This is a genomic window from [Flexibacter] sp. ATCC 35208 (assembly GCF_001975825.1).
GTDB lineage: Bacteria > Bacteroidota > Bacteroidia > Chitinophagales > Chitinophagaceae > Chitinophaga.
Genome location: NZ_MTKN01000027.1, coordinates 57,672 through 98,435, shown reverse-complemented (window position 1 = coordinate 98,435; position 40,764 = coordinate 57,672). Strand labels below are relative to the sequence as shown.

Sequence of the window (40,764 nt, the reverse complement as noted above, 5' to 3'; positions counted from 1 at the left end):
AATAAGTTTAAACAACTTCTATATAAAAGTAACTCCCTTGCATAGAAAAACCTGTTTACTATCTAGTTAAATAGTATCATAAGGTCTGCGGTGGAACACTGGTAAAGTATACTCCGGAATATGCACCTAAAGAAATGAAATTCCTAAGCACCTCATAAATGGAAATCCTGCACCATTAGGTATCAGAATGAAAAGAGCGTGTATCTTACTTTTGATACACGCTCTTTTATCCTGAATAATTATTGCAGACTATTCTTCGTCGTCTTCATCTTCATCACCCAATTCATCTTCATCCAGCCATTCCAGGTATGCATAATACCAGCTTTCCAGTTCATCCAGTAATTCTTCTTTTTTAGCCGGATCGTTCTTGAAGAAGTCTTCTACATTGTCTATTTCATGAACGATATCAATATATGCACTTTCTTCATCTTCTTCCACACGTTTAGCGAAGAAACGAGGCTGCTCAGTATGAAAGATATATTCGTTATCAGGATCCGTCACTGGATCATCAGCGATCATAAACTTGGGTAACTTAGCCATAGTGATTTTATTTTTGATGTTGTAAAACAAATGTATTGTAAATATATCATTCAACGAAAAGGCTTCCGTCACTACCAACCTAATCCATTATAGCCCAACTCATCCGTTCATGTACTGGCACCAAAATTGGATTATAAGCTGTATAAAAATCTGATATTATGAAACTGAAAACAATACGTGCAGGTGTAGTGGCTATGACCATCACTGCCGCAGCATTGCTTGGTAGCCATGTAACGATGGCCCAGGGTATAGACAGTACTGCAAAAAAAGTGGGGAATAAAACTGCTTCCATCGCTGTAAAAGGCGCCAGCAAGGTAACTGACAAAACATATAAAGGCAAAGAAGGTCCAGGCGGCCAAACTGTGTATATTAATAAAAAAGACAAGAAATACTATGTAGATGAAAAGGGTAAAAAAGTATACCTGAAGCCATCTCAAATCAGGGACAAGAAAGATTAATTCGTACATATACAAAAAGGCTGACCTTTGATGGTCAGCCCTTTTTATTTTAACTTAATTCACTCAATTATTTATCAGCCTAGTTCACTCAATTCCAGCCACCGCAGTCCTTTTTCATCCAGCAGGCCGATCACTTCTCCCACACGGCGCGCCATCGGTTCCAATTCTGCATAGGGTATATCGCCTGCCGCCATTTTTGCATCCAGGGTTGCTTTCTCTTTTTCCAGGTCCGCAATTTCCTTTTCCAGCAGTTCCAATTCACGCTTTTCTTTGAAAGACATTTTACGGGCGGGTGCAGCCGGTGCTGCTACCGCAGCAGCTACAGGTTCTGCCACTGGTGTTGGTGCAGCTTTCTGCTCAGCAGCTTCTTTTTCTCTTTCAGGTTTATCCTTTTCCCAATCACGGTACTGGGTATAGTTGCCCGGAAAGTCTCGTACCTCTCCCTGTCCTTCAAATACAAACAGGTGATCTACCAGTTTATCCATGAAATAACGATCGTGGCTCACGATGATCAGACATCCCTGGAAATCCAGCAGGAAGTCTTCCAGAATACTCAGGGTAGGCAGATCCAGGTCGTTCGTAGGCTCATCCAGTACCAGGAAGTTCGGGTTACGGAAGAGTATGCTCAATAAGTGTAATCTTCTCTTTTCACCACCACTCAGTTTGGAGATGTAGGTATACTGCTTCTCAGGCGGGAACAGGAATAACTGTAAGAACTGGGCGGCACTCACTTTGGTACCATCTGCCAGCGGGAAGTTTTCGGCGATATTCTTTACGAATTCGATCACCCGCATATCTTCCTTTATAATCAGGCCACGTTGATCGTAGTTACCGAATACAATGGTTTCCCCTGTATTGATCTTTCCGGAATCAGGCTGTTCCAATCCCAGCAACATGTTGAGGAATGTGGATTTCCCCACACCGTTCTTACCCACCACGCCTACGCGTTCTCCTCTCTTAAATGTATAGTCAAAGCCTTTCAGTATCTGTAAATCGCCGTACGCCTTGTATACTTTTTTCATTTCGATGATCTTGCCTCCCAGTCGGGTCATCTTCACATTTAGCTCCAGCTGCTGTTTTTCCAGCCTTACACTGGCTTTTTCCTTTACATCGGTAAATGCATCTATTCGTGATTTAGACTTTGTAGTACGTGCCTTGGGCTGTTTGCGCATCCATTCCAGCTCTTTACGGAATACGTTGCGGGCCTTTTCCACACTGGATTTATTCATTTCTTCACGGGTCGCTTTCTTTTCGAGATAGTTCTCGTAATCACCTTTATAGATATACAGCTGTTGCTGATCGATTTCCATAATCTCATTACACACACTATCGAGGAAGTAACGGTCGTGCGTTACGAGCAGCAGGGTCACTCTTTCCTGGTCCAGGTAGTTTTCCAGCCACTCGATCATGCTTACGTCCAGGTGGTTGGTCGGTTCATCCATGATGAGCAGGGTATGTCTGTGTTCAAAGCCGATATCGATCAGCACCTTGGCCAGCGCCACTCTTTTTACCTGACCACCGGACAGACTGCCCATCAGCTGTTCCATGTGGTGAATATTCAGTTTGCCCAGGATCTGTTTTACCTTGGAATCAAAGTGCCATGCGTTCAGCTCATCCATACGTTCGATGGCTTTGGTGAGCTTATCCAGATCCGGCTCCTCGCCTTCTTCTGTCAGCATTTCATAATCTCTGATAGCGGACAGTACAGGGTGCCCCTGTGAGAATATATGGCGGGAGATGGTTTCTCCGGGATTGAAAGCATTTTGCTGTTCCAGCATTACTACTGTTACATCTTTGTGTATCCATACCGTGCCGGCATCGGGGGTTTCCTGACCGCAAAGAATGCGGAGCAGGGTGGACTTACCGGTACCATTCAGCGCCACCAGGGCGATTTTGTCACCTTCTTCGATATGGAAAGAAATATCTTTAAACAAGGGGCCTGCGCCGTAGGACTTTGTAAGCCCTTCTACTGTAACATAATGCATGAGGCGAAGTTAGTAATTAAAACGAAAACGCTTTTGCCGGGTGGCAAAAGCGTTTTCATAATGAGATATTATAAGAAATTAGAAATCATAGTAGAGCTGTCGGAAGCTGGCCCGAAGACCCAGATTGAACACAAATTCGTTCTTGGTCCACTGGTTATTCTTTTCCTGACGTGCGGTCACAGATGCTTCCAGGCGCAGGTTATATTTAGGATTCAGCAGGTAAGCAACTGTACCTTGAATATTCGTCAGGGTGGTTTTCAGACCTTGTCCTATGTGGTTACCAAAGTCTTCTGCACGGGTATTATAAGACTCGAAAATGTTACTCCCATAATTGATTCCGGCAGAATCCAAACCATACTTTGCATAGGTAATCTGTCCACGGAGGAAAAAGCGTTTGTACCGGTAATCTGCAATATTGACCCACTCCACAAAGTTTGCTCCCAGCGGATGTGCCAATGGCTGATTGTAGTGACCATAGTTATTGAGCGTAGTACGCTGAGAGTAAGTATATGGACGGGCTGCATTCACTTCTGTCAATGCATTCAGGTTAGGCACCTTAAAAAGGCTGTTGGAACGGAAACCCAGCTGACCGCCAAATTTATTGGCCCACCAACCGCTACCACTGGTCATTTCCTTCAGCACGAATTCATCCAGAATAAACTGACCATAAATAGTACTGTTCACTGAAGGAGCATACTTTAGGTTAAGCCCCAATAGTGCATTATCAGGAGAACCTACTGAGAATTCGACCGGACGAAGGAAAACGATGGGGTTCAGATAACTCACATCAAATCCTCTTTTGCCTGTAGAATCAGAGTCCTGCCATATTACAGCTTCAAACAATCCGATGGAAAACTTCTTGCTGACATTCCAGTCCAGGTAATTAAATACGCCCCATTTCTTTCGATAACCATTATCATAAGAAGATTTAGGATATTGCATATCTACGAACTGCGCCCACATAGTGGTATACTGTACACGCCCCAGATTAGCTATAATTTTCAGGAAAGGATAGTTGAACGAAGCATCCGACAACAACATAGAGCGATAGCCATCGCCTATAAAGTTCTTGTCATAACCCAGCTGAAAATCAAAATGACGTCCCGCTTTATAATTTATGAGTGCTGATGAATATGCGAAGTCAAATGCATTTGTATTAAATGCCTTCCATTGTCCCTGTCCGGGCACAATGTCATTTTTCCGGCTATATTCATCGATATAGGATGCAAATTTTCCCTGATTCTCGTAGAACTCTGTTCTAAATGTGAGATTATGTCCAATAGTACCACCAGCTATTACGCCCCGGGTATTCAGCCATGTTCTACCATTTACATTGCTATGCCCAATCTGAAAATCCGGAAGTATACTTGCATAAAAAGTAAAATCATCATCTTTTACCTCCAACAGATGTTCTCTAAACAATTTACGATACAACCAGCTCTGCTTACGGGTTGTATCTCCTTTTGGAAGATCAAACGATGGTTCCAGGCTGTAGTCCCGCTGGGAAGAATGGTAACCCAGACTATCCGTTGAGTTTTGATAAAAGCCAAGTGAATATTGTCGGCCTATACTTTGTGCATTCACAGACACTGATGCCACTATGCTACAGCCTAGCAGGAGTATTGATGAGGTAAAACATGATTTGAACATAGAAAAGAATTAGCTTGCCAGCCACAAATATATTTCCTTTTACAGGAATATCGGACTAACGTGAATTAAAAGACCATTATAAATGGCTGATCTTATTCTGTATCCGAAGCTGTTCCGTCACTCGTTTAATTTCCTGTTCTGCTGTTTTAGGATAGATCAGCAATACATTTCCATCATCTACAACAATGAAATCTTTCAGTCCACGAATCACTGCCAGTTTATCTTTGGGTATATGAATGATACAATCAGAGGTATCTTCCAGCTTCCCATCGCCACCAGAAAAAACGTTGTTACTGTCATCCTGCTTTTCAGCTACCATGAACAGGGATGCCCAGGTACCAAGATCACTCCAGCCAAACTCAACAGGCATAGTATATACATTTTCCGCCTTTTCCATTACTGCATAATCTATGGAAATATTGGGTGACTGTGGATAATGCTGATCTATGAATACCTGTTCCTGAGCGGTATTATAGAGCCCCTCACCTTTACTGAAAAGGTCATATAATTCAGGGGTCAGCTGCTTTACTGCATTGAGTATAGATTGTGCCTTCCAGATGAAAATGCCTGCATTCCATACATAGTCGCCGCTGTTTAAAAATTCAAGCGCCTTGGACAAAACTGGTTTTTCAGTGAACTTTATCACCTTATGAATATCCTCTACTCCCTTCTCTGCAAACTTGATATAACCGTAACCAGTATCAGGTCTGGTAGGTGTAATACCAAGGGTTAATAATATATCCTTTTCAGCTACGATATTTAATGCCTGCTGAATTTTTCCAAGGAAAGTTTCTTCCCTGAGAATAAAATGATCAGAAGGAGCAATAACCATAGAGGCATTCGCATCTTTTGCCAATATTTTAAATGCAGCATATGCAATACCTGGTGCAGTGTTATTCCGGGAAGGTTCGCAAAGGATATTGTCAGCTAACACTTCGGGCAACTGTTCCTGGATGAGTCCTTTATAGGCAGTATTGGTTACTACATAGATATTCTCAGCAGGTATAATTTTATTAAACCGCTCATAAGTCAATTGTAACAATGATTTGCCTATGCCAAGGATATCAATGAACTGTTTGGGATAGTTATTCCTACTTTTAGGCCAGAAGCGACTTCCAACGCCACCTGCCATAATAAAAACGTGATTGTGGTTTTTCATAACTAATTTTTCCAATGAGTATTTTTTACCTGTTCGTATACTGAACGGATCCCCTCTTCCAATTGTATGCTGGCCTTCCATCCCAATCCAGTCAGTTTACTTACATCCATCAGTTTACGAGGAGTACCATCCGGCTTGCTGGAATCAAATGTCAGCTTGCCTTCATAGCCTACAATTTTCTTAATCATCAACGCCAGATCACCAATACTAATATCTACACCGGTTCCGATATTCACCAGTCCTTCCTCATTATAATGCTGAATTAAATAAAAACATGCATCAGCCATATCATCTGCATGCAGGAACTCACGCAGTGGTGTTCCCGTACCCCATATCACTACTTCCGGTGTATTGTTGATTCTGGCCTCATGGAACTTGCGCAGCAACGCTGGCAGTACATGCGAGGTATTCAGATCATAGTTATCGTTTGGTCCATACAGGTTAGTTGGCATTACAGAAATAAAGTTACAACCGTATTGCGCCCTGTAGGCATCACACATTTTGATACCTGCTATCTTGGCAATAGCATATGGTTCATTAGTAGGTTCCAGCAGGCCGGTAAGCAGGTAATCCTCCTTCAACGGCTGTGGGGCCAACCTTGGGTATATGCATGAAGATCCCAGGAACATCAGTTTCTTAACACCTACGAGATAAGCATTATGAATAATGTTGTTCTGGATCATCAGATTTTCATAAATAAATTCGCCTCTGTAAGTATTATTTGCAATAATACCTCCCACTTTAGCTGCAGCCAGGAATACCACATCAGGCTTTTCTTCAGCAAAAAATCTGGCTGTAGCCTGTTGATCACGCAAATCCAGCTCTTTGGAGGTTCTGACAATGATATTGTGGAACCCACTATTCTCAAGTCTTCTCACTATGGCAGAGCCAACCATTCCACGGTGGCCTGCCACATATATTTTATCAGTCTTTTGCATGAGGTCTATTCAAATTGATTTAGAACTTTGTATCCTGCATCTTTCAACAACTTTTCACGTCTGAACAGCTCGAGATCAGCTGCCACCATTTCCTTTACCAGTGCAGCCAGATCGTATTTCGGCTTCCAGCCCAATTGCTGTTGTGATTTGGTAGGATCACCTATCAGCAGGTCTACTTCTGTAGGACGGAAATAACGGGGATCGATCGCAACTACTTCCTGACCTATCTCTACCCCTGCCACATCTGCCGCCTTGCTTTTCACAAATGCTTTTTCATCGACACCAGTACCTTTGAATTCAAGTTCTATACCTGCTTCTGCAAAAGCCATTCTAATAAACTCTCTAACTGGGGTAGTAATACCCGTTGCTATTACATAATCCTCAGGTTTATCCTGCTGGAGGATCAGCCACATGGCTTCTACATAATCTTTTGCATGACCCCAGTCACGTTTTGCATCCAGATTACCCATAAACAGTTTATCCTGCATACCCAACGCGATCTTAGCGACTCCTCTTGTAATCTTGCGGGTGACAAAGGTCTCGCCTCTCAGTGGGCTTTCATGGTTAAACAGGATACCATTACAAGCATACATATTGTAAGCTTCTCTGTAGTTCACTGTGATCCAGTAAGCATACATCTTGGCTACTGCATAGGGAGAACGGGGATAGAAGGGGGTTCTTTCAGACTGAGGCACCTCCTGTACCAGACCATACAACTCGGAAGTAGACGCCTGGTATATTTTTGTTTTCTGAGTCAGTCCTAACAAACGAACTGCTTCCAGTATCCTCAGTGTACCAATACCGTCGGCATTGGCAGTATATTCAGGGGTTTCAAAACTCACCTGTACATGGCTCATGGCACCGAGGTTAAAGATTTCGTCAGGTTGGACCTGCTGAACAATACGAATCAGGTTGGTAGAATCTGTCAGATCCCCATAATGAAGCTGCAAGCTAACTTTATTTTCATGTGGATCCTGGTAAAGATGGTCTATACGATCAGTATTAAAAAGTGAACTACGGCGCTTGATACCGTGCACTTCATACCCTTTCTTCAATAGTAATTCAGTCAGATATGCACCATCTTGACCAGTAATACCTGTAATAAGTGCTTTTTTCATTATTAGGTTTTTATATACTTGATTTTCAAAATTACAATTTAATGTGCCACCGTATTCAATACATTCATGACCTTCTGCTCATAACATTGCAGGGTGTAATACCGGCTCATGAGCTCCCGGGCATTTTGCCCGATATGGGCGTATTTATTCCGATCCCTGAATATTTCGTTGATTCTGTCAGCTATTTCATCCGGAGTCTCTGCCAGTAGTAGATGTTTGTTATCTTCTGCATGCATAATGGGCTTTGCAGCCAGCTGATTAGTCAATACCACCTGGCCCAGCGCCATTGCCTCCAGCACCTTGTTCTGTAATCCGGCCCCCGTTTGCATGGGCGCTACTGACAAAAACGATGAAGCGATGATCAGATAGGGGTCTTCCACAAATCCTGTCACCTCCAGGTTTTTATAGTTCAAAGATAGGTTCAATACTTCATTTGATGGTCTTGCCCCTACGATTATGAATTTTATACCCGGATCCAGCTTCTCCAATACATTCTTTGCAAACCAGACAACCGTGTCAACATTTGGCTGGTAATCCATCTTGCCAAAGAAAGTTATGGCATTTGAATATCGCATATCATACTGGTTGTAGGAAAACAACTTATCGTCTACACCAAATGGTACGTAATGCACGTTGCCCTTATCTTTCCAGTAATCATATTCTGATTCATTTACAAACAAGGTTGACCCAAATTGCTCTATGCACTTCTGTTCGAAGGCAAAGAGCCGGTTTACTTCCAGCCTGTAAATAGTTTTCCAGAACAAGGATGAGACATTGCCGATAGACCGTTTATAATTTATTGCAAGTGAATCATTTATATCCAATACCTTAGCCTTACTGGTATTTACATATTTTGCTGTTCTGATCAAATTTGCTATCACAATAGCAGCCTGTTCCTGCAACCCATCGACGTACTTTTGCACTTCACGGAAGTAATAGTAAGACACCTGGATAGGTTCCTTACCCAGCAGGCCTACCAGTGCATTGATGTAAAACCGCCATTTAGGGTAAAGAAATACCTTGCAACTATTCGTATAACGTTGCATAAATTCCACTGATGCTTCATCAGGCTTCTCTTCGGTAATCACTACCAGATCTAAGGCGTAATATCTGCTCAATATCCTGATGAGATTATAGTTTTTTACTCTATCACCTCCTACCGGAGGATACGGTAGTTTGGATATCAGCAGCAGGCATCCTGGTTTTTTGTCAGCTGTCATTGTTTAATAACTCTGTTTCTTAAAAACGGTATATTGCTTCTATCTGGTCCATCACAAACTCTTTGCGGTAAATATCCAGTGAAGGATATTCAATCTTATGAGGATGGCTATATATATTTTCCATTGCTTGTTTTAGGTCTGCGGCGTCCCGCTTACCGAACAACTGTAATTTTTCACCATGTTTCTGGTGCAGTTCCACGTTCGTAGGAATATCTGAGGCAATGATCGGTATATTGAAATACATGGCTTCCACAACAGGTTTCCCAAATCCTTCATAAAGAGAGGGGAATACAAATGCCAGTGCGTCGGCGTACAATTGCATCATTTCACTTTCTTCCACATAATTCCTATACTCAATGGCGCTGCAACTATTTATTTCCTTTTCAATATCTTCAAATCCATATCCGGGTTTTCCGACAAGTACCAGTTTCACATCGCGATGCTGCGCACTGAACTCCCTGAAAGCACGGCATAACATTTCAAGGTTTTTCCGCTTCTCCAGTACACCAACATATAAAAAGAAGGGACCTTCTTCTGTAAGTTTATTACTATTGAGGAATGATGTAACACTGTCCCTGATAATGGTTGGCATCACAACGATTTTGTGCTGCTGTTCCGGAAACTGTGTAATCAGTTCATTCTTCACAGCCAACGAAGGCACACATACACGATCAGCATACAACATAGAATTACTGATCGTACGAGTAGCATAAGCCCGATATACCGGCGGGAATGTTTCCGGCAGGTAATAAGGCGACAGATCATGGATCGTCACCATCGTCTTTGCACGGTGCTTTTTCGCGGGCATAAAGAAATTCGTATAATGGATAACATCGTAACGACTACTACCAGTATATCTACCTGCAAAATATTTGATGTACAAAAGCCGTTTCACAGCATCCGGTACCTTCATAAAAAATGCAGGATAGACAGGTTTTGACACTTCATGCCCCAGCGCCTGAATGATCTCTATCTGTTCTACTGTGTACCAGCCAATACCTGTGATCTTCTTTTTTACAGTAGAAAGTCCGTCATCTACAAATATTCTCAATGTTTAAGCCTGTTTTCCTGTGATAAAATCCACATATACCTTAGCCCTTGCCACCCAGCTGTTTTTCTCATAAAATGCATCCGGTACTTCTGCATGCTGTGTCTTTGCTTTTGCTACTGCGTTTATAAAATCAGCAGGATTGTCATTATCAAAAAACGCAGCATTAGGATAATCCTGTAGTACCCTTACCACCTCTCCTACCTTACTAGCCACCACTGGTAGTCCTGTAGATGCATACATGAATGCTTTGTTAGGGCAGCGGTACCTATTTACGGGTATATCTGGCAGATAAAACACACAGGCATCCAGCTCTCCGAAGAGCTGGTTTAGTTTTTCATCAGGTACAAACCCGGCAAACTGTACCTTGTCTTCCAGCCCCATCCGTTTCACTTCCTGCTGAAATACTGGCAGCATTTCTCCTTTCCCTGCTATTATTAGTTGCAAATCATTCATGTCAGGTAATGTGGCCAGCAAAAAATCTACCTGCTCACGATAGGGCTGGATCAGGTTTCCTAAATAGCCTATCGTAAAGCGGTCGGCTGTAGCTACATTCCTGCCGATCTGCCTGCGTGCATCTATTGCAAAAGGCAGGTAACCCGCCCTGATTCCATATAATTCTTTATATAATAAAGCTAGCTCATTACTTGCGCAAATAACCTTATCTGCATATTTCACTGCCAGCTTTTCATAATAGAGTATTCTTTTTTCCAGCACTGGTGGTACCAACAGACTTTGTCTGTCTTCAAAATCCACTACCAGCTTAAATTTTTTTCCCAGCAGCTTTTTTGCTATCAGCGCTGGTAAAAAAATAGACGACCCGGCTCCCATACAATGCACATAATCGAGCTCTGAGAGCTTGGCCAGGTGCAGCGTCTTGCTGATCTGCTCCCGACCGCTGCCGGATTTAGTATAGATAAATCTAATCCCATTCAATACTTCACCATAAGCCTGCACATTCTGCGCGTCGTCATTGATCATAATGCTGACATCATGCCCCAGTTGCACCAGTGCCGTTCCTAATCCCAAACACCTTACGATGCCTGCATTCTGGCTGATAGTTCCTGTATTTATAAAAACGAATTTCACCTTTACCTGTTTTGAATAAATGTTGTATGTAAAGTATCTCCGAACTGTTTCCAGGAAAATAATCCAGCCCTTTCATATCCTTTCCGTATAAGTTTATCTCTCAATCCTGGTTCACGATGCAGCTGTAACATGGGACGTAATATGCCCGGAGCTTCAATACTGTCACAATACAATACAGCATCTCCTCCAACTTCTCCCAACGAAGAATTGTTAGTACTGATGACTGGCAACCCATGACGCATTGCTTCCAGTATAGGCAGTCCAAAACCTTCATAAAGGCTGGGATATAACAAAGCAAATGCGTTCATATAGTAAAACGACAATTCCTGATCTGAGGCATATCCTATCCATTTGATACGATCTTTCAAATGAGGTTTTTCGTCTATCGTTTTGAAGATTTCCTCATACAACCATCCCTTTTTACCAATCAGGTACAGGTGATACTCTTCACTTACCTGCTCCGAAAAACTATAAAAAGCACGTACCAGGTTAGTGACATTTTTACGTGGCTCCAGCGTACCTACAAACAGGAAATAAGGAGTAGTTGGTACAGCCCGTCCGTCTGTAACAGGATCAACAGCCATTGAGCTATCCAGGTATACTACATCTACTGTAGATGGAGGTACTCCTGTATACTCCAGGAAGTCACGACGGGTAGACTCAGAAATGGCAATGTTCTTATCTTTCTGGCCGTTTATTCTTTTCAGGAAACTAACGCGCTTGTTGTAATTCGTATTCAGCACGACTTCCGGCATTTTCACAAACGCCAGGTCATAGATGAAAAAGTAAAACCTTGCAAACCTGAACAATGGATACAGCATATTCATTTCCACATACACATCCGCTCCTTTTATGATGCTCAGGAATGGTACTGCAAACTTGAGCCAGCCTACAAACCAGGCTTTATTGATTATCTTCAATATCCCTTTCTTATTGCTGATAGGAGGTGGTGTCAGTCCTATCAACTGCACGTCATTGTATTTCGATAACTCCAGTTCAAAGTTCTTGCATACATTTCCAATGCCAGTCGCTGGCTCTCGTAAATGATATCGTATATATGCTATTTTCAAAGGCTTCATATCCGTGCTAATGTAATAGTCGTTTGTTTATGATAAATATCTGCCACTACCTTAATAAGCAAATACACCGGTACAAAAAGCAGCAATGCAATGATGCTATGCTGTACAATTCCCGGGTCAGCAAATAGTTGTGGCACTATCGTATTAAAAATGAAAAAGCGCAGGTAACCTGTTTTCATACTTCGCACAGTACGCAATAAGAGGCCCAATACAAAACAATATAAGATACCTCCCCAGCCAAACAGGAAATACCCATCCACAAATAAATATGGATTGGCACCAAACCCGGGTGCATTCAAGCCTGTCAGGTACTCTGTCATATAAGCCATATAGCCAAGCGGCTCCCAGGCTTTTAGCTTAAACGTAGACAATATTACATCCAGGTAATTCTGTATCCGTGTCACAAAATCAAAGTTGGCAAATGCCCGGTATCCATCCATTGAGAAAAACTGGTAAGTACCGGAACCGGTAGCGATAAAGCGCTCAGCCAATAACTCTGAAATGGATACTCCATATTTGGAAGTTACGTTCAGCAGCACGATCAGGGCAGCCCCACCACCAATACCTGCAAACACAAACATTTTTCCAAAATTGATCAGCTTCATACCCAGGTAACGGTTGTAATAGTATGCCACTATGCTAAAGTCGAATAACATGAACAATAGTCCAGACTTACTGAATGAAAATACCATGGATGAAAAAACAAAGTAAGCCAGGGTAAACAACACCAGCTTCTTCATTCTAAACATATAGAATGCATGTGCACATAGAGGAACAATAATGAACTTACTGATCCATGCTACCTTCTGGAAGATGCCTGCACCTCCCTGGCTGAGGGTTACCTTAGCCAGATCAGGGTTTACATCACCAGTCAGGATACCTAATCCTACACTATATAAGAGAAACAGATTGTTGATAGTAATAAACAGAATATTTGTAACAATCAGTGCAGTAGTCATAAACCGATCTGGTCCCGTAAATACCACGTCATTCTGTAGCGGGGGAACAGCTGGCTCTTTGTACCGGACGTAACTAAAAAATCCGGCTACAAAAGCCACCATACATATTAATATGTAGACCATGAACCGCCCCTGCATATCACCGGTCAGATAGGTATAAGCAGCAATGCTCACATTAAAAGCAAGACTAAATAACAATAGGATTAATGGATCAAATAAATTCCAATATTGTTTCCTGAAAATAAATAATAATGGCAGGAAGGTTCCGATAAAAACCAACAGGTACAACCCAACATTCAGTTCAAGTAATTTAGGAACCATACACTAACCTTTATTTATTTTTTCATTAGCTTTTAGTTCTTCCGAAATAAGTATGTCCAGTACATCATAAAAGTTATAATCATAATTCCATCCAAGCGCTGACATAGCGCTGCTGTTGTCGCCGTAAATATCCAATATATCGGTAGGGCGGTAAAGCTCCTGGCTCACAATCAGTTTCTCAGCCGGTATATTTAACTGCTTAAATACATGGTCAATCAGGTCTCTGAGCAGATAGCTTTTCCCAGAGCAGATCATGAAATCTTTTGGATGATCTTGCTGCAACATTAGCCACATAGCTTCCACATACTTTGGTGAATATCCAAAGTCTCTTTTCACATCTATATTTCCAACCTTCAGTATCCAGTCAGGGTTATTCCTGTTTTTCACAGCTTCTCCCACTACTTTTTTCACAAAGAAACTCTCTGACCGCAGGAATGATTCATGGTTAAACAATACCCCATTGCAGGCATAAAGTCCGTAGGATTCCCTGTAATTAACTACAGTCCAGTAAGCACTTGCTTTAGAGATTGCGTAAGGGCTGAGCGGATGCATAGGTGTATCAGTCGTTACCGGCAGACTCTTTACCGTTCCATACATTTCACTGCTGGATGCCTGATAAAATCGGGTATCGTTTTTTATAAGACGAAGTGCTTCCAACAGGTTCAGCACTGAAATAATATTGTATTGTATGGTCCCGATCGGCTGATTGAATGACAATCCTACAGAGCTTTGTGCCGCCAGGTTGTACACTTCATCAGGTCTGAAGGTATTGATGATATTGATCACGCTGGACATATCCATCATGTCACACTCCACCATTTTCACTTTGTCGCCAATGCCCAGATAAGCCAGTTTCTCCAGATTTGAGACATGGTTATTTCTGGTGATGCCGATTACCTTATAGTTCTTCTTTAATAGTAATTCTGCCAGATATGCGCCATCCTGTCCTGTTATACCTGTTATGATAGCTGTCTTCATACTAATGATTTATAAAACGCCAGGGTATTTTGATATGTGTTATTCCAGGAGAATTGTTCCAGTCTCTTCAGTCCTTTGCTAATTAATTCTGCCCGTTTTTCTGTATCATGTAAGATACTATTTACTGCGGTACTGATTTCGTTTACATCCAGCGGGTCAAAATAGAGTGCAGCATCTCCACCTACTTCAGGCAGTGATCCACCCGAACTCAGCAGACATGGGCATCCACAGGCAAAAGCCTCCAGCACCGGAATACCAAATCCTTCATAAAGACTGGGGAATACAAAAACTTCTGCATATTTGTACAGGCTGGCGAGCGTACTATCATCAATACGATGAAAGAGCACGCGGTCAGTGATCTGCAGACGCTGGAACTGTTCTTTTTCTGCGACACTGAAATTACCTCCACCTGCACATACGATCTTCAGCTCTTTGTTCGCATCTAATATCGGCTTTACTGATTCCACAAAGAGAGAGAAGTTCTTATAGATGGACCTGTTGCCTACAAACAAAAGATAGGGTGCTGCCACCAGGCGATTGCTGGAAGCGCTGCCACTGTTAAATGAACTACCCAGGTAAATGACCTCGATTTTATCTCCATCTACACCGAAAATATCAATAATATCCCGCTTCGTACATTCTGAAATAGCAATCACTTTTGATGCATGTTGCAGCAGTTCTTTTTTATTTTCATAGATGCCTATATCACCACGCAGCTCCTCGTATTTATCCGCAAACTTTTCGTGAATCATATCCAGAAATGTTACGGTAAAAGGTTTGCCGGCAGGGAGGTTTTTCAGGAAGTAAGTATCGTAATAGGTAGGGTGCAGTACATCATAGTTACCTTTACTGATCATGCGTTCACTTTTTCCCCTGTTCACAGCATGCATTATGCGTGATTTGCCTTTGAACTGTTTGCCCGGGAAAAACCGGTACAGACCCGGATAAGAGGAACCATTCAGGTAGGCATTATTCGAAAGTCTAAGTGATACATCCACATTCATATCCCGATCTTTTGCCCCTCTTGCAATCAGCTCGTAGAAATACCTCGATATCCCTCCGTATTCCTGCATGGTGAATGTCTGGTAGTCATATAGTACTTTCATCTTGGTTCCGTTTTTTATTTCGTTATTTCAGTTTCCTTTTTAACCCTGAATAAATCTTATATGCAAATTCCTTTACCTTATTTTGTTTTGGGAACATGCCATGCATTACAAATGCATCTGCGATGTTGTCTACCATGATGCTTGTCGGATCTTTGATATTGCCAATATCTGCTGTGGGGCAGTTGGCAAAAATGCTGTCTTTATCAAAAGTATGTGTAGCCTGTTCATCAAAACCAATATTACTGATCATGTTCACATTTGGTGTAATGCTTACTCCATTTGCATTCCAAACAGCAAAAACCCATTGATAATCCCAGGTATTGATCCTGTTTTCTTTTACACTTACAAATGCATCCTGCCAGCGAAGTCTATGCTGCTTTTTAGGCACAATACCTTCCAGTAGTTTTCTTTCCAGTACCTGATCCAGGGCAGACATGGTAATGTCGTAATGCTTCCATGCCCTGCGCCAGGAAGCCCATCCCCATACATGACATACTTTGGAGAAATAGTAAGATCCATCTCCTCTCTGTAGGCCATGCTGGAAGTTAGTTCCCCCTATATGCATCATTCTTTCATCATCGCGGTATTTTTCCAGGTTGTGGTCACAATAACGGAAAAAGCTTTCATTGGGCAGACAATCATCTTCCAATACGATGCCCTCTTCTTCCTGCTCAAAGAACCAGGTAATAGCGGAACTTACTGCCTGCTTACATCCCAGGTTCTGCTCCCTGAATAAGGTAAACACCTCACACGGCCAGTTCACATGCTGTGTGATCCAGTTTCTCACGGCAGCTACCTTTTCGTCTTCATTCCGGTTGCTTCTGGGCCCATCACAGGCCACATAGAGGCGTGCCGGCTGTGCTGCAGCAATAGCATCCAACACACGGCTAGTAGTATCCAACCGATTAAAAACCAGAAATAATATGGGTGATTTAACTTTATACATAGTCAATGGTCTGGTCGGTATATAATCTTCTTAATTGGCTTCCATACAGCACGGAGGCATTTCATCGTCCAGTTATATACCGCCCTGTATACGAAAATAGTAAATGCATATATTCTGTAATTCACACCAGCCAATGGACTTTCACTCATTCTCAGGCGCTCAAAATTGCTGGCATAAATATCTTTGGATACCTTATCAGGGTTGATACTGGTCTCCGGACCGAACCAGTGCTCAGGACAAATGACCCGCTTTTGCGCTGATTTATTCAGCCAGGCGCCCCACCAGCTAAAGCTACTGTTTGACAGTATATGGTGCTGGCAACGGCTCATGAGGAACAGGTCTGTGATATCACGTTCTCCCTCCACAAAGTAAAATTGTGTTCCTTTAAAGTTCGTTTTACACCATTCAATATCGTCAGAGAACACCAGGAACTTTGTCTGCTTATCAAATAAAGACATGGCCTTTTGATAATACCTCAGGGATTGTGGCGGGAATGAATAACGCAATTTCAGGTAGTCGCCTCTTCTCACATGTATACTGCAGGTATTGCCTGCCAGCACTGCTCCATAACGCTCCTGTATATAAGCTTCTATTTCCGCAGAAGGTTCAAAGTAACGGCGCACCTGCGCCTCCACATTTAAAAAGAACTTTTCACTCTGGAAAAAACCAAACAAGTCCCAGTTGCCCTCTGGCAGCAGTACCTGGTAATAATGGCTTCTCTGCTGGTAATAAGACGATGCGCCAGGCAATGTGAGATAAGGTAATTGATGCTGGAAGCAACCGGCATATTTCCACTCAGGGAAAACATAATCCTGCCCGTTTTTTTCCGCAATACCTATCGTAGCTGCGATCTGGAATAACTGATTTCCCAGACGCCCCCAGGTAGGATCTCCTAAATGACTAAATGTGATCAAATCTTTTCCAGTTTAAATATCCCACACCCCCACTGGCAACCAAAGTTTCCTGCCACGTCCTGCTCATTTGCCAATGACACATTTTTGTGCAGGTCACCCTTATCATCTACAAAACAAAATGTATCTACCTTGTAGTTATTGGCGGCGAACATCTTCAACAGGTAATTGATGCTAAACACACGATGTGCATTAAATTCAATACGCTGCGGGCCTATGGGGACAGAAAAGTACATTTTACCACCCACCTTCAACATCTTCGACATACTGGCAAATCCTTTCAGATGGCCATTTATATCCAGTGGATCACCATATCTGCCCAGGCCGAAATGCTCCAGTGCATGGAGACAGGACATGGAATCACAATAATTTTCCAGGTGAGGGTTCTCCATCATCATATCCGCCTGCACAAACTGCATATTATCAATCTCACTGTTTATAGGCCGTACGTCAATCACCTCTATAAAGCGATATGCAGCCACATGTGCCACAAACCCATCTACCCTTGAGCCGATATCGACATGCTTTACCGGGTTTTCCTTAAAGATCTGCTGAGATACCCAGAGGTCCTGGTGAAAATAATGGCCTTTAGTAGTACCACCTTCTGCCGTTCTATCCAGCAAACAGGGATACACAGCAAAGTGAGGAAAATCGCCAGTGGCCTTCATGCCCTTTCTGATCCTGTTTGCATCCCTGAAAAACCGGGGTTGTTCACTAATAATAATGCCTACCTGCTTTAAGGTATTCAATATACTCCTCAGATAAAAGAATGCGGTACCAAGATATAGTTTCATAAAAAATTATTTATAAACTCCTGCTTATACTACCAACCGCTTACGTACATTCCACTTTAGTAAAAGGTAGTAAACTCCGAACTGCAGCACATTAATTCCCAGCAGGGAAAATGCCGCTCCATACATACCATAGGTGCGTATGAACAGGAGATTACATACTAAAGAGATGCATCCAAAGCAAACTGAAACAAGAGAAGTAAAATATGTTTGTTCAAAATACACAACGTAATTAATGAGCAGATGAGTAAGTGCAGAGATCGCCTGTGATAACAACATAATAGGCAACAAACGCAATACAGCACTATACTTCTGGTTGTCAATCAGGTTAATCCACAATACCAATTTCACAAATACCAGTATGCCTATGCAAAGTAGCAGTAACAGGATGCCCACCCGTTTTATCATTTTTTTAGTTTTCCGTAGGTTTTCGGATAGATTTTTTTCTTTCAGAAATATAGGTAACCAAACATTTTGTAGGGTACTGAAGAAGAAAGGGATAACACTTGCCCCTGAGAAAGCCAGGTAGTAAATCGACAATTCTTTAAATCCAACGTACTTTTCCAGGAAAAATTTATCTCCAAAATTGATGACGATATCACATAATGCAGATGCCATAATAGGCAATCCCAGTTTCAGGGATTTGAATGCCAGCTGCCTGTCAAAGCTGGGTGACATCGCCTTTATGTAGAAATAAAAAAACACCCCGGTGATACTCAATTCTACCATGTAGCTATACTTCAACCTTATGCCCACTGCATCTCCTTTAAAAAAGAAAAGGATCAGGAGTACCAGACCATTCACCAGTAACAGCCTCAAAAAATTAAAGCGTTGAATATACCGTATCCTTTCACTTGTAAGAAAGTAATTTGATAGCATGAAAGAATACACAGAAGTAACAACTGCTATGAGTATGGGGAAACGATATAAAGAATAGTTAATAGGATTTTTGAAGAGGAAATTCAGCAGCACATAATCCAGCTTAAACCCATAAATGATGAGCAATAAAGGTAATAACGCAAGGGAAAGAGTAATATGTATAGTAAACAACAACTTGCCTTTCTCCTTATGTTCCAGATCCTGGTATAACTTGCTTTGCGCAATGTATAATCCGAAATTGAGAAAAACGGAAAATGTGGAGATGATAGAGATCAGGTAACTATACAATCCATACTCCTGCTGTGTCATCAATTTCAGATAGACAGGAAGTAATATGAAACCCGAAGCCTTGACCAATATGTCAACACTAAAAACCTTCGCAAATCGGTTTAAGATCACATTATCCTTATATTGTTGGAATATGGAAAGCTTCATTCAATCATTAGATTATTGGAACTGCAGGGGAGATTATGCCATTATCTCCCTGTAGATTCTTACCAGCATTAAATATAAAATTGAAAGAAAGCCTCCTAAAAAACCTCCTATTACAATCCCTTTCAATTTGCCCAGACGTTCTTTTTTTAATGGCAGCATGGGTACATCCACGATCTGAATGATAGGTGTTTCCTGGGCCATTGACATCTTGCTCATTTCAAGGTTTTGTATCACCTGAGCATATACAGTTTGCAACATTACCTTATCCCTTGTGACCATCTCTGAGCCTACGGTGGCGATCTGCCTAACCGGGTTCTGATTCAGGTCACGGGTCATTGCGGCAGAATAAGTCATTTTATTCAGTAAACGTTCCAGTGAATCTGCTTTTGACTGCAACACATCTACATTTGCCCTGGAACGTTGAGTTTTGGTTTCTACATAAAATTCAGTGGCTTCTTTCACTAACTTTTCTGTAAATAACTTGGAAAACCATTCATTTTCAGACGTACATCTTACAGAGATAAAACTGAGTTTTTTATCAGGTTTATCTACTTTCAGGTTCATCTTGGTCAGCATCATATAAATACCATTCATGACGCTGTCCTGCTGTAAAGTCCAGTTTTTACGATCTATGCGGGAAGAAAAACTCAGATGCTGTAACTTTTCATCCTTCCATTCTCTTCTCATCTGATAGGTTTCAATGTAAAGGTCAGCCAGGCTGGTTGTTTTCCCATTCACAGTTACATCAGACAGGAGCGCCTTTTCCACCATGAGGCGGGAGGTCAGGAATGCCATAATATTATCTCCGGAAAATACACCTAAACCGGAACCACCGCTACCAAGGTCTACACCCATCTGGCTGGCAATGCTGGCATAAGACCCCATTGCACCCCCTGACTTATTATCTTCCATGACGAAGGTGAGTTCACCTACATACTTTGGTTTACCTTTTAGAGAAAGGAATATGCCAATAACAGCACCTAATAGTGCTAATCCTCCAATGACAAGCCATTTGCTCCTCAAATACCCGAACCATTCCTTTAATTTCAGGATTAGCTGCTTCAAAGTCATTTCCTGCTTACCTCCATTATCAGTTACCTGTTTCGTATATTCCATAGTCTCTTTCTTTAACGAAATTTTGGCAGATTAGTTACAGGTATTACTTAGTTGCATTAATAATTGTTACAATTACCAGGGCGAGAGAAGCCAGTGCACTAGCCAAACCTACCGCCTCTCCGCTACTTAACCCACGGTTACCTCTTTTGGCCGGAATATATATTTCAGCTCCGGGTTCCATTCTGGGATATCTGTTGAAGAAAATAGCTTTTCGGGTACTCTTTACTGAGCCATTGGAAAAGACAACATAACTTCTCCGTTTCAGCGCATTGTTGGTAAAGCCGCCTGCACCACGTACATAATCCCTGAAACTATAGTTCTTGTCGAATCTTACCTTTTTAGGGAAATATACCTCACCATATAATTGTACAGTCTGGGTCTTTTTAGGTACTACAATGACGTCCCCGTTTTCCAGGTACATGTCATATTTAGAACCTGGATTGGCAAGGATCTTATCCATTTCAAGTCCTACCAGCTGTTCTTTTCTTTCTACTGCCTTACGCACTTTTTCAATATCGGAGCTGTCTTTCAGCTTATTGTAGAATACTTCCAGTTTATCCAGCAGCAATGTGCTGTCTCCCTTGCTATTGTAAGTTCTGCGCAGCAGGAAGGAACCTTCTGTGAAAGACTCAGGACGCAAACCACCAGCACGCTTAATCAGGCTGGAGATACGTTCTTTCTGGGCGGAAATGGTGTAGAAACCTGGATATACCACTTCTCCTTCCAGCAGTACATTGGCCTGTTCTGTATAAGAAGGAGATTTATGAATGATGACTTCATCAAAAGGCTGCAAACTAAAACCAGGTGCTTCAGGCGCATCTGAAAGGTCTTTATTAATATCAAACTGTTGAGTAATGGCCTTGCGAAGATCAGAAGAATCATAAGCGCCATTGGAGCGAATACGACGGGAAATTTCAATATGTTTCAAGCTCGCCGCGTCTTTCAGACCACCTGCCAGCAGGATCAGATCTTCCAGGCGCATACTGTCACCATAGTTATAATAGCCAGGTTTGTTCACCTCTCCTTCTATCTTCACTTTATATTCTTCCCTTACCTTCATCTTGGAGAAAACAATCACACTATCCTCTCTCTTCAGTAACAATGGCTGTTTTCCGGCCATTACATCATTTATATTGAAACTGATGAAGGCGGGTGTATAGTCATCCTGCAACCTGCGGATCACTCCTCTTGTCAACACCGCGTCTTCCAATAGCCCATCTGCTTTCTGAATCAGGTCCTGAACAGTCATACCCGAATCCAGTGCATAATCACCCGGGTGGAAAACCGCACCGGAAATAGTGATCCTGTTTATATACCGGGCAAGGACGGAATCAATGTAGAATTTGTCGCCGGTATGTAAGTGAAAGCTACTTACTTTATCAGCTGGCACATTCACTACTTCTTTGGCCTTGTTATTTACCCTGAATGCCCTGATGATGTCTTTGTAAGCATTGTCAGTATACCCTCCGGCAAAAGTGATCATATCTTTCAATGTCTCGGATTCCTTTGCTTCAAAAATAGCAGGACGCTTGATTTCACCAGTCAGTTCTATACGGGTTTTATAAGCATTTACCTTTACAATATCCTGGTCCTGCAATACGACATTGTTAGTAAGATCACCGTGAATCAGGAAGTCGTACAAGTCAAAAGTGGAGATTGTTTGCCCGTTTCTGATCACTTCAATGTAACGGAAAGAACCATTTTCGTTAGGACCACCGGATACATACAACGCGTTGGCCACAGTAGCCAGAGAAGGCAGGGTATATGTTCCCGGACGCATAATCTCTCCAATTAGTAACACGCGGATACTGCGGATATTGCCCAGGGATACCTGCACAGAAGTATTACCATTATTGATGCCACCGTAAATAGTGGATAATTGCTTTGTGATCCGGTTCCTTGCCTCTTCCATTGTAAGGCCGTTTACATACACAGGCCCTAAGTATGGAATCCGTACATAGCCTTCAGGACTCACTTTGAGTTTGTGCTGTACTTCTGAATAGCCATAAACTTCAATGATCAGCTCATCATTGGCTGCCAGTTTGTAATTGGGAGGGGTCGCCATGCGAAGGTTGGGCTCAAAGGTCAGGTTCTTATTACTAAACAACTCAGTACCAAATATCTTTTGCCTTCTCAGTTCCTTTTCAAAATCCTGCCTGTCCTTGATCTTTTTATACCGTTCCTGGAAGTAGGCAATACTGTCATCTTCCTGTTGTTCATCGTTATTATATTGCCTGCTGGTACTATCGCGGAAGGAATTGTTATTCTTTCCGTTTGATGTTAACTCAGAATCCAGGTTTAATTGCTTGATACGCGCTTTCAATTTCTGCACTTCTGTATCAGACATCCCTCTCTGAGCTGCATAATCATCTATTTGTGAGTAGGAAACATTGTTTTTCTTCATTTCTGCAACCAGCTGACGGATCTGGTCATCTGTGAGGTTATCAACTTTTACCTGACTTAATTGGCTTGAAGAAGACGATGATGAGGAATTGGTGTTATTCTGCGCAAAGGCACAATTACCAATTAACATTATAAACAGCTGTAGCAAAAGTAATTTCTTCAACATGAAATATCAGATAAAATCTTCACGGATTATTAAAACAATTTCAATACACTAGTTCCCAATGATTTTTTGCCATCTGGAAAAAGTCAGGTGCAAAGCTATTAAAAATAACATATAAATATTACCCCAATGGAAACCAGTGAACTAATTCCTATTAGATTGAAAATTATACCCGAAGATTAAAGATGTAGTAAGAATTAAAATAATATTAGTATAATTCACTCAGTTTAAACCACTGGTAATAAGAAACATTATTCTTCAGACAGCTATATCATCACCCCGGAATATATCCGGACCAAAGCATATACCCCTACCCAAAATACACCTAATCAATTGTTATTCATAATTTTATAACAGAAAAGGCAGGTAATCCTCCTGGAGGACTACCTGCCTTTTTATAATTAATTTAACAATTATACTACTGCCTACCATATAAGACCATGAGATAGCCTTTCTCCAAAGGATTTCTGAAAAAGATCAGAGGTAACTGTAAAACTATAAAGGTCAATAGCAATACCGGGTGATACCATTGGTATAAGATAATGGCCGACAGGGTAAGTAATCTGGCATATTCAAGGTAAACTACCCAGCGTCTTTGTTCCAGAATAGCTCCTATATTAATGAGCGTCAATAAGATAAACAGGGAAATACCGACCTGTATAATAGCAGGAATCACATTTTCCAGCAACAGAAAACTGAATAAGATCAGCATCAGGCAACCAACCTGTGCAATGATATAAGATTGTAACCGATGGTTAGGTACCCCATTTCTGTCCTGAACAAGGAACTTTTCTTCCAGCCGGGTCCTGAGAGCAGGATCTATATAGTCCGGCTTACCAAAAATCACTTTCAGTTTAGGCAACCAGCCTTTCGTTTGCCGGACAGTGTAAATAATTTCTAATATAAAGTGAAAATGCTGCCATAAAAAGCTGTAACTATTCAGTGGTTTGGTCAACCCATAAACCGGTTCCTCATTTTCTTCTGTAAAGGTGCCAAACAGCTTGTCCCAGAATATGAATACATCCCCATAGTTCCTGTCCAGGTATTGCTCATTTGCCGCATGATGTACCCGGTGATGAGATGGCGTAACCAGTATATATTCCAGAATACCCAGTTTAGGAATAGTACGGGTATGGATAAAAAATGGATAGATACCATGTACCAGCTGTACACTGACGATCATAGCCGGTGGAAAACCAATCACAGGTAATATGCTCCAGAAACACATACGTGCAACCGCCTGTAATACGGTGATCCTCGCTGATACGGTATAATTAAAATCCTCACTCTGATGATGAACGACATGTACCGCCCAGAGTATGTTCACTTCATGCGCCAGCCTATGGTACCAATACCAGATGAAATCTGTCAGTAACAAAAGACTGAACCATAATAAAGGGCCGGAAGAAATGTGGAAAATACCGAAATGCCTGTGAAGGAAATCATACACAAAATAAAAAAGACCAACAGTAAAGGTGTCAAACAGACGTTCAGCAATACCAACGTTAATATTGCTGACACTTTCAGCAAATCCAAAATAGTTCTTCCCGGTTTTCTTAGCTACCAGGTACTCAATTACCATTAATCCCAAAAATAGGGGGATAGCCCAGGCCATGTGATTTAAATGCACAACTATTATTTTCTAACAGGAAAAAATAGCCCACTGTTTGGTGGCCAATGGAGCTTGATCAGTACAATATTACAAATAAATTCCAATAGTCTACAAATCTAATAGACAAAAATAGCTTCTACCAGATGGCAAAAGCTATTCTATTTCTTTACATCCTGCAATCCCTTGCTCAAAGGGTATCCAACGCAGTTTCCATCCAGGCCAGACGGGAATGTAACCAGGTTTTGAGGTACAGTACCTCATTATCATACGATCCTAAAATGGCGTAATTAGGCCAGGTATAGGTATAAAGCGTCTGGTATTTATTGTTATTTTCAATTACAGAATAATTCAGACTTGTAGCTGTATTATTAATATAACCAAGTATCGTGTTTTCCTCTGATTTAAAATAAGCCAGGCGGGTTTTCAGTTTCGCAATAAAGGCAGGATCTTTCCACAAACGTTCCAGCCATAAACCACCATTTATATACCATCCCTCGGGGCTGTAGTTCGTATTGTAATTCACATTTCCGAATGCAATATCAAAGTCCCATATCGGGCCCATTTTCAGTTTTCCCCCTGGTATAAGGTTCATATAACAGCTGGATACAAAGGCCGCATCTGTATTGCGGGCAATCTCATTGATCAGGTACCAGTCTACAAAGCTGGTTACATCCAGGTATTTTGCATAGCCTTCTTCCGGATCTGTAAAGTTGTCTGCATACAAAGCATTTTCAGCTGCTGTTACATAATCTTTGATGTATGTATATTGCTCATCCCCCTCCGTTACATCGGGGGCCTTTATACTACAGAGAATACGGGATGTCTGAAAATAGATGTCATCAGCATCCAGCCTGGATAGCTGGTCTACTTCCACCAGGTACCCATCATCACCTACATTCACCCTGTTGCTACCTTCTTCTACCTGATCTGTAATCTGGTAACAGCCTATAAATACATTATTGAGAAAAACTTCCGCAAAGTGACTACTAGGAGTCCAATCCAGATTACTTAATTGTCCCATAAACCATGCTGTCCCATTACGTAGCATAGTATTATCAAAATAATTGGCCAATAGCACCCAGGTCTTCGCCTTCGCCTCTCCTAATATAGCCGTCTTGCTATCAAACTTCATCTTGTAAGGGTTTTTAGGTTGTCCCCAGGTTGAATTACCACGCCCTTTTATTTTCATCAAAGTTTCACTCAGGTCATCATATATGCCTGCACCATCTATAGAAATAGTACCTGTTACATAATCATCTTTGGAGGAAATAGCAATACCATCAGCCGTCTTGATATTTATGACAGGTAAACCCGTAAAATTAGTCAGGTTTATAGTATAAGTGCTTTTTGTTCCATCCTCACCGACTACATTGTAATAAACGACTTTTTTGAAGTTTTGCGCATTGACTCCACTGGTTTGCGCTGAATCATTGACTGTCACTGAAACACCGTTCATTTCAAAAGAAGGAATCAGCGAAGTAATATTCGTATAATAAGGAACTCTACCTGTAATGGAGTTGCCATCGATAGTCATTGAAATCGTACTATTCAGATAAAGTGGGTTTTGCGCAGTATCAAACCAAAACTTTATGAAATTGTACGTGGATGCTGTTTCGGCAATCAATGACTGATTGATAATCGTTTCTTTCTTACAGGAAAAAAAGGCCATCAGGATAATTAATAGAACGGCTGGCCTAATTGGAAAAAGGCTGTGGTGTTGCATAAGCTGTTAGGTTATAGAAATAATGGAATGCTCCTCTATGACTAGTGAATAAAATCGTCCCCTTTAATAATTTATCATATAAATAACACTTAAAAATATATAAATTCCTGAATAACTACTAGTAAAGAAGAGGCCGGCTATATAAAAAGGAAAAGAGGGTTCATCAGATTGATGACCCTCCTTTTATTCTGAAAGACAGAAATACTACATCTTAAACCCGGCCCTGAAACCAATAGTCACCTCCTGCTTTTCAAAGCTGGGCTCATGCTGGTTCATCACCTCGGCTATCGTCATCGGCTTATCAATCAACGTCTGGAAACCCTGTTTCCCTGACAGCTGACGCGCCTTATCTACTGACAACTTACCAAACTCATACTTAGCGATCAAACGCCCTTTCCTCAGCAATGCGCTGTCAATCTGTGAAATATCACTATTGAAAGTACAGATCACCTGCACATTCAGACAGTCTGCCAGCAGACCATCGGACAGGTTCAGGAGGTTAGACACGGAAGAATTCCCTGTGGTCTTTCTATCCATGATGATATTCTCCGCATCTTCAATCACCAGAATGGTATTCGGGTTATCAATCAGCAGATCGATAAACTCAGGCTGCATAATATTGCGGGCCACTGCCGGAGAAAGGAATAACACTCTCTTCTTCAATCGGCCGATCAGATACCGCAGGTAAGTGGTCTTACCGGTACCAGGCAATCCATGCAGTAATACAATCCCTTTATCTTCGTCTGTATTCAGACGTTTGTATATCAGCTGATCGATGGACAGGAAGTCATCCTCATAATAGAGATGCAGGTCCAGTTTAGTCCGCTTGAACTCCATGGGTTTTAGCGTCAGAGTGCCATTTTCCACGGTGATCAGGTTCAGTTCAAATTTCTTTTTCTTTTCGCGGGTACGGTATCTTCTTACCAGGGTAGTTATTTCTTTGACAAAGGGGTCTGAATGGCCATTGTGCAGAATTTCGCAGTAACCATCGCCAAACTCCACCATTAACTCATTGTTGAGCACGACAATGGAGAGGTCATGCTGATAAGTTTTATCTTTCTTGTCGATCTCTTCCCTTCTGTATACTTCTGATATTTTATCCTTGTAGGCATTTTTAAAAGCGGCAAGCGACCGCTCACCGTTAATGCCGTAAACCATACTTATATTAGGTATTCTATTGAAATAATACAGGTAAAAGGGTCTGCTCTCAAGCAGGCCATTGCCAAAAATAGTATCCCCACTGATCACCCGCTGCTGTAAAATATTTTCCATGCGATTTTTAAAAATGAATGCAAAGGTACATTCTTATATAAGAAAACTGGCAGGGCAGGATTACCCCGCGGTATATGTACGATGTTTCTTACAATTTCATTTGGGCATATTAACAAATTTTACGGTTGCTGTTCGCTTCACAAAAAATACCGGTAACAAGATTGTTACCGGTACATTGAATGGTATTAGAACAGCGGAATTAAAAAACAAAGGATGAACAATATAGTTGACCATTATAGCACTGCCATATCTGCTGCTGCTTCGTCTGGCGCATCTACGATGGCTGTCACAATACGTGTAGCCGGTTCTTTTTCTCCATTGTATTCTCTTTTTAACCTTTCCATCTGGCGAATGTGGCGCTCGATGTGCTTAGTTAAAAAGTAGATGTACTGGTAAATATCCAGTTTGCCCAGGTGATTCACAGACATGTTGGTAAGTACCAACATGCCTTCTCCATTTTTCAGCAGACTAAGATTATACATACCTTGCGCAAACTGTTGTTTGAGCAAGGTTCTGATTTCGTGCATGCCCTGCAGGCCGCTAGGCTCCAAGTGTTCGGGTCTGATCCATCCAAAAGAACGGCTACCTATTACATCGATCTGGTCAAACTTTTCATGATAATCTGCAGGCAATGTAATCGCTCCGGCCGCATGTCTGCGATCCAGGGCACGACGTGTACTCTTGTTAATAATCAGTAACAGGAAATAATTTGTAAGGCTGATATGTTCCAGCACTTCTCTGGCATTCCAATGCCCCGCGTCAGGTTTATAGTGTAACAGGTCAGCTTCTTTATCAAACCACTTGTCTAACTCCCTGAAATTGGTGAGCAATGCCTCTCTTACTACTTGAATTACGTTTCTCATCTTCTAGCTGTTTGGGGTTATGCACCCTATCCCGATCCACTTTCTGTACACGGTTAGTACATAACAGTATTAAAAAATATTAATGTCCATAGTTTGTTTTTTCGTTTCACCGGATTGTTTATAAAATAAAAAACCCGGCTCCTTGCATCCGGGCCGGGTGTATATACATAAGTCTACTTATGTCAGTACATACCTAGCCCATTCGGCCCCGTAGAAGCCAATGCGATCCATCGCGCAGATACTGCCAGCTTTCCTGGATAGTATATACACATAACAGTTGTCTGTATCGATTCCTTATCTAACTCAGTCATCTTCATTTCAGTGCTTAAAAAGCAAAAAGTCCCGCATTATCTGCGGGACTTTTGTTTTATCATTTGATAAGTTATTTCTTTGTTATCAATTGGTGCAACAATCCCGCAACCCACAGCTGGCCTGCTTTTGCTTACAGGACATCGCTGAATTAATATGTTTTGGACTGCGTTTCATTTATCTTTTTTATTGCTCCACAAAGATATTTTTTATTTTTTTATTTCTGCAATATTCTTTAATAAATTTTTTCTAATTTTTTATAGAGCAATCTAATATAATCAGTAGCAATGATATGTGCTAAAACAAACGTAGCTGCACTTGCGGACGCTGAAACAATTCTGTATTGAATTCAAACTTCTCCTGGTTCAACCCATTCTTCTTCGTATGTACTTTGAATTGCTGACGAATCAGATCTGCCATATTTCCTTCTCCTCTCATCCTTCTTCCAAAGTTGCTGTCATTTACCTGGCCGCCATGCAGCCCTTCGATATGATGCCACACTTTGTCGGCCCTGTCCGGGAAATTTTTGTATAACCAGTCATTAAAAATCACCTTCACGGCATCGTTCAAACGAACAACTGTATATCCTGCAAATTTAGCGCCATTCGCTGCGGCCATTTCTAACAGCTGCGGCATTTCATGATCATTTAACCCAGGAATCATTGGTGCAGTCATCACACCTACTGGTATCCCCAGTTCACTCAGCTCTTTTACTATCTTGAATCGCTGCGCTGCTGTGGTAGTACGGGGCTCCATTTTCTGACGCAGATCCTCATCTGCCGTTGTTATGGATACATACACACATACCAGGTTATGCTGCGCCATCTGCTGCAGTATATACTTGTCTCGTAATACAAGGGAGTTTTTTGTAATGATGCCAATGGGCTGTTTGTATTCCCATGCAATCTGTAGTAAGGAACGGGTCAGGAACATTTTCCGTTCCAGCGGCTGGTAACAATCTGTATTGCCTGACATGGAAATGGGCTTGGGTACCCAACTTTTATTGTCGAGGAATTTTCGCAGTAGTTCGGGTGCGTTCTTTTTGACTACGATCTTTCTTTCAAAATCAAGACCGGCGCTCATGCCCCAGAATTGGTGGGCATTGCGGGCATAGCAGTAGATACATCCATGTTCGCAGCCCTGGTAGGGATTCATGCTATACCACATGCCTACATCAGGACTATCCACTTTATTCACCAGTGTTTTAGCGTGTTCTTCCAGGATCTGGGTAGGCACGTCTGCCTGCCACCATTCGTCAATGCCCTCAGCATGCTCCTGTGCGTATTCGTTCTTTAGATATTTGTTCTTAGGATTTAATTGGGCACCACGTCCTTTATAATAGAGATTCTCCGGTACGCTCTCTTGAAAAGGCAAGGTCATAGCTAATATTTTTAGCTAAAATACTAATTATATTAGCATGTGCAAATTAAATTATCTCCATCTTCTTCATCAGGAATGTTGCATTTTTATTCCTGGCGACCCCTTCCCTGATCCGGTAATCAAAGAACAACTGCTCATCCCTGATCGTACTCTCAAAACAATAGTTCCTAACTCTACCCGGATACTCCTCTTCCATATGCCCCAGCTCCAGGTCGTGCGTAGCAATCATGCCCAGGCAATTGTATTGCAGGAAATGCGCGATCAGACTACGGGACCCGGACAACTTATCTTCTGAGTTCGTTCCTTTCAGGATCTCATCCAGCAGGATAAACACCTTCTCCCCTGATTTTAACACCTTCACAATCTCCTGCAACCGCAGCAGCTCCGCCTGGAAATAAGAGGTATGCTTCGCGATGGAATCCTTGATCCGCATACTCGTCATGATCTTCATAGGACTACAGGAAAACTCCTCCGCACACACCGGCAACCCGCACATAGCCAGCAACAGGTTACTACCCACACTCCGCAGGAATGTACTCTTACCACTCATATTCGAACCTGTAATAATTAAAAACTGCTGCGGTGTACCAATCATAATATCGTTCTTCACGCTTTCTTCCGCAGGAATTAACGGATGACCAATCCCTTTTCCTGTCAGCTTCGACTGCGTATCATTCACCTCCGGATAAATGAATTCCGGATGATTATACGCAAACGTAGCCATACTGTTATAGATCTCAAATCCATAAATCACATCCATCCAACCAGCTACCTTGTCCTTGTATTCCAGCTTCCATTTTTCCAATATTACCGCACAATGCAGATCATACAATGCCAATCCGTTCAGCAATAAACCCACCAGCATATTCAGACGCTGGTCCCATGTATTCACAATTCTCGCCAGTCGTTTTAGGGCGACACCTGCCTCCTGCGTTTTCTGCTGATCTCTTTTCAACATTGCCGCCTGCCCAAAATTCTCAGCGTTGATCATCTGCACCAGCAGCCCAAATTTAGCAAACACGCGCTCCTTGCTGGTAATCAGAGTATGCTGACGGTTTATGTGCACCAGATACTGTCTTAATATCAACCCATTAATCGCCAATACACCCAGCAATGGGTAGATATTTAAAGTAATGCCACAATACACGATGGCCGCCAGACTGAGTATAGGGCTTACCCATCTCATGATCTGTACAAACTGGTTATTGATAAACCGGATCGGCATATCCAGCCACAGTCTCAGCTCCTGCTGGTCATCACTCTTCTCCCCTGCCAGCTGCCCCTGCGCTGTGAGCAACTGCCTGAATTGTAGTCTGGGCACCAGTTCCTTCACAACCTCCTGTCTTTCCTTCGTCTTCTCTACACCCAGCCATGGCTCTTTTAAAAATTGCGCCAGCACGGCAGCACCTGTCAAAGTACCCGCACGATTCATATGACTGTATAATGAAGAATGTCCGAACACATCGAGATCTCCTGTATAAGGATGCGTTTCATCCACAAAAAAGGCCCCGTCATAAAACGTTGAATCCCCTGTAGTGGCCAGGTGATACTCCTTCTCATTCAAATGCAGCAAGGTCTTTGCCAGCGTTTGCCTGTCCTGTATCTGCGTATAGAATACCAGCGCACCTGCAAATACAACCAGCATGAGCACAATAGGCACTAACCAGATGGGTGCAAAAGCATCCCGGAAATACAGGTAGCCAAAGAACAACATGATCAGAAAACTGAGTAAACGCAAATATCCCAGAAGACTCAACTGACGCCTGAACTTCGCCAGTTCCGTCTTGTAGTGATCCATCTGTTCTTCATAAATAGCAATAGGGGCCATGTTTTATCATTTAACGGCTGTAATAAAAGCAAAAAATCGCTTCCGCCAATGGCAAAAGCGATTTTTTGCAAATACTTAAGGAAACACAGGCTATCACGCATAATTGCGCTTCAGCAGTTCAGGATACTCATTGTGAATTTTCACAATCAGCTCACCGAACAGTGTATTCACCCATGCAAACCATGGACGGGTATAGTCTGAAGGATTGTCCTTATGATAAGATTCATGTATAAACCCGGTTTCACCATCGGTATTACGCAGGGTTTTCAGACAGCCGGCAATTTCTTCCTTATCGCTGCTGGTCAAAGCCTTCATGATAATACTCATTGGCCAGATCTTGTCTACTCCGGTGTGCGGGCTGCCTACACCCTCACCGTATTTACCCCTGTAGAACCAGCAATGGAAAGGACTCCATACAAAGTGGCGCGCTGTCTGATACAACGGATCATCAGCAGTAGTATAACCCAGGTAAGGAATAGACAACAGACTTGGTACGTTTGTATCGTCCAGGAACAAACGGTTACCAAAACCATCTACTTCAAAACCATACATCTTGCCCAGAGAAGGATGCTCTACGATCGCATACGCCTTGATAGCCCTATCTACCTCTTCTGCCAGATCTTTACATTCCTTAGCAAAGGCTGCATCTTTGTACACCACTTCACTGATTTCAGACAACTGGTGCAGAGATACTACTGCAAACATGTTGGAAGGAATCAGGAAAGGGAACACAGTCGCATCATCAGATGGACGGAACATAGATGCAATCAAACCTACTGGCAGGATCGGACTACCATAACCACTGTTGGCTACAGTATCAGACTGCTTCGGTGTATTACGCTGGAAATGGTAAGGACCAGGACCATCTTTACGCTGCTGCTCCTTGAAAGTTTTCACGATCAGTTTAGCCGCTTTTTTGTGGGTATCGTCCAGTACACTGGCATCATTGGTTTTCTTCCAATAGTTGTATGCCAGTCTTACAGTATAGCACAGAGAGTCAATTTCCCATTTTCTTTCATGCAGTTCAGGCTTCATTTCAGTCAGGTCACTATCCCACTCCGAACCGGTAGGCCCCTCGTTGAACGCATTTGCATAAGGATCGATGATCACGCATTTCGTCTGCCTGTTCACCACACCCGCGATCAGCTGTTTCAGCTTTTCATCTTCATTTACCAGCTCCAGGTAAGGCCATACCTGGGCGGTCGAGTCACGTAACCACATCGCGTGGATATCTCCTGTCAATACAAAGGTATCGGGACGACCGTTTTCTACCTTGTGAACCACGGTGGTGTCCAGGGTATTTGGAAAACAGTTCTCGAACAGCCAGCCCAGCTTCGGATCGGCAACTTCTTTCTTGATGCTTGCGATCATTTTTTCTACTGCCTGACTAGTGAACTTACGTTCTGCCAGTGGAGGACGTTTGGAAACGTATCCTGCATGGGCGAATACAGCCTTAGGAAATCCCAGCGCTATAGCGCCTGCCAGCAAACCGCTGTTCCTGATAAAGTCTCTTCTTGCCACCATTTCTGCTATAAGTTTTCAATTACGATTTGCGCTTTTTGTGGAAATGCAAGTCAATAAACGTGAATAATGAGTGTAAAATAAAAAAATACGGGAATATTAAGTAATCTGTAATTTGTAAATTACATAGCAAAATTCCACGATACCACACTATTGTTAAACACCAAAGCAAAATGACTGATATTCCAGCGCATAAAATTCGAATAGTTACAGCAGCAGCACTCTTTGACGGCCATGATGCAGCGATCAATATCATGCGCAGGATCATGCAATCACAGGGGGCCGAAGTAATTCACCTGGGCCACAACCGCTCCGCTGCCGAAATTGTGGACTGTGCCATACAGGAAGATGCCCAGGGCATAGCCATCACCTCTTACCAGGGCGGGCATGTCGAATTCTTTAAATACATATATGACCTGCTGCACGAAAAAGACTGCGGACATATTAAAATATTCGGAGGCGGCGGTGGTACCATTCTTCCCTCCGAAATAGAGGAATTGCATGCCTATGGCATCACACGCCTCTACTCTCCCGACGATGGCCGGCAAATGGGGCTGGAAGGCATGATCGCCGATGTAATCAGGCAATGCAACTTCGCGACTTTACAACAGCTAAATGGCGAACTAGCTCAACTACCGGAGCAAAACAATCACCTTATTGCTGCAGCGATCACTGCTGCCGAAAGTGATCAGTTGTCACTGCCAAAACCTGTAAAAGGCAGTATGGTACTGGGTATAACAGGTACTGGCGGTGCAGGCAAAAGTAGTGTGACCGACGAACTGGTACGTCGTTTTCTACACGCATTTACAGACAAAACCATTGCTGTTATATCAGTAGATCCTTCTAAAAAGAAGACGGGTGGCGCCTTGCTGGGAGATCGTATCCGCATGAATGCCATACATCACCCCAGGGCCTATATGCGCTCCCTGGCCACCCGCGATAGCGATAAGGCCATCAGTGCGCATATACAGGAAGCAATAGACATCTGCCGTCTGGCCCGTTTTGACCTCATTATTCTTGAAACTTCTGGTATCGGACAGAGTGATACGGCTATTATCGATCACTGCGATGTATCGCTCTATGTAATGACACCTGAATACGGTGCCGCCAGCCAGCTTGAAAAGATTAACATGCTGGATTATGCGGATGTGATTGCGATCAATAAATTCGATAAAGCCGGTGCACTCGATGCTTTGCAGGATGTAAAGCGGCAATACAAAAGAGCACACCAGCTGTGGAACGCAGCGGATAGTGATTTGCCTATCGTGGGTACGATCGCGTCACAGTTCAATGATGCAGGTATCAACCAGTTGTTTCAAAAACTGTTGACGGCATTGAAATTACCTGCTACTAAAGATGACGGTCATTCTCCTACAACACGCACACAGATCATCCCTCCTTCACGGGCACGCTACCTTGCAGAAATTGTGACTTCGCTGGAAGAATATGACAACTGGGTAAAAGAACAATGTACGATTGCCACTAAACTGTACCAGCTGAATGGTAGTATCGGTTTGCTCAAACAACCGCACTTACAACAACAATTGCAAAACATCGCAGATCAGTTGAAAAAAGAACTACATCCTGATTGTAGTCAGTTATTGGAAGAATGGCCTGCTTTACAACAACAATATAAGGGAGATCACTATTCATTCACGGTAAGAGAGAAGACAATCAACCTCCCACTCTTTACAGAAAGTCTTGCCGGTTTACGCATTCCCAGAATCAGTCTGCCTACTTACAAGGATTGGGGCGATCAGCTGCGCTGGTTACTCACTGAAAATATACCGGGGGCATTCCCTTATGCTGCAGGTGTATTTCCGATGAAGAGAGAAGGTGAAGATCCTACCCGCATGTTTGCAGGAGAAGGAGGACCGGAACGTACGAATAAAAGGTTCCATTATGTATCTGCAGGTCAGCCGGCAAGGCGCCTGAGTACCGCATTTGACAGTGTCACATTGTATGGGGAAGATCCGGGTTTCAGACCGGATATTTATGGCAAGGTGGGAAATTCAGGTGTGAGCATAGCAACAGTGGATGATGCGAAGAAACTTTATAGCGGCTTTGACCTGTGCGACCCCATGACGTCTGTATCTATGACTATAAATGGCCCCGCTCCCATCCTGCTGGCGTTTTTTATGAATGCGGCGATTGATCAGGAGTGTGAAAAGTATATGGCGAAACAAGGCATTCACGAAGATCTGAAGAACGGACCAAAGTATGCCGGCGAACTGCCGGAAGGGAATAATGGATTGGGATTAAAACTACTGGGTATTTCCGGCGACAAGGTATTGCCTGCCGATGTATATGCCAATATAAAAGCAAAGGCGATGAGTGCTGTGAGAGGCACCGTGCAGGCAGATATACTCAAAGAAGACCAGGCACAGAATACCTGTATCTTCTCTACTGAGTTTGCGTTGAAGTTGATGGGCGATGTACAGCAGTATTTCATAGAGGAAAAGGTGAGGAATTTTTATGCTGTGAGTATATCTGGTTATCATATCGCGGAGGCTGGTGCGAATCCCATCACACAGCTGGCGTTTACGCTCGCGAATGGGTTTACATATGTGGAGTATTACCTGAGCAGGGGTATGAAGATCAACGATTTTGCACCGAACCTTTCGTTCTTCTTTAGTAATGGAATGGATCCGGAGTATGCGGTGATCGGGCGTGTGGCAAGGCGCATCTGGGCCAAGGCCATTAAATACAAGTATAAGGGAAATGATCGTTCACAAAAACTGAAGTATCATATACAAACGTCTGGACGGAGCCTGCATGCGCAGGAAATAGATTTCAATGATATCCGCACTACCCTGCAGGCGTTATACGCGATTTATGATAATTGTAATTCACTGCATACAAATGCATACGATGAAGCAATTACTACGCCTACTGAAGAGAGTGTGCGAAGAGCAATGGCGATACAACTGATCATCAACAGAGAATTAGGGACTGCCAAAAATGAGAATCCCATACAGGGGTCTTTCTTCATTGAAGAGTTGACAGACCTGGTGGAAGAGGCAGTGATGGCGGAGTTCAACAGGATTACAGAGAGAGGCGGGGTATTGGGAGCGATGGAGCGGATGTATCAGCGGAATAAGATACAGGAAGAGAGTTTGCATTATGAATCGTTGAAGCATAGTGGCGCATATCCGATTATTGGGGTCAATACATTTTTGAATGCAAAGGGATCGCCTACGATCATTCCTTCGGAGGTGATCAGGAGTACGAAAGAGGAGAAGGATTTTCAGATACATACGTTGGAGGCTTTTCATCAGCGGCATGCATCGGAAAGTGTTGAAGCATTGAAAAAATTACAAGAGGTGGTTATTGAGAATGGGAATATTTTTTCTGAGTTGATGGAGACGGTGAAGTATTGCTCACTGGGACAGATCACGCATGCTTTGTATGAAGTGGGTGGGCAGTATAGAAGAAATATGTAATTATTTGTATTTGCCTTCGGCAAAAGATGCAAGGGGTTGTTTTTTAAGGAGGAAAGATGCGTCTTTATATGCAATTTAAAATTCCTCTTTTATTTCTCTTCCCTCTTGCCCCTTTCCACTAAAAAAATTCCCCTGCATAAATCCTTTTATGCAGGGGAAGTATCACACAAAATCAGCAATACACACTTGCCAGATTTCATTGACGTGGAATTATTAAATATTGTACGTGGAATCTACATAATAGCTTTAATAGCTTTCGTGGAATTCATAAAGGCTGGAATTTATAAAGGCCTTGTGGAATTTACAAAGACAAACTCTTGGAATTTATAAAGGCTTACGTGAAATTTATAAATGGCTTTAAACTAATTTTGGTCGTTTTTCACTTCGTTGATAGATTTCTTTAAGGAGCGCATAGGCCTGGTAAACATTCAACCTTTCACTTGTTCCTTATCAATCTACAATTTTTGTATCCGTCTTTCAGTTGCTTTCGTTTCGTTACACAATCTTAATTAATTTTTTGTTAATAAAAAACTTTTTGCTCATCTTTTTCTTAAAATTAATAGGTGCAGATAGTGCCAAAACACACTAAAACCTAATACAGTAAAGGAAATTTGCCATTTTAGAAATAGTTCAGAAAGTATTTTAAATTTACACGCCGATAGTAAAAATATATGTATACGAAAGAAATAGAAATCACTTTAGCGCAATTAGCGAAGCAACTGTTAGCTCAATTGCAAAAAAAAGAAAGCCCCTCCTCCATTGATGAAACTTTGGAAAACCTCCGTCGTGTCATACTCTACAATGACTGGCGCTATTATGTACAGAGCGATCCTGTGCTGAGCGATTTTGAATATGATCAGCTCTTTGCATGGTTGAAACAGCTGGAAACGGCTCATCCGGACCTTATAAGCCCGGACTCCCCCACCCAGCGCGTAGCCCTGGGGCTTAACAAAGCCTTTCCGACGGTACAGCACCTGGTACCCATGCTGAGCCTGGAAAACTCTTACAATGCCGATGACCTGTTGGACTGGGACCGCAAAGCCCGGGAAATCAGCGGCCTCACCGATATAGAATATTGCATAGAGCCCAAATTCGATGGTGCCAGTATATCATTAATATATGAAAACGATCGCCTGACCCGGGGCGCTACCCGGGGCGACGGTGTGGCAGGCGATGATATTACCACCAATATCCGCCAGATCCGCTCTATCCCCCTCACGGCCAACTTTTCGAAATTTGGTATCCATACCATCGAAATCCGTGGCGAGGTATTAATTAATAAGAGCACTTTCAAAGCCTTTAATGACCAGCGTGTTGCCGAAAACCTGCCGCCACTGGCCAATCCCCGTAATGCCGCCTCAGGTTCCCTCCGCATGGTAGACCCGAAGGAAGTGGCGAAACGGGGCCTGGAAGCCTTCCTTTACCACATGAGCTATCATACTATGGAAGACGGGCAGACTGAACCAAAGGAGATCCAAACCCATAGCAATACCCTGGATATGCTGACCCAACTGGGCTTTCGCTCTCCCGCTAAGGAGAAAAAGGTTGTAAAAGGCATTCAGGCAGTGATCGATTATGTGCTGGCTTTCGAAAATGAAAGGGATAACCTTCCATATGAAATAGATGGAATGGTAATAAAAGTAAATGATTACGAACTGCAGGATAAACTGGGTATGACTACCCACCACCCCCGCTGGGCCATGGCGTACAAGTTCAAAGCCCGCCAGGCCACCAGCAAACTGAGGGATGTGGAATTCCAGGTAGGTCGTACCGGTTCTATTACCCCTGTGGCCAAGATCGATCCTGTACCCATTGGTGGTGTTACAGTTGGTTCCATTTCATTATTTAATGAAGATGTAATCCGTGAAAAGGATTTGAAACTTGGTGATACCGTCCTGGTGGAAAGAGCCGGCGATGTGATCCCTTATATCGTAAAGTCAGTCGCTGACCTGCGGGATGGTTCTGAAAAGGAAATTGTATTCCCTAAAGAATGCCCGGTATGTAAAGAGCCACTTTTCAAACCGGAAGGTGAAAGCGTATGGCGTTGTATCAATATTAACTGCGAAGCGCAGGTGGTAGAAAGAATGATCCACTTCGTAAGCAAAGATGCGATGGACATCAAGAGTTTTGGGGAAAGCAATGTCCGTAAGTTTTACGGGCTGGAGCTGATGCGCGATATTCCGGGTATCTATACCATCGACTTTAGCAAACTGGAACAACTGGAAGGATTTGGAAAGAAATCACTCACTAACCTGCAAACAGCGATCGAAGCCTCCAAGACCCAGCCTTTGCACCGCCTGATCTTTGGTTTGGGTATCCGCTATGTGGGCGAAACCACCGCCAAGACACTGGCAAATGCCATCAGTTACCTGCCGGATTTCAAAGACTGGACAGAAGAACAATTGCTTGCGCTGGAAGATATAGGACCAAAAGTAGCTGGCAGTATCAAACAGTTCTTCGCTACGCCGGAAAACCTGGATATGCTGAAACACCTGGAAGAATTAGGGCTGAACCTGAAAAGCACCCGTTCAGATCATCCGGTGGGTGGTACATTCGACGGACAAACATTCCTCTTTACCGGTACGCTCAATAAGCTGAAACGTAGTGATGCAGAAGCCATGGTAGAACAGCAGGGTGGTAAGATCCTGAGTGGGGTATCCAGCAAGCTGAATTACCTTGTGGTAGGTGACGATGCAGGCAGTAAACTGGAAAAAGCGAAAAAGATCAATACAATACACATCCTGAGTGAGGATGAATTTTTAAACCTGATAAATCAGCAGCAGGGATGACGGATGAGTTTTATATGCAGCAGGCTATGCGTGAGGCCCGCAAAGCCTTTGATGAAGGAGAAGTACCTGTGGGGGCTATTGTCGTTCTCAATGATAAGATCATTGGGCGTGGCAGCAACCAGGTGGAGAAACTGAATGACTGTACTGCACATGCAGAAATGCTGGCGCTGACTGCGGCTTTCAATTTTTTAGGTAGCAAATACCTGATGGAAGCTACACTTTATGTAACGCTGGAACCCTGTCTGATGTGCGCGGGGGCGCTGTATTGGAGTAAGATCGGCCGCATTGTATATGCAGCAAAAGATGAAAAGAACAGTTACAGAAAATCTACCGGAGAGGCGAATCCTTTTCATCCCAAGACAAAGGTTGAACAAGGGCCCGGCGAGGCAGAAAGCCTGCAATTAGTAAAGACATTCTTTGCACAAAGAAGATAAAAATTAAAAGGCGAAAAGCGAAGGGCGCCCATGTATGAGCGCCCTTTGCTTTTCGCTTCTGGGATGAAGTCTCGCTACGCGAGACTTCATCCCAGACTATTGGTTATTTTACCTGGAGTTTATTCAACGCCATCAACTGCTTCATTGTCTGCTCCATCCCTTCAGAAGACCCATCCAGGAAGATCACATTACCCTTCGAATTCTCAGAGAAGTGCTTGATCGCCTCCGTCCACATAGAGAACAAGATCACAGACGTATCCAAATTCGCCTGCTGCATTTCCTTCGCCGCCATAGACAT

Annotated in this window: 31 protein-coding genes (1 of these 31 cut by a window edge); 4 read left to right on the top strand and 27 right to left on the bottom strand. The window is 42.7% G+C overall.

Features of this window, described 5'->3' with window-relative positions; genetic code table 11:
* Positions 1-249: 249 nt before the first annotated feature.
* Positions 250-540, bottom strand: coding sequence for a hypothetical protein (locus BW716_RS18095; protein WP_143708894.1), 291 nt, complete (start codon positions 538-540; stop codon positions 250-252).
* A gap of 158 nt (positions 541-698) precedes the next feature.
* Here BW716_RS18095 and BW716_RS18090 point away from each other — a divergent pair, with 158 nt between their 5' ends.
* The gene (locus BW716_RS18090; protein WP_083724519.1) at positions 699-998 is read left to right on the top strand and encodes a hypothetical protein; all 300 of its coding nucleotides are present in this window, start codon (positions 699-701) and stop codon (positions 996-998) included.
* Positions 999-1,072: 74 nt separating this feature from the next.
* On the opposite strand, the gene BW716_RS18085 is transcribed toward BW716_RS18090, so the two are convergent.
* The 25 genes from BW716_RS18085 to BW716_RS17960 all read right to left on the bottom strand — a co-directional run bounded on the left by BW716_RS18085 (position 1,073) and on the right by BW716_RS17960 (position 33,803).
* On the bottom strand, positions 1,073-2,983 hold the full coding sequence (locus BW716_RS18085) for an ABC-F family ATP-binding cassette domain-containing protein (protein WP_083724517.1): 1,911 nt from the start codon (positions 2,981-2,983) through the stop codon (positions 1,073-1,075).
* Positions 2,984-3,061: 78 nt separating this feature from the next.
* Positions 3,062-4,633: a hypothetical protein gene (locus BW716_RS18080; protein WP_083724515.1), complete on the bottom strand. Its 1,572-nt coding sequence runs from the start codon at positions 4,631-4,633 to the stop codon at positions 3,062-3,064.
* 76 nt (positions 4,634-4,709) lie between these two features.
* A complete protein-coding gene (locus BW716_RS18075) occupies positions 4,710-5,792 on the bottom strand; it encodes a mannose-1-phosphate guanylyltransferase (protein ID WP_083724513.1) in 1,083 nt (360 codons plus the stop codon).
* Positions 5,793-5,794: 2 nt separating this feature from the next.
* The gene (locus BW716_RS18070) at positions 5,795-6,730 is read right to left on the bottom strand and encodes a GDP-L-fucose synthase (RefSeq protein WP_083724511.1); all 936 of its coding nucleotides are present in this window, start codon (positions 6,728-6,730) and stop codon (positions 5,795-5,797) included.
* Between the two features lie 5 nt (positions 6,731-6,735).
* Positions 6,736-7,848, bottom strand: a complete 1,113-nt coding sequence (gene gmd, locus BW716_RS18065) for a GDP-mannose 4,6-dehydratase (RefSeq protein WP_083724509.1) — start codon at positions 7,846-7,848, stop codon at positions 6,736-6,738.
* Positions 7,849-7,886: 38 nt separating this feature from the next.
* Complete coding sequence (locus tag BW716_RS18060) at positions 7,887-9,068, bottom strand: glycosyltransferase (protein WP_083724507.1); 1,182 nt, start codon at positions 9,066-9,068, stop codon at positions 7,887-7,889.
* Between the two features lie 19 nt (positions 9,069-9,087).
* Positions 9,088-10,119, bottom strand: a complete 1,032-nt coding sequence (locus tag BW716_RS18055; protein WP_083724505.1) for a glycosyltransferase family 1 protein — start codon at positions 10,117-10,119, stop codon at positions 9,088-9,090.
* A 3-nt stretch (positions 10,120-10,122) separates the two neighbouring features.
* The gene (locus BW716_RS18050; RefSeq protein WP_083724503.1) at positions 10,123-11,205 is read right to left on the bottom strand and encodes a glycosyltransferase family 4 protein; all 1,083 of its coding nucleotides are present in this window, start codon (positions 11,203-11,205) and stop codon (positions 10,123-10,125) included.
* A 2-nt stretch (positions 11,206-11,207) separates the two neighbouring features.
* Positions 11,208-12,284: a glycosyltransferase family 1 protein gene (locus BW716_RS18045; protein WP_083724501.1), complete on the bottom strand. Its 1,077-nt coding sequence runs from the start codon at positions 12,282-12,284 to the stop codon at positions 11,208-11,210.
* Positions 12,281-13,564 (bottom strand): hypothetical protein, encoded by a 1,284-nt coding sequence (locus BW716_RS18040; RefSeq protein WP_083724499.1) that lies wholly within the window; start codon positions 13,562-13,564, stop codon positions 12,281-12,283. The genes BW716_RS18045 and BW716_RS18040 overlap by 4 nt, the downstream gene beginning before the upstream one ends.
* Positions 13,565-13,567: 3 nt before the next feature.
* Positions 13,568-14,542 carry a GDP-mannose 4,6-dehydratase gene (locus tag BW716_RS18035; protein WP_083724497.1) on the bottom strand — a complete coding sequence of 325 codons (975 nt, stop codon included), beginning with the start codon at positions 14,540-14,542 and terminating at the stop codon, positions 13,568-13,570.
* Positions 14,539-15,648, bottom strand: coding sequence for a glycosyltransferase family 1 protein (locus BW716_RS18030; RefSeq protein ID WP_083724495.1), 1,110 nt, complete (start codon positions 15,646-15,648; stop codon positions 14,539-14,541). Before BW716_RS18030 ends, BW716_RS18035 begins: the two co-directional genes overlap by 4 nt.
* A 22-nt stretch (positions 15,649-15,670) precedes the next feature.
* Entirely contained in the window at positions 15,671-16,594 is a 924-nt protein-coding gene (locus tag BW716_RS18025) for a hypothetical protein (protein ID WP_083724493.1), read from the bottom strand.
* A 2-nt stretch (positions 16,595-16,596) separates the two neighbouring features.
* Positions 16,597-17,508, bottom strand: a complete 912-nt coding sequence (locus BW716_RS18020) for an alpha-1,2-fucosyltransferase (RefSeq protein ID WP_083724491.1) — start codon at positions 17,506-17,508, stop codon at positions 16,597-16,599.
* Positions 17,505-18,299 carry a DUF268 domain-containing protein gene (locus BW716_RS18015; protein WP_220388787.1) on the bottom strand — a complete coding sequence of 265 codons (795 nt, stop codon included), beginning with the start codon at positions 18,297-18,299 and terminating at the stop codon, positions 17,505-17,507. Before BW716_RS18015 ends, BW716_RS18020 begins: the two co-directional genes overlap by 4 nt.
* Before the next feature lie 24 nt (positions 18,300-18,323).
* Positions 18,324-19,610: a lipopolysaccharide biosynthesis protein gene (locus tag BW716_RS18010; RefSeq protein WP_083724490.1), complete on the bottom strand. Its 1,287-nt coding sequence runs from the start codon at positions 19,608-19,610 to the stop codon at positions 18,324-18,326.
* Between the two features lie 33 nt (positions 19,611-19,643).
* Positions 19,644-20,726 carry a hypothetical protein gene (locus BW716_RS18005; RefSeq protein WP_083724488.1) on the bottom strand — a complete coding sequence of 361 codons (1,083 nt, stop codon included), beginning with the start codon at positions 20,724-20,726 and terminating at the stop codon, positions 19,644-19,646.
* A 43-nt stretch (positions 20,727-20,769) separates the two neighbouring features.
* The gene (locus BW716_RS18000) at positions 20,770-23,295 is read right to left on the bottom strand and encodes an SLBB domain-containing protein (RefSeq protein ID WP_083724486.1); all 2,526 of its coding nucleotides are present in this window, start codon (positions 23,293-23,295) and stop codon (positions 20,770-20,772) included.
* 415 nt (positions 23,296-23,710) lie between these two features.
* The gene (locus BW716_RS17995) at positions 23,711-24,874 is read right to left on the bottom strand and encodes a sterol desaturase family protein (protein WP_235643822.1); all 1,164 of its coding nucleotides are present in this window, start codon (positions 24,872-24,874) and stop codon (positions 23,711-23,713) included.
* Positions 24,875-25,091: 217 nt separating this feature from the next.
* On the bottom strand, positions 25,092-26,573 hold the full coding sequence (locus BW716_RS17990) for a CotH kinase family protein (protein WP_179091173.1): 1,482 nt from the start codon (positions 26,571-26,573) through the stop codon (positions 25,092-25,094).
* Between the two features lie 258 nt (positions 26,574-26,831).
* Complete coding sequence (locus BW716_RS17985; RefSeq protein ID WP_083724480.1) at positions 26,832-27,899, bottom strand: AAA family ATPase; 1,068 nt, start codon at positions 27,897-27,899, stop codon at positions 26,832-26,834.
* A 233-nt stretch (positions 27,900-28,132) separates the two neighbouring features.
* Complete coding sequence (locus BW716_RS17975) at positions 28,133-28,762, bottom strand: DinB family protein (protein ID WP_083724476.1); 630 nt, start codon at positions 28,760-28,762, stop codon at positions 28,133-28,135.
* A 606-nt stretch (positions 28,763-29,368) separates the two neighbouring features.
* The gene (locus BW716_RS17970; RefSeq protein ID WP_083724474.1) at positions 29,369-30,451 is read right to left on the bottom strand and encodes a PA0069 family radical SAM protein; all 1,083 of its coding nucleotides are present in this window, start codon (positions 30,449-30,451) and stop codon (positions 29,369-29,371) included.
* A 46-nt stretch (positions 30,452-30,497) separates the two neighbouring features.
* A complete protein-coding gene (locus BW716_RS17965; RefSeq protein ID WP_083724472.1) occupies positions 30,498-32,279 on the bottom strand; it encodes a hypothetical protein in 1,782 nt (593 codons plus the stop codon).
* Between the two features lie 93 nt (positions 32,280-32,372).
* Positions 32,373-33,803, bottom strand: a complete 1,431-nt coding sequence (locus BW716_RS17960) for a glycoside hydrolase family 125 protein (RefSeq protein ID WP_083724470.1) — start codon at positions 33,801-33,803, stop codon at positions 32,373-32,375.
* A 170-nt stretch (positions 33,804-33,973) separates the two neighbouring features.
* Here BW716_RS17960 and BW716_RS17955 point away from each other — a divergent pair, with 170 nt between their 5' ends.
* From BW716_RS17955 to BW716_RS17940, 3 genes are all read left to right on the top strand, one after another.
* Positions 33,974-37,243: a methylmalonyl-CoA mutase family protein gene (locus BW716_RS17955; RefSeq protein ID WP_083724468.1), complete on the top strand. Its 3,270-nt coding sequence runs from the start codon at positions 33,974-33,976 to the stop codon at positions 37,241-37,243.
* Between the two features lie 671 nt (positions 37,244-37,914).
* Entirely contained in the window at positions 37,915-40,032 is a 2,118-nt protein-coding gene (gene ligA, locus BW716_RS17945; protein ID WP_083724464.1) for an NAD-dependent DNA ligase LigA, read from the top strand.
* The gene (locus tag BW716_RS17940; protein WP_083724462.1) at positions 40,029-40,466 is read left to right on the top strand and encodes a nucleoside deaminase; all 438 of its coding nucleotides are present in this window, start codon (positions 40,029-40,031) and stop codon (positions 40,464-40,466) included. The genes ligA and BW716_RS17940 overlap by 4 nt, the downstream gene beginning before the upstream one ends.
* Before the next feature lie 103 nt (positions 40,467-40,569).
* Here the strand turns inward: BW716_RS17940 and BW716_RS17935 are convergent, their stop codons facing one another.
* Positions 40,570-40,764, bottom strand: the 3' portion of a protein-coding gene (locus BW716_RS17935) for an SPFH domain-containing protein (protein WP_083724460.1). The gene runs 726 nt beyond the window's last position; 195 of the gene's 921 nt are visible here — the last part of the coding sequence; its start codon lies beyond the right edge, outside the window; its stop codon occupies positions 40,570-40,572.

Bases quoted from the DNA above. Each gene is read 5' to 3' on its own strand.
- BW716_RS18090 (WP_083724519.1), top strand. From the start codon at position 699: ATGAAACTGAAAACAATACGTGCAGGTGTAGTGGCTATGACCATCACT.
- gmd (WP_083724509.1), bottom strand. From the start codon at position 7,848: ATGAAAAAAGCACTTATTACAGGTATTACTGGTCAAGATGGTGCATAT.
- BW716_RS18035 (WP_083724497.1), bottom strand. From the start codon at position 14,542: ATGAAGACAGCTATCATAACAGGTATAACAGGACAGGATGGCGCATAT.
- BW716_RS18095 (WP_143708894.1), bottom strand. From the start codon at position 540: ATGGCTAAGTTACCCAAGTTTATGATCGCTGATGATCCAGTGACGGAT.
- BW716_RS17940 (WP_083724462.1), top strand. From the start codon at position 40,029: ATGACGGATGAGTTTTATATGCAGCAGGCTATGCGTGAGGCCCGCAAA.
- BW716_RS18080 (WP_083724515.1), bottom strand. From the start codon at position 4,633: ATGTTCAAATCATGTTTTACCTCATCAATACTCCTGCTAGGCTGTAGC.
- BW716_RS18010 (WP_083724490.1), bottom strand. From the start codon at position 19,610: ATGAAGCTTTCCATATTCCAACAATATAAGGATAATGTGATCTTAAAC.
- BW716_RS17970 (WP_083724474.1), bottom strand. From the start codon at position 30,451: ATGACCTTGCCTTTTCAAGAGAGCGTACCGGAGAATCTCTATTATAAA.
- BW716_RS18015 (WP_220388787.1), bottom strand. From the start codon at position 18,299: ATGAAACTATATCTTGGTACCGCATTCTTTTATCTGAGGAGTATATTG.
- BW716_RS17965 (WP_083724472.1), bottom strand. From the start codon at position 32,279: ATGGCCCCTATTGCTATTTATGAAGAACAGATGGATCACTACAAGACG.
- BW716_RS17995 (WP_235643822.1), bottom strand. From the start codon at position 24,874: ATGGTAATTGAGTACCTGGTAGCTAAGAAAACCGGGAAGAACTATTTT.
- BW716_RS18045 (WP_083724501.1), bottom strand. From the start codon at position 12,284: ATGAAGCCTTTGAAAATAGCATATATACGATATCATTTACGAGAGCCA.
- BW716_RS18030 (WP_083724495.1), bottom strand. From the start codon at position 15,648: ATGAAAGTACTATATGACTACCAGACATTCACCATGCAGGAATACGGA.
- BW716_RS18005 (WP_083724488.1), bottom strand. From the start codon at position 20,726: ATGGAATATACGAAACAGGTAACTGATAATGGAGGTAAGCAGGAAATG.
- BW716_RS18070 (WP_083724511.1), bottom strand. From the start codon at position 6,730: ATGCAAAAGACTGATAAAATATATGTGGCAGGCCACCGTGGAATGGTT.
- BW716_RS17960 (WP_083724470.1), bottom strand. From the start codon at position 33,803: ATGGTGGCAAGAAGAGACTTTATCAGGAACAGCGGTTTGCTGGCAGGC.
- BW716_RS18085 (WP_083724517.1), bottom strand. From the start codon at position 2,983: ATGCATTATGTTACAGTAGAAGGGCTTACAAAGTCCTACGGCGCAGGC.
- BW716_RS17955 (WP_083724468.1), top strand. From the start codon at position 33,974: ATGACTGATATTCCAGCGCATAAAATTCGAATAGTTACAGCAGCAGCA.
- BW716_RS18000 (WP_083724486.1), bottom strand. From the start codon at position 23,295: ATGTTGAAGAAATTACTTTTGCTACAGCTGTTTATAATGTTAATTGGT.
- BW716_RS17985 (WP_083724480.1), bottom strand. From the start codon at position 27,899: ATGGAAAATATTTTACAGCAGCGGGTGATCAGTGGGGATACTATTTTT.
- BW716_RS18060 (WP_083724507.1), bottom strand. From the start codon at position 9,068: ATGACAGCTGACAAAAAACCAGGATGCCTGCTGCTGATATCCAAACTA.
- ligA (WP_083724464.1), top strand. From the start codon at position 37,915: ATGTATACGAAAGAAATAGAAATCACTTTAGCGCAATTAGCGAAGCAA.
- BW716_RS18040 (WP_083724499.1), bottom strand. From the start codon at position 13,564: ATGGTTCCTAAATTACTTGAACTGAATGTTGGGTTGTACCTGTTGGTT.
- BW716_RS17975 (WP_083724476.1), bottom strand. From the start codon at position 28,762: ATGAGAAACGTAATTCAAGTAGTAAGAGAGGCATTGCTCACCAATTTC.
- BW716_RS18075 (WP_083724513.1), bottom strand. From the start codon at position 5,792: ATGAAAAACCACAATCACGTTTTTATTATGGCAGGTGGCGTTGGAAGT.
- BW716_RS17990 (WP_179091173.1), bottom strand. From the start codon at position 26,573: ATGGCCTTTTTTTCCTGTAAGAAAGAAACGATTATCAATCAGTCATTG.
- BW716_RS18025 (WP_083724493.1), bottom strand. From the start codon at position 16,594: ATGTATAAAGTTAAATCACCCATATTATTTCTGGTTTTTAATCGGTTG.